Genomic DNA, 50145 nt, shown 5'->3' on the forward strand with positions numbered 1-50145 from the left:
GTGCTCGGGTGGGCGGGGACGCCGGCCGACCGGCCGCTCATCGACGCGGCCAAGGTGAAGTTCCGCCACCGCAAGCTCACCTCCGACATCGTCACCCGAGCTTTCCTCGCGGCCGGGCTGACCAAGGCGGATCAGGGTGTCGCGTTCCCGCAGCCGATCCGGCAGGACGGCGACGGCTGGCGGGTGGTGGTGGACCTGCCGTACGGCAAGACGTTCTCCGACGCGGTCAAGAAGCGCGACGCCCTCGCGTCCGGCATCGACGTGGCGGAGACCCAGGTGTTCCTGGACCGCGATGCCACCAGCTCACGCCGGGTGTCAATGTGGGTAGCCAACCGCGACCCGCTCGCCGTGCCGACCGGCCGTTCCCCGCTGCTGGGCATGGACCGGGTGGACTTCTGGAAGCCGTTCCCGTGGGGCCGTGACGAGCGCGGCAACGAGGTGCAGATCAGCATGCTGTGGGTCTCGCTGCTGGTCGGCGCAGTACCCCGGCAGGGTAAGACGTTCTCCGCCCGCACGATCGCGCTCGCCGCCGCCCTGGACCCGTACGTGCGGCTGTACGTGTTCGACGGCAAGGCGTCGCCGGACTGGCGCAAGTTCTCCAAGGTCGCCCACCGGGTCGGCTTCGGCACCGTCCCGCAGGCCGGGATCGACCCGGTGATGCACCTGGTCAACTCACTGCAGGAACTCAAGGCCGATGTGGAGGACCGTTACCACCGGCTGTCCGAACTGCCGTTGCACGTCTGCCCGGAGGGCAAGCTCACCCCGGCGATCTCGCGGGACAAGAAGTACGACATGCCGCTCGTGCTGTTCGTGGTGGACGAGGTGCAGGAGTACTTGATGCACCCCGTACACGGGAAGACCATCCTTGAGCTGTTGGTCTTCCTCGCCCGCGTCGCGCCGGCCGTCGGTGTCTCGGTGATGACCGCGACGCAGAAGCCTGACGACACCGCCTGCCCGTCCGTGCTGCGCGACCAGCACCAGGCCCGGTTCGCGCTGCGGGTCGGCGCCTACCAGGTCTCCGAGACCATCCTCGGTGCCGGATCGTACGGCGAAGGGCTGGACGCCTCCCGGCTGCTCAAGTCCCACAAGGGCGTTGGGCTGCTCAAGGGCATGACCGACGATGCCGGGATCGTGCGCACCTACCTGGCCGATGGCCGGGACGCGGAGACGATTCTCACCCGCGCGCAGGTCCTGCGCGGGGCAGAAGGCACCCTCACTGGCGACGCCGCCGGGGAAGCGCCGGCCGATGCCGCGCTGGCGACGATCCTGGACGACATTGCCGCCGTGCTCGGCAAGGGCGAGGCCAAGCTCTGGTCCGAGACCATCGTGGACCGCCTTGCCGAACTGCGGCCCGACGTCTACGGGCCGTGGGCCGAGATGGAGCCCAAGCCCAAGGCCGAACAGCTCACCGCAGCGCTCAAGCCGTACGGCATCGGTACCGAGCAGATCAGCCGCCGCATCGGCGGCAAGACCGTCAACAAGCGCGGCATTCTCCGCTCCGACCTCTCCAGGGTGATTACGGAACGCAACAAGAAGCGGGACGCGAGCTAGGCCCCGGAGGTCGCTTGCGCAAGCATCAACCGTCGCTTGCGCAAGCGACCCCGCTAGCGACCCAAACCACACCTGATCAGGTCGCTAGCAGATAGCGGCCGACCTGCGCAAACCCCGAATCCCGCCCCGGAGGTCCTTCATGACCCTTCCGCTGCTCGCTAGCACCCTGCTGATCATTCTCACACTCTGTTACGCCTGCGTGTGCGCTGCCCAGCCGTTCGGCCGCTGCCACAAGTGCGACGGACTCGGCTTCGCCCTCAGGCACGACCGCAAGGGACGGCCCAAGCGCGGCAAGCACTGCCGCCAATGCAACGGCCACGGCATCCGCATACGGCGCGGCCGACACCTCTACAACCTGTGGGCCCGCACCTACCGCGACGGCACCCGCTGACCCGGACACAAAGCGGCCGACGGTGCCCGTCATGAGACGTACCCCGCTCCGAGCAGGAGCTAGGCGGGCGCAACCGTCGGCCAGACCCTCGAGCTTGCCAGCACCCGAGAGCGCTCGCAGCTTAGCCAGCCACCCCGACACACAGTCAAAGGAGTTCACGCCATGGCAGTCACCGTCTCGCTCGTGGCCCTGTTCGCCCTGGTCCTGTTCTTCCTGCTCCGCTCCAAGTCCCTGGGCTACGGCTCCGCGTTCGTCGCCGCCGGGTTCGGCTTCTTCCTCGCCTCCACCGGAGCCTCCGGCCCCATTAACCAGCTCGCGACGGCCGTCATCGACGCCGTCGGCAACCTCTAGGGAGCCGTGATGAACGAGCCGATCCTTGCCCCCAGTTCGCTCGCCGTGGTCCTTCCGAAGTTGGCCCCGGCCATCGCCACATCGACCGTGCTCATCCTCGGCCGGATCTGGAACGCCAACGGGGCTGAGCACTCCGTCGGCAACGCCACGCTGATGGTCGTGCTGGCCACCGGAGCCGCGGCGGCCGGCGCGTTCGCCTCCGCCGGTCGCTCCGGTGACGGGGTCCTCGCCGGAACATGTTTCGCCGCATCTGGAGGGCTCGCGCTCGCTGGTGTTGCCGGATACGCCGACGGCTGGTCGCTGCCGCTGCTGCTGTGGGCGCTGGCGACCGCTGTGGCGTACGGGCTCGCTGCCCGCCATTGGCGCACCGACCGCCGCGACACCGTGGCCTACGAGCGGCAGACCACCGAGCGCCGCGAGACCCACGCCCACACCGAACGCGTGGAAGCCCTACGCGCCGGGGCACAGATCGAGGTCGCCCGCGAGGGCGCCGCCTACGCCACCGCCCTCGCCCAAGCGCTCACCGCCCGCGCGACGCTGCCCGGCTTCGACCCGGTGGAACTCACCCGCGCCGGACTGCCCGAACTCCCCGCCATCGACAACACCAAGGAGCACTGACCATGCTCGAGATTCGCATCATCTGCGACCCGTCCGACACGGACCGCGTGACCAAGACCCTCACCGCAGCATTCGCCACCGGCCCGGTACGCCAGTACGCCACCCGCGACGGTGACCGCGCCCGGCTCTACATCTCGGCCGACCACTTCACCGACGGCGAGCCGGAGCCGGAGGCATGGCCAACGCCGGAAGAGGCGTACGCCCTCGCCCCGAGCGTCATCAGCGAGATCGGTTGGACCACCAACGAGGCGATCGGCCGCCCGTCCTTCGCGTGGCTGGATCGGGAGTTCTGGCTTCGTAAGGCCGCCGTCCTGGACCGCATCGCCCTCACCGATGACGCCCCCTGTGACGCGGGCGAGGTGGCCATCGAAGCGGCCCGCCGCGTGATGGAGCTGGACGCCCAGGCTGATGCGAGCGACCCGCGCGGCTACGTCCGCCAGCAGTACGCCCACTGGGCCAAGACCAAGTAGCTACGCCCGGGGCGGTCGCTCTCTCGCCAAAGACCGCGACCGCCCCGGCTCTCCGTCCCTCCGAAGAAACAGGAGAACCCACAGCATGACGCAATCCACCCCCGTCCGGCGAGCGCCCAGCTACCGGGCGCCGCTCCCGGACGCTCTTCACTCCGCGCTCCGTCTCGCATCGGCCGGCGTGCCCGTGCTGCCCCTGCGCAAGGGCAAGGTGCCCTTCGGGAACTGTCCCGCCTGCGCGGGCAGCGCGTGCGGCGACCGGCCGCACATGAAGGCCGCTGGTCCCTGCCGTTGCCCGCAGGCGTGCCACGGCTGGGCAGCCGCCACCACGGACCCCAACGTCATTACCTCCGCTGCCTGGGCGCCAATGTGGCGCACGGCCGCAGCCGTCGCCTACCACCCCGCCGGGGCGAGGCTGACCGTCGTTGACCTGGACGACGCAGATGCCGTTGCCTGGGCCCGCGCAACGCTGACTGTCACCAGGATCGTGCCGACGACGCGCGGAGAGCACTGGATCTACCGGGGAACGATGCGGTCGGCCAACTCCGTACGGCCGGGCGTGGACATCAAGTCCGCGATGGCCTACACCCGCTGGCTCGGACCGGGCACCGGCGCCATGACCGACCTGCCGTCGGCCGTCCGCGCCTTGGTGGACAAGGAAGAGACCACCCCCGCCGGGCGAGGCGTGGTCTCTTCACCTCCCGAGCGCGCGGTGTGGGACCACACCGTGGCCACCGGGTGTCGCCACACCGAGCGTTACGTGCGAACCGGCCTGGAGCGAGGCTTGGCCAAGGTACGCGCCCGCACGGAGTCCGGCGCCGGATCGCAGGCGTTCGGCGTCGCCCAGTTCCTCGGAGCCCAGCACGCGGAGTGCCCCGGCCCTTGCGCACTGGACACCTTGGGACAGCAGGTCGTTGCCGCTGCGGTATCGGTCGGTGTCCCCGAGCCCTACGCCCAACGGGCGGTCGCCAACGGCCTCACCGCTGCGCTCGGGAGGGCGGCATGAGGATGCCCGCCGTGCACTGCCCGCATGCCGCCGACGAGCCGACCCTCGCGGTCACAGAAGGCGTGGAAGTCGCCGCCCGACAGGGCGTCCTTTCTGCCCTCTGCCCTGGCCAGGCTGCCGAGGACCGACACCAGGCCACAGCCGGAACGGGGACCGCAGCATGACCACCACGAACAACACCGACCTGTGGGAGGGCTTTGACCCTCTCGCCGTCGAAGAGATCACCGGCCCCGTGTGGGACGAGCCGGTACCGCTCACCGCCCGCAGGGACCTGCCCGACTTCCCCGTGCAGGCCCTGCCCGACTGGCTCAGGAACATGGTCGCGGCCGTCGCCGAGGAGACCCAGACCCCGGCAGATCTCGCCGGGTGCTTGGCCCTCGCAGTCGTCGCCACGGCGGCCGGCGGCCGCGCCATGGTCTGCGTACGTGGCCGCTGGCGCGAGCCGGTCAACCTCTACACCGCCGTCGCGCTCGATCCGGGCAACCGCAAGAGCGCCGTCTTCGCGCTCATGACCGAGCCGCTGATGGCCGTGGAAAAGACCCTCGTGGAACTTTCTGGTCCTGCCCGCGCTGAAGCCGAGACCACCGCCCGCCTAGCCAAGGCAGCCGCAGACAAGGCAGCGGCCAAGGCGGCGAACGCGGAGGCCGGGATGCGCGACCAGCTCACCGCCGAAGCCGTCGCGCTCGCTCAGGCTGCCGAGGAAATCAAGGTCCCCTGCAAGCCACAGCTCGTTGCGGACGACGTGACGCCAGAGAACCTGGCCACTCTGCTCACCGAGCAGGAGGGGCGGATCTCAGTGCTGTCGCCGGAGGGCGGCATCTTCGACATCATCGCCGGACGCTACAGCGGCGCCCCGAACATGGAGGTCTTCCTCAAAGGCCACGCGGGCGACATGGTCCGGGTCAACCGGCAGGGCCGCGACGCCCAGCACATCGAGCGGCCCGCCGTGACCATGGGTCTCGCGGTGCAACCGGAAGTGCTCGAATCCATCGGGCAGATCAAGGGCGCCGACGGGCGCGGGCTGCTCGCCCGCTTCCTGTACGCCCAGCCTGAATCGCTGGTCGGTCGGCGCAACCTCACCCCGCAGCTCATTCCCGACGACGTCGCGGACACCTACGCGCAGCGTCTCGGAGGGCTGGCCATGGCCCTGAACGGATGGACCGACCCCGCTCTCCTCACGCTCACGCCGGAAGCAGACGCGGTGATGCTCGCCTATCAGAAGGTCACCGAATCCCGCATCGGCAAGGGCGGGGCGCTCGCGGCCGTCGTGAAGTGGGCTAGCAAACGAGACGGAGCCGTAGCCCGCATCGCCGGACTGCTGCACCTTGCCACCCACCCCGACGGCGCATGGCAGCGCCCCATCGAGGCCGCCACGCTCGCCGCCGCAACCGAGCTGGGCGACTACTTCACCGCCCACGCCCAGGACGTGTTCGACGCCATGGGCGCCGACCCCGCGCAGGAAGCCGCCCACCAGGTCCTCACACACCTTAGGGACACCCGGTTCAGGGGCTTCACGAAACGTGAGCTGTTCCGGCAGCTCTCCCGCGGTGACTTCCCCGCCATGGCCGACCTCGATCCCGCCCTGGTGTTGCTCGAGGAACACGGCTGGCTCCGCCAACTGCCACCACCCCCGCGCACTGGGCGCGGCGGCCGGCCGCCCTCGCCCCGCTACGAGGTGCATCCGCGCCTCACCCGCAGCGCCTGACACAACCCCCGCCGGACCGACACAACTGACACAACCTGCGGCATGCCCCGCTGACCTGCGGCGACGGTCGAATCGGCCGCTCCGACAGAACCTCCGGAAACTCTGACAGAACCTAACCCCCGCTCCCGGCGGCCCGGTCGTGACAGAACCTCGCACCGGGAGTTTTGTCAGAGTCTTCGCGAGTTCTGTCACGACGCTCCCACGCGCCGAAACCGCAGGCCAGCGCCCTGGACGGCAGGTTCTGTCAGTTCTGTCAGCGGTTCCGCCCACGAGCCACAGAAACGTGCGATGCAAGGAGCCCACCCGTGGCCAAGTCCCGCGAAGAAATGCTGACCATTCCCCAAGTGATTGAAGAGATCGGAGTACCGCGAGCGACGTTCTACCGCTGGCGACAGCTCCGCAAGGGTCCCAAGGCCATCAAGCTCCCCAACGGTTCGGTGCGCATCAAGCGATCGGAACTGGAGCGCTGGATGCGGGCGTTGGAGGAGGCGGCGTGAATCACTGCAAGATGAGTCAGGCCCCGGGCGCCCGCAACAGCGGGCGCCCGTCCGGGCCGGAAGAGCCGACCCTCTCCACTGACGTTCGGGTGTGGAAAGTCAATAGGGTCAACAGCAAGCGCGCTCCCTACCAACTCCGTTGGACGGTTGCGGGAAAGGTGAAAACCGCAAGTTTCGCCACCGTGGCACTCGCTGAAAGCCGCCGCTCGGAACTCTGGCAGGCGATGCGCAAGGGCGAGGCGTTCGATGTGGATTCCGGGCTCCCGGAATCAGAGATCCGTGCCGCTGCCGCAAAGGACAACGAGACGCTGGAACCCACGTGGTGGGAGTTCTCACGCGAGTACATGGCAACACGTTGGCGTACTACGGCAGCCAAGACCCGCGAGGGCCTGGCAGACAGTCTCGCCACGGTGGCGCTCGCAATGATGAGCGACGGGCCCAAGAAACCGACGCTTGGAGAGGTGCGGTTGGCAGTCCGTTGGTACGTCGTGCCGGCGCACAAGGACGAGGACCCTCCGCCGGACCTCCAAGCTGCATGCGTCTGGCTGGCGGCCCGCTCCTTGACGTTGTCCGCACTCACAGATCCGAAGGTGCTGCGGGACGTGCAGTACCGCCTTGCCTTTAAGCTGGACGACACCCCGGCAGCGGGGGAGACGTATAAGCGGCGCCGTCGCGGCTTCAACACGGCCATGGAATACGCGATAGAGCGCGGGTACCTCGAAGAGAATCCGCTCGCGTACGTGAAGCGGGCCAAATACAAGGGCGACGACGCAGTAGACCCCAGAGTCCTGGTCAACGCCGTGCAAGGGACGCAGCTTCTTACAGCCGTTTCTTACGTCGGATCTGTTCACCGCAACCGCGGGCGGCGTCTGGTCGCGTTCTTTGCCTGCCTGCTCTACGCGGCGATGCGGCCGGCGGAAGTGGTCGGGCTTCGAGAGCAGGACTGCTACCTACCGGAGAAGGGATGGGGGACTCTGACGCTCCACGAGACGCACCCAGTGTCCGGCAAGAAGTGGACCGACACCGGGAAACGTCACGACAAGCGCGGTTTGAAGTCCCGTGAAGCAAAGGCAGACCGCCCCGTGCCGATCCCGCCGCTGCTGGTCGAGATGCTTCTAGACCACATCAAGGAGTTCGGCACGGCGAAAGACGGCCGGCTCTTTCCGAACGAGCGTGGCGACGTGCTGGGAACCTCCAGCTACTGGCGTGTCTGGCAAGAAGCCCGGCTCATCGCTCTTCCGCCGGACAAGGAGAGCTCCCCGCTCGCCCACCGGCCCTACGACCTCCGGCACACCTGCATCACCAACTGGCTGAATGCCGGAGTGCCCGTCGCGGAAGTAGCGCGCCGCGCGGGCAACTCACCTGAGGTGATCCACCGCCGGTACGAGGGTTGTATCGACGGTCACGAGGCGCTCAACAACAGGAAAATCGAGCAGGCGATGGGGTGGTCAGGCAAGGGTGTGGATCGTTCGGGGTCTCATGAGGCCTGACATCGGGTCGAGTTGGGGCGCAGGGAAGCTGACAGCTACCGTTGGTCGTCCTCTAGGCCCAACTCCGTCTCGCAGCAGGGCTCATGGTGGGAGCATGTGGCGCATGGCCACCCCGCCCGTCACCCTGCCCATGACGTCTTACGGATGTCGTCTCGGCCGCCGTGAGCTCGACTCCCTTTTCACCGTGGCGTCGCAGGGCTTCAGGCCCACGGAGATCGAAGTCTCACACGAGCGCCACAGCCGCGTCTTTAGTGCGCCGAGCCTCACAGAGCTGATAGCGGCGGTTCAGGCAGCCCCGCTGCCCGGCAATCCGGAGGAGTGGGACAACGTCAAGTTCACCGCTACTGACCCGTCCGGTAGGCGCACGGTGACCATGCATCTCACGCCGCAGATGGTAAGTGCGACGGTCGCCGGCACTGACGCCAATCTCGTTTACGGCACCCATACCCAAATCCGCATCTTCCTCGAAGACAAGGCGATCGGCGGCAGGGACAGCCCAGTGTCCGAACCGAGGAAGCAGCTGCAGAAGTCTCTGACGGGCCTTGTGATCTTCGGCTTCATGCTGGTGTATGGGGTGTTCTGGTACACCCCTGAGCCGGGGAGTGCGCCGCCGCCCCTGACATTCCTCGGGCTGATTGTGACCGGGTTTTTTGGCTTCGCCGTCAAGGAATGGTTGCAAGACCGGACCAGCAGAGGATGCCTGGAGCCCACCCGCAACCTGTTGGTCGGCAGCTTGTGGAGTCGGCTACCCATGATGGAGCGGTTGACAGCGATTGCCGCGGTGATTGCTGCCCTGGCCGCTGTCGGCACCCTCGTCTCCGCCGGTAGCGATCTTTTCAAGAGCGGATGAGCCCCTAGGTGCGGGGTGGCGCTGATCGGCCCCTTAAGGCTCACTCGCCACTCACTCGGGAACAGCGAATGAGAACGACAAAGAGCCGGACCCAGTGGGACTGGGTCCGGCTCTTGAAGTCTGGCACTTCCGCAGGTCAGCGGGTGTTTCACGCTGGTCCGGCTTCTGTGCCCCCGGCAGGATTCGAACCTGCGCACACGGCTCCGGAGGCCGTTGCTCTATCCCCTGAGCTACGGGGGCGTACCGCCGCGGTGAAGCGGCGACGGGTTGAACACTACCAGCTCCGGTCGGGTGTTCATGAACAGGTTTCGGGAGGTCGCGCGGCTCGGGTCGTGCGACCTCCCCGTGCGGGTGGAAGTCGGCAAAAGCCGGACGCGGTGGTCGGGGGCGACCTACTCTCGAGTTGTGCCAGGCGTGTCCGGCCGCGTGCTTGTTGTGGACGACAACAAGGTCATCCGGCAGTTGATCAGGGTCAATCTCGAGCTGGAGGGCTTCGAGGTGGTGACCGCGGCCGACGGTGCCGAGGCTCTGGACATGGTTCACCGCGTCTGCCCCGATGTCGTGACGCTGGACGTCGTGATGCCGCGCCTCGACGGGCTGCGTACGGCCGCGCGGCTCCGGGACGACCCCGGGACCCGCCATCTGCCCCTCGCGATCATCAGCGCCTGTACGCAGTACGAGGTGGAGAGCGGCCTCGCGGTCGGTGTCGACGCCTTCCTCTCCAAGCCCTTCGAGCCCGCCGAGCTGGTCCGCCTCGTACGGCAGTTGGCTCGCCGCGAGCGCACATCGGCTGTTGACGGCAGCGTCGAGGCCAGCGGTGGTGACGACAGTGCCGAAGGCCGGATCGAAGGCCGGAACGACGGACGGGCCGATGGCCGGAACGACGGCCGGGCCGACGACATGCACGAAGCCGGGCAGGCCGGCCGTACTGTCGGCTGACCGGGCTGAGTGGCTGACCGGGCTGAGTGGCTGACCGGCTGGACGGCCGAGCGGCCGAGCGGCCGAGCGGCCGAGCCGTGACCGTTGAGTGGATCCCTGTCGGCCTGCCCTCCAGGCCTCGCCCACCCCGATCGCCGATGCGCCTCCCGGCTCGAAGCCCGTCACCCGGTCGGGTGGCGCCCCCGGTGCCCGCATGGCGAAACCGGTTCGCGTTCAGGCCCCCCTCCTCCCATACGCTTGTGCCGTGACCCCCGCAGAGCTCTCCCGTACCGTGCTGCGCGCCGTGCGTCGCGCCGTGGACGCGGACGTGCTGCGGGCGCCGGTGCCGGAGCGCGCCGTCGTCGAGCGGCCGCGGCCCGGCGGCCGCGGGGACTACGCCACCAACGTCGCCCTCAAGCTCGCCGGCCCCGCCGGCCGCCCCGCCCGCGAGGTCGCCGAGATCCTGCGGGCCCAGCTGCTGCTGACCGGGTACGACGCGATCGTCGACGTAGAGGTCACCGGCCCCGGGTTCCTGAACTTCACCCTCGCCCCCGACGCCCACTCCTCCGTCGTACGCACCGTCCTCGCCCAGGGCCGCGCCTACGGCCACGGGGCCGCCCTCGCCGGTGACGTAGTCCGGGTCGGCACCGGGACGCTCGCCCGCGCCGTCGCCCGGATCGCCCACGCGCTGGGCGCGAGCGTCGTCCGTACGGGCGGCGGTGAGAACAGCACGGCGGGCGGCGAGGACGGTACGGGAAGCGCCGGGAACGGAACGGGCGGCGCCGCGTACAGCACGGCAGCCGCCGAAGGCGGCGAGAACCCCGCCGAACGGGCCCTCGTGGCCCTCCTGGGCCGCGACGCCGCCGTCTGGCACCTCGTCTGGCCCACCGCGACCGCCTCGGCCGACGACCTCCTCGTGCAGCGGGAGACCAACCCCCTCTTCCGCGTCCGGTACGCCCACGCCCGCACCCGCGCCGTCGTCCGCAACGCCGCCGACCTCGGGTTCCACGGGGAGGACGCCGAGGGCACGGGGAGAGGCGCCGAGGCTCAGGCGCTCGTACGCGCTCTCGCCGATTACCCCGCCGTCCTCGAAGCCGCCGCCCGCCACCGCGCGCCCGACCGGCTCGCGCGGCACCTGGACATGACAGCGGAGGCCTTCTTCCGCTTCCACGACGCCCACCCCGTCCTGCCCCTCGGCGACGAGAAACCCTCGGTCGCCCACCGTTCCCGGCTGGCCTTCGCCGAGGCCACCGGGACGGTGCTCGCCGGCGGCCTGTCCTTGCTCGGCATCAGCGCACCCGAACATCTGTGAGAGAGACAGAAGGACCATGAGCCGTTCCGCACACCCCGCCGGGCCCCGTCACGCCGATGTCTACCCCGAGGGCCACTACACCGCCCCGGCCGCCGACCTCAACGCGCTCGACGAGAAGGTCTGGGCGCGGACCGTACGACGCAACGAGGACGGCGTCGTCACCGTCGGCGGCATGGAAGTCAGCCGCCTCGCCGAGGAGTTCGGCACACCCGCCTACTTCCTCGACGAGAGCGACTTCCGCGCCCGCTGCCGCGCCTGGGCCGACGCCTTCGGGCCGGACGCCGACGTCTTCTACGCGGGCAAGGCGTTCCTCTCCCGGGCCGTGGTCCGCTGGCTCAAGGAGGAGGGGCTCAACCTCGACGTCTGCTCCGGCGGGGAACTGACCACCGCCCTCGACGCCGGCATGCCCGCCGAGCGCATCGCCTTCCACGGCAACAACAAGTCGGTCGAGGAGATCGAGCGGGCGGTACGTGTCGGGGTGGGGCGGATCGTCCTCGACTCCTTCCAGGAGATCGTCCGCGTCGCGCACATCGCGCAGAGCCAGGGCAAGCGGCAGCGCGTACAGATCCGGGTGACCGTCGGCGTCGAGGCCCACACGCACGAGTTCATCGCCACCGCCCACGAGGACCAGAAGTTCGGCATCGCCCTCGCGGACGGCCAGGCCGCGGAAGCGGTACGGCGCGCCCTGCGGCTCGACGGTCTGGAGCTCATCGGCATCCACTCGCACATCGGCTCGCAGATCTTCGACATGGCCGGCTTCGAGGTGTCCGCCCGCCGCGTGGTGCAGCTGCTCACCGAGGTGCGCGACGAGCACGGCGTCGAGCTGCCCGAGATCGACCTCGGCGGCGGCCTCGGCATCGCGTACACCTCCGAGGACGACCCCCGCGAGCCGCACGAGATCGCCAAGGCGCTGACCGAGATCGTCGGCCGGGAGTGCGAGGCCGCCGGGCTCAGCACCCCCCGCATCTCCGTCGAGCCCGGCCGGGCGATCGTCGGGCCCACCGCGTTCACCCTCTACGAGGTCGGCACGATCAAGCCGCTGGAGGGGCTGCGTACATACGTGAGCGTCGACGGCGGCATGTCGGACAACATCCGCACCGCCCTGTACGACGCCGAGTACAGCGTGGCGCTGGTGTCGCGCACCTCGGACGCCGAGCCGATGCTCGTCCGTGTCGTCGGCAAGCACTGCGAGAGCGGTGACATCGTGGTGCGGGACGCGTTCCTGCCCGCTGACCTCGCGCCCGGCGACCTCATCGCCGTGCCGGCCACCGGCGCCTACTGCCGCTCCATGGCGAGCAACTACAACCACTCGCTGCGCCCGCCCGTCGTCGCGGTGAATGATGGTGAGGCCCGGGTCATCGTCCGACGCGAGACGGAGGAGGATCTCCTGCGTCTCGATGTCGGCTGATGAAATAGATGTCTCGCAATCTGGACCACGGACAGAAAGTCCCGTCCGGTGAGTGAGACTGGTTCACATTCATGCAAGAAACGCTGTGCCGAATGAAAGGCGTAGGTCGAATGATGCGTACGCGTCCGCTGAAGGTGGCGCTCCTGGGCTGTGGTGTGGTCGGCTCAGAGGTGGCGCGCATCATGACGACGCACGCCGAAGACCTCGCCGCCCGCATCGGCGCCCCGGTCGAGCTGGCCGGGGTCGCCGTGCGCCGCCCCTCCAAGGTGCGCGAGGGCATCGACCCCTCGCTGATCACCACCGACGCGACCGCGCTGGTCAAACGGGGTGACATCGACGTCGTGATCGAGGTAATCGGTGGCATCGAGCCCGCCCGGGCCCTCATCACCACCGCGTTCGAGCACGGCGCCTCCGTCGTCTCCGCGAACAAGGCACTGCTCGCGGAGGACGGCGCGGCCCTGCACGCCGCCGCCGAGGCGCACGGACGGGACCTGTACTACGAGGCCGCCGTCGCGGGCGCCATCCCGCTCGTACGGCCGCTGCGCGAATCCCTCGCCGGTGACAAGGTCAACCGCGTGCTCGGCATCGTCAACGGCACGACGAACTTCATCCTCGACAAGATGGACACGAGCGGAGCCGGTTACTCCGAGGCGCTCGACGAGGCCACCGCCCTCGGGTACGCCGAGGCCGACCCCACCGCCGACGTCGAGGGCTTCGACGCCGCCGCCAAGGCCGCCATCCTGGCCGGGATCGCCTTCCACACCCGGGTGCGGATCGGCGACGTGCACCGCGAGGGGCTGACCGAGGTCACGGCCGCCGACATCGCCTCCGCCAAGCGCATGGGCTGCACCGTCAAGCTCCTCGCCATCTGCGAGCGCGCGGCCGACGGCAATTCCGTCACCGCCCGCGTCCACCCGGCGATGATCCCGCTGACCCACCCGCTGGCCTCGGTCCGCGAGGCGTACAACGCGGTCTTCATCGAGGCCGAGGCGGCCGGGCAGCTGATGTTCTACGGCCCCGGCGCCGGCGGGGCGCCGACCGCGTCCGCCGTGCTCGGCGACCTCGTGGCGGTCTGCCGGAACCTGGTCGCGGAGACCACCGGGCCCGGCGAGTCCGCGTACACCCAGCTTCCTGTCAGCTCCATGGGGGAGGTCGTCACGCGGTACCACATCAGCCTCGATGTGGCCGACAAGCCGGGTGTGCTCGCCCAGGTCGCGACGGTCTTCGCCGAGCACGGCGTCTCCATCGACACCGTGCGCCAGCAGAGCCGACAGGACGGAGTCGGCGAGGCATCCCTCGTCGTCGTCACCCACCGCGCGCCCGACGCCGCCCTCTCGGGGACCGTCGAGGCGCTGCGCAAGCTCGACACCGTGCGCGGTGTCGCCAGCATCATGCGTGTTGAAGGGGAGTAAGGACCCATGACCAGCATCGGCACCCACCAGTGGCGCGGCATCATCGAGGAGTACCGGGACCGTCTTCCGGTGACGCAGACGACGCCCGTCGTCACGCTCGGCGAGGGTGGCACGCCGCTCGTACTGGCGCAGGTCCTCTCCGAGCGCACCGGCTGCGAGGTGTACCTCAAGGTCGAGGGCGCCAACCCGACCGGTTCCTTCAAGGACCGCGGCATGACCATGGCGATCACCCGGGCCAAGGAGGAGGGCGCGAAGGCGGTCATCTGCGCCTCCACCGGCAACACGTCGGCCTCGGCCGCCGCCTACGCGGTGCGCGCCGGAATGGTGTGCGCCGTCCTCGTGCCGCAGGGCAAGATCGCGCTCGGCAAGATGGGCCAGGCGCTCGTGCACGGCGCCAAGATCCTTCAGGTCGACGGCAACTTCGACGACTGCCTGACGCTCGCCCGCAGCCTCTCCGACAACTACCCGGTGGCGCTGGTCAATTCGGTCAACCCGGTCCGCATCGAGGGCCAGAAGACCGCCGCCTTCGAGATTGTCGACCGGCTCGGCGACGCCCCGGACGTTCACGTTCTTCCCGTCGGCAACGCTGGAAACATCACCGCGTACTGGCGCGGGTACCGCGAGTACGCGGCCGACAAGATCTCCACCCGGACCCCCCGCATGTGGGGCTTCCAGGCCTCCGGCTCGGCCCCGATCGTGCGCGGCGAGGTCGTCAAGGACCCGCACACCGTCGCCACCGCGATTCGCATCGGCAACCCCGCCTCCTGGCAGTACGCCCTGGCGGCGCGGGACGAGTCGGGCGGCTTCATCGACGAGGTGACGGACCGTGAGATCCTGCGCGCCTACCGCCTGTTGGCCTCCCAGGAAGGCGTCTTCGTCGAGCCCGCCTCGGCCGCCAGCGTCGCCGGTCTGCTCAAGGCCGCCGACGAGGGCAAGGTCGACCCCGGCCAGAAGATCGTCTGCACGGTGACCGGAAACGGCCTCAAGGACCCGGACTGGGCGGTGGCCGGAGCGCCGCAGCCCGTCACGGTGCCCGTGGACGCCGCCACGGCCGCCGAGCGCCTCGGTCTCGCGTAGAGGCCGGGCGGGGGGCCGGCCGGTGGCGTAAAGCCCCGTAAGGCCCCGTAAGACCAGACATAGGCGCACAGGATGGCTCGCGACACGCATCGTGCGCCTCCTGTGCGCCCTATGTCGTCACAGAACCTTCCTTCGATAGGCTGTACTCAACCCGCCCCGCCGCATATGCCGCGGTGCTGCTGCCGTCATGGCCTCCGGGTGTTCGTACGTCCTTCAGAATGTCGCAGTCCGCACAATCTCGCAGTCCCACAAGGAGAGTCGTCGAGCGATGGCCGGTCCCGCGTTCCGCGCCGCCGCCGTAAGGGTGCGCGTCCCCGCCACCAGCGCAAATCTTGGTCCCGGCTTCGATGCCCTGGGCCTGTCGCTGGGGCTGTACGACGATGTCGTCGTCCGGGTCGCCGACTCCGGGCTGCACGTAGACATCGCAGGTGAGGGCGCCGAGACGCTGCCCCGCGACGAGAGTCACCTGCTCGTACGGTCGCTCCGCACCGCCTTCGACCTGCTCGGCGGACAGCCGCGCGGCCTGGAGGTCGTCTGCGCCAACCGCATCCCGCACGGCCGCGGCCTCGGCTCCTCCTCCGCCGCCATCTGCGCCGGGATCGTCGCCGCGCGCGCCGTGACCATAGGCGGCGACGCACGGCTCGACGAGGCGGCGCTGCTGGAGCTGGCGACCGAGATCGAGGGCCACCCCGACAACGTCGCCGCCTGCCTGCTCGGCGGCTTCACGCTGGCCTGGACCGACGGGGGAGCGGCCAGGGCGATCAGGATGGATCCTGCGGATTCCATCGTTCCGGTGGTCTTCGTGCCCGGCAAGCCGGTGCTCACCGAGACCGCCCGCGGCCTGCTGCCCCGTACCGTCCCCCATGTGGACGCCGCCACCAACGCGGGCCGCGCCGCCCTGCTCGTCGAAGCCCTGACCAGGCGTCCCGAGCTGCTGCTCGCGGCGACCGAGGACCGACTCCACCAGGACTACCGCGCCCCGGCGATGCCGGAGAGCCTGGCCCTGGTCAACCGACTGCGCGCGGACGGCGTCCCCGCGGTCATCTCCGGCGCGGGCCCCACGGTCCTCGCGCTGGTCGAGGACAGTGCGGCCGACAAGGTCGCACGGCTCGCGGGCGAGGGGTGGGCGGCCAATCGGCTGGCTCTCGACGCCGCGGGAGCGAGTGTCCTGCCGCTCGGGGCGCAGTGACACGCGATTGCCGGTGAACGAGAGGGGGAATATTTGTTGGATCCGGTAGTGTTAATCTCAAGTCTGCACCCGGCGTCCTTGTGGCGCGGTGCATCGTGTCCCCGTTCGGGACCACTTCTTCCGGGAGCCTCCCCAACTGCCTGAGCAGCCTGCCTGAGCAGTTTCGAGCACGCTCCGGAACCGGCAATTGCACGAGCCGGACCCCCAGCACGTTTATCTCTCCGCCATATCCGGCGGACCACCGCCCCGGCACGGTTCAACAAGACCGCAGTCGGACAGCACAACCGGTCGCCGAGCCAGACAGGCCGACGTCCGCTCCAGGGAAGGACCCTTCGTGAGCGACACCACCGATCTGATGGGCGTGACTGCCGACAAGAATGTCGACAACACCGCGTCCGCCGCAGGTGCTGCCACTGGTAGTGCCGCACGCCGCCGCCGCTCCGGCACCGGCCTCGACGGCATGGTCCTGGCCGAGCTGCAGCAGGTCGCGTCCGGCCTCGGCATCAGGGGCACCGCGCGTATGCGCAAGAGCCAGCTGATCGAGGTCATCAAGGAAACGCAGGCCGGCGGCTCCGCCCCGGCCAAGAGCGCCGAGACGGCCGGCTCAACCGCCGAGACCAAGCCGAAGCGCCGCGCCACCTCCAAGGCCCGTACGGGCGACGAGAGCGCCAAGGCCCCGGCCGCCGCGCCCGCCGCCGAGCAGGCCGTGGCGCAGCAGCAGATCGACATCCCCGGTCAGCCGGCCAGTGACGACCAGCCGGCCGGCGAGCGCCGCCGGCGTCGCGCCACCGCGCAGGCGGGCAGCCCCGAGTCGGCTGTCGCCACCGAGGTGAAGGCCGAGCCCAAGGCCGACCTCAAGACCGAGGTACGGACCGACGCGCAGCCCGAGGCCAAGGCCGAGGCCGCCGTCGACACCGCCGAGGGCCGCCGCGGCGACCGCCAGGAGCGCGGTCAGCGCGGCGACCGCCGGGAGCGCGGTCAGCGCGACCGCGGCGAGCGCGGGGAGCGCGGTGACGGCCAGCGCGGCGACCGCCAGGAGCGCGGGGACCGCGGCGACCGCCGTGACCGCGGCAAGGGCGACGACCAGGGCGGCCAGCGCCAGCAGCGCCAGGGCGGCCAGGGCGGCCCGCAGGGCGCCGGACCCCAGGACGACGACGATTTCGAGGGTGGCCGTCGTGGCCGCCGCGGCCGCTACCGCGACCGCCGTGGCCGTCGTGGCCGCGAGGAGTTCGGCAGCGACGCGCCGCCGGTCTCCGACGACGACGTCCTGATCCCCGTCGCGGGCATCCTGGACATCCTCGACAACTACGCGTTCATCCGGACCTCCGGCTACCTGCCGGGCCCGAACGACGTGTACGTCTCGCTGGCCCAGGTGCGCAAGAACGGCCTGCGCAAGGGTGACCACGTCACCGGCGCCGTCCGCCAGCCCAAGGACGGCGAGCGCCGCGAGAAGTTCAACGCGCTCGTACGCCTCGACTCCGCGAACGGCATGGCGGCCGAATCCGGCCGCGGGCGCCCGGAGTTCAACAAGCTGACGCCGCTGTACCCGCAGGACAGACTGCGCCTCGAGACCGACCCGGGCGTCCTGACGACCCGGATCATCGACCTCGTCGCGCCGATCGGCAAGGGCCAGCGCGGCCTGATCGTGGCCCCGCCGAAGACCGGCAAGACCATGATCATGCAGGCGATCGCCAACGCGATCACCGTCAACAACCCCGAGTGCCACCTGATGGTCGTCCTGGTCGACGAGCGTCCGGAAGAGGTCACCGACATGCAGCGGTCGGTGAAGGGCGAGGTCATCTCCTCGACCTTCGACCGGCCGGCCGAGGACCACACCACCGTCGCCGAGCTCGCCATCGAGCGCGCGAAGCGCCTCGTGGAGCTGGGTCACGACGTGGTCGTCCTGCTCGACTCGATCACCCGTCTGGGCCGTGCGTACAACCTCGCGGCTCCCGCCTCCGGACGCATCCTGTCCGGTGGTGTCGACTCGACCGCGCTCTACCCGCCGAAGCGCTTCTTCGGTGCGGCGCGCAACATCGAGGACGGCGGCTCGCTGACCATCCTGGCCACCGCGCTCGTCGAGACCGGCTCGCGCATGGACGAGGTGATCTTCGAGGAGTTCAAGGGCACCGGCAACATGGAGCTCAAGCTCGACCGGAAGCTCGCCGACAAGCGCATCTTCCCGGCTGTCGACGTCGACCCGTCCGGCACCCGCAAGGAGGAGATCCTCCTCAACGCGGAAGAGCTCGCCATCGTCTGGAAGCTGCGCCGGGTGCTGCACGCGCTCGACTCGCAGCAGGCGATCGAGCTGCTGCTGGACAAGATGAAGCAGACGAAGTCGAACGCCGAGTTCCTGATGCAGATCGCCAAGACGACCCCGTCGGGCAACGGCGGCGACTGACCGCCGCGGTACCGCTGAGCCGCCCCGTCACGAAAGTGGCGGGGCGGCTTTGTCGTTCCCGGTGATGTAAACCCCGGGAACGGTAAGGGTGTTGCCAAGTTGTGTTCACTGGTTGGTCACAAGTGGCCCCAGGTGTACGGGAGTCGGTCGTACGATCGATCGGCCGCAGGTGGGGAGATCCATTTGGGGCGCCTTCCCGTACATCTGAATCAGGAGTCCCGAGTGATCTCTGGCAAGCAGGGCGGCCGGCACCGCCGCCGGATACGCGCAGCCGTACCGGTGGCGGGCGCGGTGATCGCGGCCGCCGTCGCCGGTGCGATGCTGATGGCCCCGGCCAACGCGGCGCCGCCGCCGCCCGAGCCGCCCGCGAGCGAGCCGTCCGTCACCGCACCCTCCCAGGCGGAACTGGCCGCGCGGCTGGCGTCGGCGGCCAAGAAGGCCCAGCAGCCGCCCACTTCGGACCGGTTCTCGTCCGGCGGGACGATCGAGCCGATGGTCATCGGGGGTACGAACACGAGCATCGCGTCGGCTCCCTGGATGGCCCAGCTCTTCTACAACGACGGTCCCGACTCCTTCTTCTGCGGCGGCGCCGTCGTCGCGCCAACGAAGATCCTCACCGCGGCGCACTGCGTCAAGGGCGTCGACTGGAAGGCCAAGGGCGTCGTCGTCACCGGAAGCGACAAGCTGGGCACCGGCGGCACGAAGTCGGCCGTCCGGCGGCAGTGGAACCACCCGAAGTACAGCGACTACACGCTCGACAACGACATCGCCGTCCTGACCCTGGCCGCCCCGGTCAAGGCCAGGCCGATCAACATCACGAAGTCGGACGACACCGCGTCGTACCGGCCCGGGACCCTCGCCACGGTCTACGGCTGGGGCCGCACCACGTCCACCAGCAACGCCGTCTCGCAGACGCTCCGCAAGGCGGAGCTGCCGCTCAACTCCGATGCCACGTGCGCGAACTGGCAGCTGGGCCACCAGTTCGTCAAGGGCCACATGGTGTGCGCGGGCAAGCCCGCCAGCGGCCGGGACAGCGGCACGAAGACCGCCTGCAACGGTGACTCGGGCGGCCCGCTGGTCGTCGGCGGCAGGATCGTCGGCGTGGTCTCGTGGGGCATCAAGGACTGCGTCGAGAAGGGCGCGTACAGCGTCTACGCCAAAGTCAGCTCGTACGCCGGCTCCGTCGTCCCGCGGGTGGACGACGCCAACCTGAGCGGCGACCACCGTTCCGACGTCCTTGCCCGGCGCAGCTCCGGCGGCACTCTCTACTCGTACGCCTCCAAGGGCACCTCGCTGGCCGCGCGTGTCAGCCAGGGCGACTACAGCGGCACCAACGTGATCCTCCAGAGCGACCTGAACCGCGACGGCCTGGAAGACCTGGTCGTCCGTACGACCTCCGGGGAGCTCTGGTGGTCGCACTACGTGCCGTCCACCCGGCAGTGGGCCAACACGAAGATCGCGTCCGGCTGGGGCTCCAGGAAGCACGTCGTCGTCCCCGGCGATGTCACCGGCGACGCCCTGCCCGACCTGCTGTCGGTCGACTCCGTAGGCGTCCTGTGGATCTACCCGGGCAAGGGGAACGGCACCTTCTCGCCCCGCGTCAAGGCCGGCACCGGTTACGGCCAGTTCAACTCCGTGCGCGGCAACGGCGACTTCACCGGCGACGGCAAGGCCGACCTGATCACCCGCAAGGCCAGCACGTCCGAGATGTTCCTCCACAAGGGGACCGGCAAGGCCGGCACCGGCGCCTTCGCCGCCAAGGTCGAGGTCCGTACGTGGCGCGACTACAACGCCTTCGACGCGGCCGGTGACGTCACCGGCGACGGCAGGGCCGACTTCCTGGCCCGTACGCCCGGCGGCACGATGTATCTCTACCCGGGCACCGGCAAGGGCTCGTCGGAGATCTTCGCCACACGCGTCAAGATCGGCACCGGCTGGCAGCAGTACAACATCTTCGGCTGAAACGGCTGGTGAGAAAGGCCGTTGGTCCCTCTCGCCCACACCGCTCATCCGCGCCCTGTGGCCCCTGCCCCCAGCAGGGGCCACAGGGCGTTGTGCAACCCTTCACGGTGATCCGCCGTCTGACAAGTGTCGTAAGTGCCGACATACCGTGCCCGATCGCCACGGCAGGAGGTACCGGAACCAACGAGCGCTGGGGAGAACATGGGTGAGCAGCAGAGCAGGAGCGGCCGAATACGGGGCACCGGCAGGCGCCGGAAGCCCCCGGAGCCCGGCGGCCGCCCGAAGGCGCTGACCGTCGCGGCGTGGACCGCCGCCGCGGTGGTGCTGCTCGGAGGCACGGGACTCGGTTACGTGTACGTCCAACTCGACGGCAACCTCAAGGGCGTTGACATCAACACCCAGCTCGGCGTCGACCGTCCCGACGACGTCGACAACGGCTCCCTGGACATCCTCGTCCTCGGCTCCGACTCCCGCTCGGGCGACAACGCGAAGTACGGCGAGGACGAGGGCGCCGCCCGCTCCGACACCGCGATGGTCATGCACGTGTACGAGGGCCGCAAGAAGGCGAGCGTCGTCTCCATACCGCGCGACACCCTGATCGACCGGCCCGCCTGCGCCTCGGACAGCGGCGGCGGCACCGTCCCGGGCGCCGGGCACCAGATGTTCAACACGGCGTACGAGGCCGGCGGCCCGGCCTGCGCGGTCAAGACCGTCGAGAAGATGTCCGGCATCCGCATGGACCACTACGTCGAGGTCGACTTCACCGGCTTCAAGAAGCTCATCGACGAGCTGGGCGGGGTGGAGATCACCACCCGGCAGGCCATCGACGACGACAAGAGCCGGCTGCACCTCAGACCCGGCACGCACACCCTCGACGGCGAGGAGTCGCTCGGTCTCGTACGGACCCGCAAGAGCGTCGGCGACGGCAGCGACCTCGGCCGCATCCAGCTCCAGCAGGCCTTTGTGAAGGCGCTGGTCGACCAGGTCAAGGACGTCGGCGTCCTCACCAGCCCGAAGAAGCTGCTCGGCCTGGCCGACAGCGCCACCAAGGCCGTCACCACCGACTCCGACCTCGCCTCGGTCAAGGAGCTCATGGGCTTCGCGAACGGCCTCAAGGGCATCGGTCCCGGCGACATGAACATGATGACGCTGCCCGTGCGGTACGACCCGGCCGACCCCAACCGCGTCCTGCCGCTCCAGCGCCAGTCGCAGCGGGTGTGGGAGGCGCTGCGGCAGGACAAGCCCGTGCCGGCCTCCGCCACCAAGGGCTCGGCGGGCGACAAGGGCGACGCGGGCCAGGTCGTACGGAGCCGGTAGCGGACCGGGGAATAGTTCCGGGCCGTCCCCGGTTTTGGGAGATGCGGCCAGTGCTGGCAGACTGGTACGTCGGCCCCGGTTCACGTATGCGCAATCCGCGCGTGCGACCCGGCGCCCTCCCGAAACTAGGAGACACCTTGAAGCGCGAAATCCACCCCGAGTACGTCGAGACCCAGGTCAGCTGTACCTGTGGCGCGTCGTTCACCACCCGCAGCACGATCTCCAGCGGCACCGTCCGTGCCGAGGTCTGCTCCGAGTGCCACCCGTTCTACACGGGCAAGCAGAAGATCCTCGACACCGGTGGCCGCGTGGCCCGCTTCGAGGCCCGCTTCGGCAAGGCTGCCGCCGCGAAGTAGCGAGCCATTGCGCCGGTCCTCGGCCGCTCCGTACAGGGGCGGGGAGGACCGGCGCTTTGTCGTGACGCACAGTCCGCACTTCCTTTTCGTTTTTGCTACCCAGGAGCCCGAAGATGTTCGAGGCGGTCGAGGATCTGATCGGTGAGCACGCCGATCTCGAGAAGAAGCTGGCCGATCCCTCGGTCCACGCCGACCAGGCGAACGCGCGCAGGCTGAACAAGCGCTACGCCGAGCTGACCCCGATCATCGGGACGTACCGGGCCTGGAAGCAGACCGGCGAGGACATCGTCACGGCACGCGAGTTCGCCCACGACGACCCCGACTTCGCTGCCGAGCTGAAGCTGCTGGAGAAGCAGCAGGCCGAGCTCACCGAGAAGCTCCGCCTGCTCCTCGTCCCGCGCGACCCCAGCGACGACAAGGACGTCATCCTGGAGGTCAAGGCGGGCGCGGGCGGCGACGAGTCCGCCCTGTTCGCCGGCGACCTGCTGCGCATGTACCTGCGGTACGCCGAGCGCGTCGGCTGGAAGACCGAGATCATCGACGCCACCGAGTCCGAGCTGGGCGGCTACAAGGACGTCCAGGTCGCGGTGAAGACCAAGGGCGGCAACGGCGCGACCGAGCCCGGCCAGGGCGTCTGGGCGCGGCTGAAGTACGAGGGCGGCGTGCACCGCGTGCAGCGCGTGCCCTCCACCGAGTCGCAGGGCCGCATCCACACCTCGGCGGCCGGCGTACTCGTCACCCCCGAGGCCGAAGAGGTCGACGTCGAGATCCACGCCAACGACCTGCGCATCGACGTCTACCGCTCGTCCGGCCCCGGCGGCCAGTCCGTCAACACCACCGACTCCGCGGTCCGCATCACGCACCTGCCGACCGGCGTCGTCGCCTCCTGCCAGAACGAGAAGAGCCAGCTCCAGAACAAGGAGCAGGCCATGCGCATCCTGCGCTCGCGGCTCCTCGCCGCCGCCCAGGAGGCCGCCGAGCAGGAAGCCTCCGACGTACGCCGCAGCCAGGTCCGCACGGTTGACCGCTCGGAGAAGATCCGTACGTACAACTTCCCGGAAAACCGGATCTCGGACCACCGCGTGGGCTTCAAGGCGTACAACTTGGACCAGGTGCTCGACGGTGAACTGGACGCCGTGATCCAGGCCTGCGTCGACGCCGACTCCGCCGCGAAGCTCGCGGCGGCCCAGGAGAGCCAGTAAGCCAACAAAGCCAGTAAGCCCCCTGCAAGTCGGAGGACCGGGATGAATCTGCTGCTCGCCGAGGTGGCTCAGGCCACCCAGCGGCTGGCCGACGCCGGCGTGCCCTCACCGCGGTTCGACGCGGAGGAGCTCGCCGCGTTCGTGCACGGCGTCAAGCGGGGAGAGCTGCACAACGTCAAGGACGCCGACTTCGACGCCCGCTACTGGGAGACGATCGCGCGGCGCGAGGCCCGCGAACCGTTGCAGCACATCACCGGGCGCGCCTTCTTCCGCTTCCTGGAGCTCCAGGTGGGCCCCGGCGTCTTCGTCCCCCGCCCCGAGACCGAGTCGGTCGTCGGCTGGGCCATAGACGCGGTACGGGCCATGGACGTCGTCGAGCCGCTCATCGTCGACCTGTGCACCGGCTCCGGCGCCATCGCGCTCGCCATGGCCCAGGAGGTCCCGCGCTCGCGCGTGCACGGCGTGGAGCTGTCCGACGACGCGATCAAGTGGACCCGCAAGAACGCCGAGGGCTCGCGCGTCACCATCCACCAGGGCGACGCCAGGGACGCGCTCCCCGAGCTCGACGGCCAGGTGGACCTCGTCGTCTCCAACCCGCCGTACATTCCGCTCACCGAGTGGGAGTACGTCGCCCCCGAGGCCCGCGACCACGACCCGGAGATGGCGCTCTTCTCCGGCGAGGACGGCCTCGACCTGATCCGCCACATCGAGCGCACCGCCCACCGCCTGCTGCGCCCCGGCGGTGTCGTCGTCATCGAGCACGCCGACACCCAGGGCGGCCAGGTGCCGTGGATCTTCACCGAGGAGCGTGGCTGGGCCGACGCGGCCGACCACCCCGACCTCAACAACCGGCCCCGCTTCGCGACCGCCCGCAAGGCCATGCCGTGACCGCCGGCCGCACCAACCAGTTCCCGCACGAGGAGGCCCGTTAAATGGCACGGCGATACGACTGCAACGACGCGACCGACCGCAAGACCGGTCTTCGCGAAGCCGCGGCCGCCGTCCGCCGTGGCGAGCTGGTCGTCCTCCCGACCGACACCGTCTACGGCATCGGGGCCGACGCCTTCAGCGCCGAGGCCGTCGGCGACCTCCTGGAGGCCAAGGGACGCGGGCGCAACATGCCCACCCCCGTCCTCATCGGCTCCCCGAACACCCTGCACGGCCTGGTCACGGACTTCTCCGAGCAGGCGTGGGAGCTCGTCGACGCGTTCTGGCCGGGCGCCCTGACCCTCGTCGCGCGCCACCAGCCGTCCCTGCAGTGGGACCTCGGCGAGACGGGCGGCACGGTCGCCGTCCGCATGCCGCTGCACCCGGTCGCGATCGAGCTGCTGACCGAGTTCGGCCCGATGGCCGTCTCCAGCGCCAACCTCACGGGACACCCCGCTCCCGAGGACTGCGACGCGGCCCAGGAGATGCTCGGCGACTCCGTCTCCGTGTACCTCGACGGCGGCCCGACGCCCGGTATCGTCCCGTCGTCGATCGTCGACGTCACCGGGAAGGTCCCCGTCCTGCTGCGGGCCGGCGCACTCGACGCCGAGGAGCTGCGCAAGGTCGTACCCGACCTCGAGGTGGCCAGTTGACCGCCCTTGACGGGCGTGGCACAGCCGAAGGTATATCCGGGAACACCTTCCGTATCCTCCACGTCAGCACCGGCAACGTCTGCCGCTCGCCGATCACCGAGCGGCTGACCCGCCATGCCCTCAGCGACCGGCTGGGCGACCCGCTCACCCGCGGTCTCGTCGTCGAGAGCGCGGGCACGTGGGGGCACGAGGGCGCACCCATGGAGGCCAACGCCGCCGCGGTCCTGGCCGACTTCGGCGCGGACGCGGCGGGCTTCACCGGGCGCGAACTGCTCGACGAGCACGTCATCCGCGCGGACCTCGTCCTGACGGCGACGCGCGACCACCGCGCGCAGGTGATCTCGATGGGTCACTCGGCCGGCCTGCGCACCTTCACGCTCAAGGAGTTCACCCGGCTCGTACGGGCCATCGACCCGGCGACGCTGCCCGATCCCCTGCAGGACGGCGTGGTGGAACGCGCGAGGGCGCTCGTACGGGCCGCGGCCGCGCTCCGGGGCTGGCTGCTGGCCCCCAGCGTGGAGGCCGACGAGGTGTACGACCCGTACGGCGCTCCCATCACCTTCTTCCGCTCGATCGGCGACGAGATCAACACGGCGCTCGACCCGGTCGTCACCGCGCTCACGGGGACGCCGGCCCGCACCTGAGCGGCCGGAGCCGGGCCGGGCCCCCCGCGCCCGCGGTGTCCCGAGGACCCGCCGGCGGGGCGCACAGACACGGGTGCGCCTCATGGGCCGGAAGGGGCGCGCGGGGAAAGAACGCGCCGCACGCCGGGCAGTGTGCCCCCGGGCGTCCTACATTGGAGGGGCCGCACTCCTTCGCCAGGCCCGGAGCCAGCCATGCCGGTCACCGCCTCACCCGTTCAGCAGGAGCACGCCGTCCTCGGGGCGGGCTTCGAAGCGCTGAGCCGCCAGGACCCCGAGATCGCCGACGTCGTCCTCGGCGAGATGGGCCGCGAGGCCACCGGCCTCCAGCTGATCGCCGCCGAGAACTTCTGCTCGCCCGCCGTGCTCGCGGCCCTCGGCTCCCCGCTCGCCAACAAGTACGCCGAGGGCTACCCCGGCGCCCGCCACCACGGCGGCTGCGAGCTCGTCGACGTCGCCGAACGCATCGCGATCGACCGCGCCACCCGCCTCTTCGGGGCCGAACACGCCAACGTCCAGCCGCACTCCGGCTCCGCCGCCGTCCTCGCCGCGTACGCCGCGCTCCTGCGGCCGGGTGACACCGCCCTGGCCATGGGCCTCCCGTACGGGGGACACCTCACCCACGGCTCCCCGGCCAACTTCTCCGGCCGCTGGTTCGACTTCATCGGCTACGGCGTCGACCACGAGTCCGGTCTCATCGACTACGAGCAGGTGCGCCTCCTCGCCCGCACGCACCGCCCCCGAGCCATCGTGGTCGGCTCGATCGCCTACCCGAGGCACCCCGACTACGCCGCCTTCCGTGAGATCGCCGACGAGGCCGGCGCGTACCTCGTCGCGGACGCCGCCCACCCCATCGGCCTGGTCGCCGGGGGAGCGGCGCCCAGCCCCGTCCCGTACGCCGACGTCGTCTGCGCCACCACGCACAAGGTGCTGCGCGGCCCGCGCGGCGGCATGCTGCTGTGCGGCGCGGAACTCGCGGAGCGCATCGACCGCGCCGTCTTCCCCTTCACCCAGGGCGGCGCCCAGATGCACTCCGTGGCCGCCAAGGCGGTCGCGTTCGGCGAGGCGGCGGCGCCCGCCTTCTCGGCGTACACCCACCAGGTCGTCGCCAACGCCCGCGCGCTGGCCGACGCCCTCACCTCGCGCGGCTTCGCCGTCACCACCGGCGGCACCGACACCCACCTGATCACCGCCGACCCGTCCCCGCTGGGCGTCGAGGGCCGGGCGGCGCGCGGGCTGCTGGCGGCGGCCGGCCTGGTCGTGGACTGCTGCGCCCTCCCGTACGGCGACGAGCGCGGCATCCGCCTCGGCACCGCCGCCGTCACCACCCAGGGGATGCGCGAACCGGAGATGGAGCGCATCGCGGGGTTCTTCGCCTCGGCGCTGCGGGAGGACGGCGTGCGGACGGCTGCGGAAGTACGCGATCTGGCCGGGAATTTCCCCCCGTATCCCGGCTGAGAACCCGTCGTGCAACCATCAACCGGTACCCGAATGTCCTGGAGCATGTGGCCGCGAAGCTAGGGTGTGGGGCTGAGATGGCCGGCGATACCTGTGGGGCTGCCCGTGCGTGAATACCTGCTGACGCTCTGCGTTACGGCGGCGGTGACTTACCTCCTGACCGGACCGGTGCGGAAGTTCGCCATCGCCACCGGCGCGATGCCCGAGATCCGAGCCCGTGACGTGCACCGGGAGCCGACTCCGCGGCTCGGTGGCATCGCGATGTTCGGCGGTCTGTGCGCCGGTCTGCTGGTCGCGGACCACCTGCAGAACCTCAGCAGCGTCTTCGAGCTGTCGAACGAGCCGCGCGCGCTGCTGTCGGGTGCGGCGGTGATCTGGCTCATCGGCGTCCTGGACGACAAGTTCGAGATCGACGCGCTGATCAAACTGGGCGGCCAGTTCATCGCCGCCGGTGTGATGGTCGCGCAGGGTCTGACGATCCTGTGGCTCCCGGTGCCCGGCGTCGGACAGGTCTCGGTGACCGCCTGGCAGGGCAATCTCCTCACCGTCGCGCTCGTGGTGATCACCATCAACGCGGTGAACTTCGTCGACGGTCTCGACGGCCTGGCCGCCGGCATGGTCTGCATCGCCTCCGCGGCGTTCTTCATGTACGCGTACCGGATCTGGTACGGGTACGGCATCGAGGAAGCCGCGCCCGCTACCCTCTTCGCCGCCATCCTGATGGGCATGTGCATGGGGTTCCTCCCGCACAACATGCATCCGGCCAGGATCTTCATGGGCGACTCCGGCTCGATGCTGATCGGCCTGGTCCTGGCGGCCGGCGCGATCTCCGTCACCGGGCAGGTGGACCCGGATGCGATGAAGCTCTTCCCCGGCACCAGCACCCGCGAGGTCACCCACGCGATGCTGCCGGTCTTCATCCCGCTGCTGCTGCCGCTGACGATCATCGCGATCCCGGTGGCGGACCTGCTGCTGGCGATCGTGCGGCGTACCTGGCAGGGCAAGTCGCCGTTCGCGGCGGACCGCGGACACCTGCACCACCGGCTCCTGGAGATCGGCCACTCGCACAGCCGGGCCGTCCTGATCATGTACTTCTGGTCGGCGCTGATCGCCTTCGGCGCCGTCGCGTACTCGGTGCACTCGGCCAGCATGTGGATCGTGCTCGGCATCGTCGCGCTGAGCGCGGTCGGCCTGGTGCTCCTGCTGCTCCCGCGCTTCACCCCTCGCGCCCCCCGCTGGGCGGAGTCCTTCATCCCGCCGCGCTACCGCAGGAGCGGCCGGACGTACTCGGCCCTGGCGCACGAGATGGAAGAGGCCGCCGGGGCCGGCGGCGCCGACGGGACGGAAGAGGAACCGCAGGAGCGCACCCCGCTGCCCGCGGGCGTCAACGGAGCGACCGCCATCGGGCCCCGATCGCGGTTCCCCGAGCGGCGTAAGGCCGGAACGTCACGCTGACGATTTGCCGTACAAGGTCCCAATACCAGACAAAGCGCCGTCCTGTCGCGCGCAGACGGGCAGGGTCACTCTCATGTGTGACAGTAGGCACACCTTCTTGGTAAAGACCTCATCAAATAGTTTGTGATACCGTTCACGAGACCCGGCGACAGAGCCGGAGGGCCGTAGTGCGACGGCTCTCCCGGCGTGAGGTGGTACCTCGGTCCCGGCTTACGCTCGTCCCTGACGATCCAGACTGCCCCCACCAGCAAGCGGAGTCACCGCCATGCCGTCCACTGTCCGGACTCTCCTCCCTGTAGCCCTGCCCACAGCTGCCGCCGGCGCCGTCGCCGTCGCGGTCAGCGCTGTGGTCGCGGGCGGCAAGGGAGCGATCGGGGCGGTCGTCGGAACGCTGGTGGTCATTCTCTTCATGGGCATCGGACTGTTCGTCCTGGAACGCACTGCCAAATCTCTGCCGCACCTGTTCCAGGCCATGGGCCTGATGCTCTATACGGCACAGTTGCTGCTGCTCTTCATCTTTGTCGCCGTGTTCAAGAACACGACGTTGTTCAATCCGAGGGCCTTCGCCATCACGCTGATCGTCGCGACTGTTGTTTGGGTCGCGGCCCAGATCCGTGCACACATGAAGGCCAAGATCCTTTACGTCGATCCGGACGCGTCCAAGGGCAAGAAGCCCGAAAACACAGGGCCGTCGACGTGAGGGGTAGGGCCGGGATAAGTCCGCGTTCGAGATCCTGCTATCGTCCGGTGCCAACTGCGGCACTGCGGGCGCGGGCATCCGAGCTGACGCCTGCTCAATCGCGAGGCTCTGTGCCTGAGCCGCCCCCACATCCGTAACACCAGTCCAGTGCCGACCAGCGGCTGCTTGCCGCGCCGACACAACGAGGTTGCCGTACCTATGCGCCACGCTGAAGGAGCCCGCGGTGAGTGCTGACCCGACGACGGTGCTCGCCTTCGAGACCGATTGCCACATCTTCGACGGGTGCGGCTTCCCGGCTCCTGGCCTGCACTCCTTTCTGTTCGAGCCGATGTTCACCGCCGGCGGCGTCGACTTCAACAAGCCGATGCTGCTGGCCCTGCTGAGCACAGTCCTCGTCGTCGGCTTCTTCTGGGCGGCCTTCAACAAGCCGAAGCTGGTTCCCGGAAAGCTCCAGATGGTGGCCGAGGCGGGTTACGACTTCGTCCGCCGCGGCGTCGTCTACGAGACCCTCGGCAAGCGCGAGGGCGAAAAGTACGTCCCGATCATGGTCTCGCTGTTCTTCTTCATCTGGATCATGAACATCTGGGCCATCGTTCCGGTAGCCCAGTTCCCGGTGCCGTCGATCATCGGGTTCCCGGTGGCGCTGGCTCTGATCGTGTACGTCATCTGGGTCAGTGTGACCTTCAAGCGTCACGGATTCGTCGGCGGCTGGAAGAACATCGCCGGTTACGACAAGTCGCTCGGCCCGGTCCTGCCGGTCGTCATGCTCATCGAGCTCTTCTCGAACCTGCTGATCCGGCCGTTCACGCACGCGGTGCGACTGTTCGCGAACATGTTCGCCGGTCACGTGCTGCTGCTGATCTTCACCATCGCGAGCTGGTACCTGCTCAACGGCATCGGCATCGCCTACGCCGGCATCTCCTTCGTGATGGTCATCCTGCTGACCGCCTTCGAGCTGTTCATCCAGGCGCTGCAGGCCTACGTCTTCATCCTCCTGGCCTGCAACTACATCCAGGGCGCTCTCGCCGAGCACCACTGACCAGCCGGCCTATCCCCCCGATAGTCGTCCGGTGGCCAACCCCCACCGGTTCTGAAAGAGAAGGAAGAAACGGCATGTCCGCTCTTGAGACCCTCGCCGCCGTCAACATCACGGGCAACCTCGGTGCGATCGGCTACGGCCTCGCCGCCATCGGCCCCGGCGTCGGCGTCGGCATCATCTTCGGAAACGGCACCCAGGCGCTGGCCCGCCAGCCCGAGGCTGCCGGTCTGATCCGTGCCAACCAGATTCTCGGCTTCGTTCTCTGTGAGGCGCTCGCCCTCATCGGTCTCGTCATGCCGTTCGTCTACCCGGTCGACTAATCGCGGCATTCCGACTGCCCGATTCGACGAAAGGCAATGAAGTGATCGCTCTCCTAGAGCTGGCGCAAGAGGGGGAGACGCAGAACCCTCTCCTCCCGGCGATCCCCGAGATCGTCATTGGCCTGATCGCTTTCTTCATCGTCTTCGGTTTCCTCGCCAAGAAGCTTCTCCCGAACATCAACAAGGTTCTGGAAGAGCGCCGTGAGGCGATCGAGGGCGGTATCGAGAAGGCCGATGCGGCCCAGTCCGAGGCCCAGAGCGTCCTCGAGCAGTACAAGGCTCAGCTCGCCGAGGCCCGCCACGAGGCCGCCCGCCTGCGCCAGGAGGCGCTGGAACAGGGCACTGTGCTGAAGGAAGAACTTCGCGCAGAGGGTCAGCGCCAGCGCGACGAGATCATCGCCGCCGGCCACGCCCAGATCGAGGCGGACCGCAAGCAGGCCGCGCAGTCGCTGCGTCAGGACGTGGGCAAGCTCGCCACCGACCTGGCCGGCAAGCTCGTCGGCGAGTCCCTCGAGGACCACGCCCGGCAGAGCCGCACGATCGACCGTTTCCTCAGCGAGCTCGAGGAGAAGGCCGAGGCCGCCCGATGAACGGAGCGAGCCGCGAGGCACTGGCCGCCGCACGTGAGCGTCTCGACGCGCTGACCGACAACACGTCGGTCGACGCGGCGAAGCTCGCCGGCGAGCTGGCCGCCGTCACCGCGCTGCTCGACCGCGAGGTGTCGCTGCGTCGGGTCCTGACCGACCCGGCGCAGTCCGGTGAGGCCAAGGCCCTGCTGGCAGCGCGACTGCTGAGCGGTCAGGTGGGTGGCGAAGCCGCCGACCTGGTCTCCGGCATGGTCCGTAACCGCTGGTCGCGGTCGCGTGACCTGGTCGACGCGATCGAGGAGCTGGCGGACACCGCCGACCTCACCGCGGCGCAGCAGGCCGGCGTCCTGGACGACGTGGAGGACGAGGTGTTCCGGTTCGGCCGGATCGTCGCGTCCGACACCGGGCTGCGCTCCGCGCTGACCGACAGGTCCGCGTCGGTGTCCGCCAAGAGCGCGCTGCTGCGCAGCCTGCTCGGCGGCAAGGCGCAGGCGGTCACCGAGCGTCTTGTGGTGCGTCTCGTGGCACAGCCGCGTGGACGTAGCCTGGAGGCGGGACTCGAGTCCCTGTCCAAGCTCGCCGCGGCGCGCCGCGACCGCATGGTCGCCGTCGTCACCACGGCGGTGCCGCTCACCGATCAGCAGAAGCAGCGCCTCGGCGCCGCACTGGCGAAGCTGTACGGACGCCAGATGCACCTGAACCTCGAAGTGGACCCCGAGGTCCTCGGCGGGATCCAGGTACAGATCGGCGACGAGGTCATCAACGGCACCATCGCGGACCGTCTCGAAGAGGCGTCCCGTCGCATGGCCGGCTGACCAGCCACCAACTGAACACGTATCACTAGCGGCCCGGTTGGGCCGTGCAGAGATTGCAGAAGATTCCTGGGGGACGGCCCCCAGACCCCCAAGAACTTCGGGCCCAACAAGGAGAGCAGGGAACCCAGATGGCGGAGCTCACGATCCGGCCGGAGGAGATCCGGGACGCGCTGGAGAACTTTGTCCAGTCGTACCAGCCGGACGCGGCCTCGCGCGAGGAGGTCGGAACGGTAAGCGTTGCCGGCGACGGCATCGCGAAGGTCGAGGGACTTCCCTCGGCCATGGCGAACGAGCTGCTGAAGTTCGAGGACGGCACCCTCGGCCTCGCCCTCAACCTTGAGGAGCGGGAGATCGGTGCGATCGTCCTCGGCGAGTTCAGCGGTATCGAGGAGGGCCAGCCGGTGCAGCGCACCGGTGAGGTGCTCTCCGTCGGCGTCGGCGAGGGTTACCTCGGCCGCGTCGTCGACCCGCTCGGCAACCCGATCGACGGTCTCGGCGAGATCGCGACCGAAAGCCGTCGCGCCCTCGAGCTGCAGGCCCCCGGCGTCATGGTCCGCAAGTCGGTCCACGAGCCGATGCAGACCGGCTACAAGGCCGTCGACGCGATGGTGCCGATCGGCCGTGGCCAGCGTCAGCTGATCATTGGTGACCGTCAGACCGGCAAGACCGCTCTGGCCGTCGACACGATCATCAACCAGCGCGACAACTGGCGCTCGGGCGACGTGAACAAGCAGGTGCGCTGCATCTACGTCGCCATCGGCCAGAAGGGCTCCACCATCGCGTCCGTACGCGGTGCGCTGGAGGAGGCGGGCGCCCTCGAGTACACGACGATCGTCGCCGCCCCGGCTTCCGACCCGGCCGGCTTCAAGTACCTCGCCCCGTACACCGGTTCGGCCATCGGCCAGCACTGGATGTACGCCGGCAAGCACGTCCTGATCATCTTCGACGACCTGTCGAAGCAGGCCGACGCCTACCGCTCCGTTTCGCTGCTGCTGCGCCGTCCGCCGGGCCGTGAGGCCTACCCGGGCGACGTCTTCTACCTGCACTCGCGTCTGCTCGAGCGCTGCGCGAAGCTCTCGGACGACATGGGCGCCGGTTCGATGACCGGTCTTCCGATCGTCGAGACCCGGGCGAACGACGTGTCGGCGTTCATCCCGACCAACGTCATCTCCATCACCGACGGCCAGTGCTTCCTGGAGTCCGACCTGTTCAACGCGGGCCAGCGCCCGGCGCTGAACGTCGGTATCTCGGTCTCGCGTGTCGGTGGCTCCGCCCAGCACAAGGCCATGAAGCAGGTTTCCGGCCGACTGCGCGTGGACCTCGCCCAGTACCGCGAGCTGGAGGCGTTCGCCGCCTTCGGTTCCGACCTGGACGCGGCCTCCAAGGCGTCGCTGGAGCGCGGCAAGCGCATGGTCGAGCTGCTGAAGCAGCCGCAGTACGCGCCGTTCCCGGTCGAGGAGCAGGTCGTCTCCGTCTGGGCCGGCACCACCGGCAAGATGGACGACGTACCGGTCGAGGACATCCGCCGCTTCGAGAGCGAGCTGCTGGAGCACCTGCGCCGCGAGCGCAAGGAGCTCCTCACCTCGATCCGCGAGGGCGGCAAGATGTCGGACGACACGCTGCAGTCCGTCGCCGATGCCATCGCGGCCTTCAAGCGTCAGTTCGAGACCTCGGACGGACAGCTCCTGGGCGAGGACGCGCCGGCCGTCAACGTCTCCAAGTGACGACGGAAGGGACCTGACTCATGGGAGCGCAGCTCCGGGTCTACAAGCGTCGCATCCAAGCCGTCACCGCGACCAAGAAGATCACCAAGGCGATGGAGATGATCGCCGCCTCGCGCATCGTCAAGGCGCAGCGCAGGGTGGCGGCATCGATGCCGTACGCGACCGAGCTCACCCGTGCGGTGACCGCGGTGGCGACCGGCTCCACCACCAAGCACGCCCTGACCACCGAGGTCGAGGCGCCGACCCGTGCCGCGGTTCTGCTCGTCACGAGCGACCGCGGTCTGGCCGGCGGCTACTCCTCCAACGCCATCAAGGCGGCGGAGCGGCTCCGGGAGCGCCTCAGCGATGAGGGCAAGGAGGTCGACACGTACATCGTCGGCCGCAAGGGTGTCGCCTACTACGGCTTCCGCGAGCGCAAGGTCGCGGAGTCGTGGACCGGCTTCACCGACAGCCCGACCTACGCGGATGCCAAGAAGGTCGCCGCACCGTTGATCGAGGCCATCCAGACGGAGACGGCCGAGGGCGGTGTGGACGAGCTGCACATCGTCTTCACGGAATTCGTGTCGATGATGACGCAGAACCCGGTGGACAACCGGATGCTGCCGCTCTCGCTCGACAAGGCTGCAGAAGACGACGGCAAGAAGGGCGAGATCCTTCCGCTGTTCGACTTCGAGCCGTCGGCGGAGGACGTCCTCGACGCCCTGCTGCCGCGCTACGTCGAAAGCCGCATCTACAACGCACTGCTGCAGGCCGCCGCTTCCGAGCACGCCGCCCGCCGCCGTGCGATGAAGTCGGCGACCGACAACGCCGGGGATCTCATCAAGAGCCTCTCCCGGCTTGCCAACGCGGCCCGCCAGGCCGAAATCACCCAGGAAATCAGCGAGATCGTCGGTGGCGCCAGCGCTCTGGCCGACGCGACCGCGGGGAGTGACAAGTAATGACGACCACTGTTGAGACGGCCGCCGCCACGGGCCGCGTCGCCCGGGTCATCGGCCCGGTCGTCGACGTGGAGTTCCCCGTCGACGCGATGCCGGAGATCTACAACGCGCTGCACGTCGAGGTCGACGACCCGGCCGAGGAGGGCGCGCGCAAGCTGCTGACCCTCGAAGTCGCCCAGCACCTGGGTGAGGGCCTCGTCCGCGCGATCTCGATGCAGCCCACCGACGGTCTGGTCCGCCAGGCCCCGGTGACCGACACGGGTGCGGGCATCACCGTCCCCGTCGGTGACATCACCAAGGGCAAGGTGTTCAACACCCTTGGTCAGATCCTGAACGACCCGGAGGCCGAGGCTCAGATCACCGAGCGCTGGCCGATCCACCGCAAGGCCCCGGCCTTCGACCAGCTCGAGTCCAAGACCGAGATGTTCGAGACCGGCCTGAAGGTCGTCGACCTTCTCACCCCGTACGTCAAGGGTGGAAAGATCGGTCTGTTCGGTGGTGCGGGCGTCGGCAAGACGGTCCTCATCCAGGAAATGATCATGCGTGTGGCGAAGCTGCACGAGGGTGTCTCGGTGTTCGCCGGTGTCGGTGAGCGCACCCGTGAGGGCAACGACCTCATCGACGAGATGACCGACTCGGGTGTTCTGGACAAGACCGCGCTGGTCTTCGGCCAGATGGACGAGCCGCCGGGCACGCGTCTGCGCGTCGCCCTGTCCGCCCTGACCATGGCGGAGTACTTCCGCGATGTGCAGAAGCAGGACGTGCTGCTCTTCATCGACAACATCTTCCGCTTCACCCAGGCCGGTTCCGAGGTCTCCACGCTGCTCGGCCGCATGCCGTCCGCGGTGGGTTACCAGCCGACCCTGGCTGACGAGATGGGTGTGCTCCAGGAGCGCATCACCTCGACGCGTGGTCACTCGATCACCTCGATGCAGGCGATCTACGTCCCCGCGGACGACCTGACCGACCCGGCGCCGGCGACCACCTTCGCCCACCTGGACGCGACGACGGTTCTGTCGCGTCCGATCTCGGAGAAGGGCATCTACCCGGCGGTCGACCCGCTGGACTCGACGTCCCGCATCCTGGACCCGCGCTACATCACGCAGGACCACTACGACGCGGCCAGCCGCGTCAAGGGAATCCTGCAGAAGTACAAGGACCTCCAGGACATCATCGCGATCCTCGGTATCGACGAGCTGGGCGAGGAGGACAAGCTCGTTGTCCACCGTGCCCGTCGCGTCGAGCGCTTCCTGTCGCAGAACACCCACGCCGCCAAGCAGTTCACCGGCCTGGACGGTTCGGACGTTCCGCTCGACGAGTCGATCGCCGCGTTCAACGCGATCTGCGACGGCGACTACGACCACTTCCCCGAGCAGGCGTTCTTCATGTGCGGTGGCATTGACGACCTCAAGGCCAAGGCCAAGGAGCTCGGCGTCTCCTGAACGCAGTGAGCCGCGTGGGTCGAAGTGACCCACGTGACTCGTGGGAGAGGGGTGGGTACGTCCCGCCCCTCTCCGTACGCCCCCTAGAATTGACCCAACACCCGGCACAACCGCCGGGTGGTGACCCGAGGAGCCACCTTGGCTGCTGAGCTGCACGTCGAGCTGGTCGCGGCGGACCGTAACGTCTGGTCCGGCGAGGCCACCCTGGTCGTCGCGCGCACCACGTCCGGCGACATCGGCGTCATGCCCGGTCACCAGCCGCTGCTTGGTGTGCTGGAGTCGGGCCCGGTGACCATCCGTACGAGCGACGGCGGGACCGTCGTCGCCGCGGTGCACGGCGGGTTCATCTCGTTCGCCGACAACAAGCTGTCTCTGCTCGCGGAGATCGCCGAGCTGGCCGACGAGATCGACGCCGCGCGTGCCGAGCGGGCGCTGGAGCGGGCGAAGGCGGACGCGGATGCCGCCGCCGAGCGCCGCGCCGACGTCCGACTGCGCGCGGTTGCGGGACACTGAGTCCCGCGACAACGAGTGTGACCTCAGCCGCGGCCCGTACTGGACTCTCCAGGGCGGGTCGCGGCTGAAGCGATACATCGGGTAGTTCTGTTCTGTACTGGTACTGGCACTGGATGATGCGAGGAGGTCGGTGGAGATGTTCCTCGCTCTGCTCGTGAGCGGCTCGGTAGTCGCGCTGGTACTGGTGGGACTGTTCGTCTTCGGACTGCGCCGCCGGCTGATCCAGCGTTCCGGCGGCACCTTCGACTGCAGTCTGCGCTGGAACGTTCCCGAGGAGCCGGACCGCTCCGGCAAGGGCTGGGTGTACGGCGTGGCCCGCTACAGCGGCGACCGCGTCGACTGGTTCCGCGTCTTCTCGTACGCCCCCCGCCCCCGCCGCGTCCTGGAGCGCTCGGCGATCGAGGTGCTCTCGCGCCGCGTCCCGGAGGGCGAGGAGGAGCTGGCGCTGCTGTCCGACGCCTGCATCCTCGTGTGCGCGCACCGCGGCACGCGGCTTGAGCTGGCGATGAGCGAGGACGCCCTCACCGGGTTCCTCGCCTGGCTGGAGGCCGCGCCTCCGGGCCAGCGCGTCAACGTGGCGTAGCCGGCGCAACGCGATCGGGGGGACGGGCCGCAGCCCGTCCCCCCGACTATTTCAAGCCTTTATGCTCCAGATCTCTACTACTTCAGTCCGTTGTTGATCGCGGTCACCAGTTCGCCGTTGGCGGTGTCACCGCTGAACTCCCAGAAGAAGGCGCCGCCCAGGCCCTGGCCCTTCGCCCAGGTCATCTTCGTACCGATGGTGGCGGGGGTGTCGTAGCTCCACCAGTCGGTGCCGCAGTGGGCGTAGGCCGTGCCGGCGACGGTGCCGTTCGCCGGGCACTTGCTCTTGAGGACCTTGTAGTCCTCGATGCCCGACTCGTACGTACCGGCGGCGGCGCCGGTCGCGGTGCCGCCCGGCTCCTTCTGCGTGACGCCGGTCCAGCCGCGCCCGTAGAAGCCGATGCCGAGCAGCAGCTTCTTCGCCGGGACGCCCTGCGCCTTGAGCTTGGCGATGGCGTCGGCCGAGTTGAAGCCGGCCTGCGGGATGCCGGCGTACGAGGTCAGCGGGGAGTGCGGGGCCGTCGGGCCCTTGGCCGCCCAGGCGCCGAAGAAGTCGTACGTCATCACGTTGTACCAGTCGGAGTACGCGGCCGCTCCGGCGTAGTCGGTGGCGTCGATCTTGCCGCCGGCCGAGGCGTCGGCCGTGATCGCCGCGGTGACCAGGTTGTTCGTACCGAACTTGCCGCGCATGGCCTGCATCATGTTCTTGAACGCGGCCGGGCCGCTCGTGTCGCACGACAGACCGCAGGCGTTCGGGTACTCCCAGTCGAGGTCGATGCCGTCGAAGACGTCGGCCCAGCGCGGGTCCTCCACCAGCTTGTAACAGGAGTCGGCGAACGCCGCCGGGTTCTTGACCGCCTCGGTGAAGCCGCCGGACCAGGTCCAGCCGCCGAACGACCACAGCACCTTGATGTGCGGGTACTTCGCCTTGAGCTTGCGCAGCTGGTTGAAGTTGCCGCGCAGCGGCTGGTCCCAGGTGTCGGCCTTGCCGTCGACGCTCTGATCGGCGGTGTACGCCTTGTCGATCGCCGCGAAGCTGTCGCCCATGGTGCACTTGCCACCCTGGACGTTGCCGAACGAGTAGTTGATGTGCGTGATCTTCGCGGCGGAGCCCGAGGTGTCCAGGTTCTTCACGTGGTAGTTGCGTCCGTAGATGCCCCACTCGGTGAAGTAGCCGAGCTTGACCTGGTCGCCGGGGCCGGGGCCCGGGTCGGTGCCGCCGCCGGTTGTCTTGACCGCGCGGGCGCCGCTGACCGGGCCCGTCTGGTCGGCGGTGTCACGGGCCTGCACCGAGTACGAGTAGTCGGTGCCCGCGCTCAGACCGGTGTCGGTGTACGACGTGGTGGTGACCGTCGCGACCTTGGCGCCGTCGCGCAGCACGTCGTAGTTCTTGACGCCCTTGTCGTCGGTGGACGCGGTCCACGAGAGCTTCACCGACGTGTCGGTGATGGTGCTCGCGGAGGGGGTGCCCGGTGCGGTCGGCGGGGTGTCGCCGGGCACGGAACCGCCGTCGCAGGAGCCGCCGTTGAGCTTGCAGCCGCTGGGGGAGCCGGTGCCCGTCCCGTTGAAGCCGAAGGAGACGGTGGCGCCGGGCGCCAGGTTGCCGCCCCAGGACTTGTTCTTGGCGGTCCAGTGGTTGCCGGAGTTGGTGACGTCGGCGTCCCAGGCGGAGGTGACGGCCGTACCGGCGGGGAAGTCCCACTCCACGGTCCAGGTGCTGAGGGTGGTGGTGCCGGTGTTCTTCACCGTCCACTTGCCCTCGAAGCCGGTGCCCCAGTCGGAGACCTTGGTGTACGAGGCGGTCGCCGACGCGGCGGCCTGCGCGGGGGAGGCCAGGCCGACCATGGCGGCCAGGGGGACGACCAGCGCGGTCAGACCGGCTGCCGCTCTGGTTCTGAAGCGCGTGCGTAGGGGGGTGTGTGTACTCAAGGGTGCTCCCAAGAGAGAGGTCCGGCGGTGAACGGGGATGGGACCTGCGCCGCCTGGCGAGCACTTTTTGACATGACACGCTCACCACTGCGGTGCGGTGAGCGTAGGAAGGTCTGGACCAATCGTCAAGAGGTCTGGACCAGAGATGGCCCATCGGGGGCCACCCGGGGGACACCCCTCGGTCAGATGCCCAACTCCTGAGCGAGCACGGCCGCTTGCACCCGGTTGCGCAGCTCCAGCTTCCCCAGCAGGCGGCTCACGTGGGTCTTCACCGTGGCCTCGGCCATGGTCAGCCGCCGGGCGATCTCGGCGTTCGACATCCCTTCACCGAGACACGACAGCACCTCGCGCTCCCGCCGGGTCAGCGACTCCAGCGCCTCGGACCCCGGCGCGCCGGCCGGCCGTACGGGAGCGGGCGAGGCGAACTCCGCGATCAGCCGCCGGGTCACGGCGGGCGCGATCAGACCCTCGCCGCGTGCCACCGTGCGTACCGCCTCGATCAGGTCCTTCGCGTCGGTGTTCTTCAGCAGGAAGCCCGCCGCCCCCGCCCGCAGCGCCCCGAACACGTACTCGTCGAGGTCGAAGGTCGTCAGCATCAGCACGTCGGCGAGTCGCTCCGCCACCACCTGCCGGGTCGCCGTCACCCCGTCGACGCGCGGCATCTGCACGTCCATCAGGACGAGGTCCGGGCGCAGCTCGCGCGCCATGGCGACCGCCGCCTCGCCGTCCGCCGCCTCCCCGACGACCTCGATGTCCCCGGCGCTGTTCAGGATGAGCACCAGGCCCGCCCGTACGGCCGACTGGTCCTCCGCGACCAGCACGCGAATCGTCATGAGTCCGGCTCCGTATCGTCCTTGGCGGGCAGCTGCGCCCGTACCTGCCAGATCTTCGTGCCGTCCGCCGCCGTGACGGGGCCGGCCTCCAGCGCCCCGTCGAGCAGCGTCACCCGCTCCCGCATCCCCACCAGGCCGGCGCCCGAGCCGGGCGCTCGGGGGCCGGGCCTCTCGCCGCACGGGCTGGTCACCCCCACCGTCAGGGTGTGGTCGGTGTGCGCGAGCGTCACGGTGACCGGGCCGGGGGAGGCGTGCTTGAGGGCGTTGGTGAGGGACTCCTGGACGATGCGGTACGCGGCCATCTCGACCGGCGCCGGCAACCGCGTGCCCCGCTCGCGGCGGTCGTCGAGAGCGAACACGAGCCCGCTGTCGGCGCCCACCGCGCGGACCTGGGCGACGAGCGCGTCGAGCCCGTCCAGGGCGGGGGCGACGGCCGGTTCCTGATCGCCGCTGGTGTCGCGGAGCAGGCCGATGAGCCGGCGCATCTCGGCCAGGCCCTGGACGCTGTTCTCCCGGATGACGGTGAGCGCGTCCGTGGACGCCTTCGGCTCGGCGATGGACAGCGCGGCGGTGGAGTGGATGGCGATGGCGGAGAGGTTGTTGGCCACCATGTCGTGCAGCTCGCGCGCCATCCGGGAGCGTTCGGCGGCGATGGCCTGGTTGCGGTCGATCTCCGCCAGCAGCGCGGTCTGCTCGGCGCGCAGCCGGGCCGCCTCGGCCGCCTCGCGGTGGTTGCGCAGGCTGGCGCCGGTCAGCGCGGGCGCGAAGGACACCAGCCCCGTGACGACACCGATGAGCAGCGCCTCCGGGCGGCGCAGCCAGGCCAGGGCGGCGATCGTGGCGGCCACCGACACCAGGCCCGTGACGACGGGAATCCGGCGGGCCGCGCCGGGCGTGCCGTACACGACGGCGGCGTACGTCAGGTCCGTGTACATGAGGATGGTCGCCAGATTGCCGTCGGTGAACTCGTTCGCGATCAGGGCGACCGTGCCGGCGAGCAGGGCCGTGCGGGGGCACGACCTGCGCAGCAGTTCGAGGAAGGACATCACCGCGAGCGGTACGAGGGTCGCCCACGACGGCAGGAGGTCGCGGACGGCGGAGGTGTGCAGCCCCAGGCTCCACAGCAGGACTCCGCCGAGCAGGCCGATCAACGCGAGCAGGACGCCGTCGCGATGCGGGCGGGGGAAGGGGGTCACGTCACCATCCAACACGGCGCGCACCTGCTCGTCGTCCCCGAGCGGGGTGAGCCGGGGCTACATCGAAGGATGCAGTGCCGTTTCGTCACGGGCGACGACGCTTCGGCGGCTCGCGGACGGGAGGGTGGGAAGCGCAACGGGAGGAGAGTGATCACCGTGATCGTCACGCTGATCATCATGTGCGAAGTCGGCTTCTGGGTACTGCTCGCCGGAGGGCTGGCCCTGCGCTACCTGGCGGGGATGCCGCGCGCCGGAGCGGCCGTGCTGCTCATGGAGCCGCTGCTGGAGGTGCTGCTGCTGGTCGTCACGGCGGTCGACCTCAAGAACGGCGCGGCGCCGGACTGGAAGCACGGGCTCGCCGCCGTCTACATCGGCTTCACGATCGCGCTCGGCCACCGCACCATCAGATGGGTCGACGCCAGGTTCGCCCACCGCTTCGCCGGCGGTCCGCCTCCGGTGCGGCCGCCGGAGCACGGGACGGCCCGGGCGGTGCACGAGTGGAAGACCGCCGGGCTGTGGATGCTGGCGGCGGCCATCGCCACGGGCCTGCTGCAGGCGGCGATCTGGTACGTCGGCGGGGACGGGGAGACCGGATCGCTGCGGGCGTGGCAGCAGCGGATGCTCTTCGTGATCGGCGTCAACGCGGTCATCGCCGCGTCGTACACGCTCTTCCCGAAGCGGGAGACGGCGGGGGAGCGGCAGGGCCCGGGGCAGGCGGTCCCCGGGGAAGCGGAGTCCCGCGGAGCCCGCCGCGAGGGCCCCCGCCCCTAGCGCTCGCCCCCCGGCACCCACAGCACGTCCCCGACCTCCTTGTTGGCCACCCTGGCCAGGATGAACAGGAGGTCGGACAGCCGGTTCAGGTACGTGGCCGTCAGCGGGTTCATGACCTCGCCGTGGACCTCGAACGCCGCCCACGTCGAGCGCTCCGCCCGGCGCACCACCGTGCACGCCTGGTGCAGCAGCGCGGCCCCCGGCGTACCCCCCGGAAGGATGAAGCTGCGCAGCTTCTCCAGCTCCTCAAGGAAGCGGTCGCAGTCCGCCTCCAGCTTGTCGATGTACGGCTGCTCGACGCGAAGCGGCGGGTACTCGGGGTCCTCGACGACCGGAGTCGACAGATCCGCCCCCACGTCGAAGAGGTCGTTCTGGACCCGGACGAGGACCTTCACCACGGCCTCGTCGAGCTGCCCGAGGGCGATCGCCGTCCCGATGACGGCATTGGCCTCATTGGCGTCGGCGTACGCCGCGATCCTCAAATCGGTCTTGGCGGTGCGGCTCATGTCGCCCAGGGCGGTGGTGCCCTTGTCGCCGGTACGGGTATAGATGCGCGTCAGGTTGACCATGCGGCCAGCCTAGTTACGCGCCCGCCCTGCGGAAGACGCGTGTGCCCACCGTCACGGCGACGGCCACCAGCGCGGCGGACGTCAGGACCCCGTACAGCATCGCCGTACCGGTGTAGTCCCCCACGTATCCGGCGCGCATCGCGTCCACGACGTACCTGAACGGCATGAAGTGCGACAGCGCGTCCAGCCACCCCGGCGCCAGCGCCATCGGCAGCATTAGACCCGACAGCAGCATCGACGGCATGCTCAGGCCGTTGACCAGGGGGCCGAAGTCGTGCGGCCGGGAGACCTTGAGCGCGAGCGCGTACGACAGCGAGGCGAGCGCGGTGGTCAGGACGCCGACGAACGCGAAGCCGATCAGGACGCCGGCGAGCGGGGCCCGCAGCCCGAGCGCCGTGGCGGCCAGTACCACCAGCACCGCCTGGAACACGAACAGCGCCGCGTCCCGCAGTACGCGCCCGAGGAGCAGCGCGAGCCGGCTGACCGGCGCGGCCCGCATCCGCTCCAGTACGCCGGACTGCTGCTCGATGATGACCGAGAAGCCGGCGAACAGGGCGCCGAAGAGCCCCAGTTGCAGGAGCAGGCCGGGGACCAGCACCTGCCAGGAGTCGCCCCGCGAACCGAGGGGCAGACCGGTCAGCAGCGGACCGAAGAAGACCAGGTAGAGCAGCGGCATCAGCGCGCCGAAGAGCATCTGGAACTTCGAGCGCAGGGTCTGGCGGGCGTACCGCCCGAAGAGCAGCGCGGTGTCGGACAGGAATGGGCTCATGACGGTCGGCCTCCTAGACGGCGACGGGCGTGGTGTCGACGGGCGCGGGGGCGCGCCCGGTGATGGCGAGGAAGGTGTCCTGGAGGGTGGCGTCGATGGAGCCGCCGTACCGGAGCTTGAGGGCGCTCGGCGTTCCCTCGGCGGCGACCAGCCCCTTGTCGACGACGACGAGCCGGTCCGAGAGCGCGTCGGCCTCGTCCAGGTAGTGGGTGGTGAGGAAGACCGTGGTGCCGTACGTGTCCCGCAGCCGGCGCACCAGGTCCCACAGGTCGGCGCGGCTGCCCGGGTCGAGACCGGTGGTCGGCTCGTCGAGGAAGAGCACCTCGGGCCGGTGGGTGAGGCCCATCGCGATGTCGAGCCGGCGCCGCTGACCGCCGGACAGCGCCGCGCACCTGCGGTCCATCAGGTCGGTGAGCGACAGGTCGCGCGCCAACGCTTCGGCGCGCGCCGCCGCTTCGGCCCGGGGCAGCCGGTAGAGGCGGCCCTGGGTGACGAGTTCCTCCCGTACGGACACCTGCGGGTCCACGCCCCCGGACTGGGCGACATAACCGATCCGGCGCCGGACGCCCGCCGGGTCGCGGAGCAGGTCGCATCCCGCGACGGTGGCGGCTCCGCCGGTCGGGGCGAGGAGCGTGGTGAGCATCCGCAGGGTGGTCGTCTTGCCGGCGCCGTTCGGGCCGAGGAAGCCGAGGATCTCGCCGCGCTCGACGCTGAGGTCGATGCCGCGGACGGCTTCGACTGGGCCCGCTTTGGTCGAGAAAGTCCGGGTGAGCCCGGCCGTACTGATGATTGCCATGCCCCAAGAAAAGCAGAGTCGCTGAAAGTTTGCAACGACCCCAAGTTTGCGTGAGGCCCAGTGAAGCTACGATGGGCGCATGGCCGAGGGACTCAGAGAGCGCAAGAAGCGGCAGACCAGACAGCACATCTCCGATGTGGCCACCGGTCTCTTCCTGGAACGGGGCTTCGACGCGGTGACGATCGCCGAGATCGCCGAGGCGGCGGACGTCTCCGTCAACACCGTCTACAACTACTTCCCCGCGAAGGAAGACCTGTTCTTCGACCGCAGCAAGGGCATCGTCGACCGGCTCCCGCGCTACGTCAGGGGCCGGGACGAGGGCGAGTCGGCCGCCGCCGCCGTCCTGCGCGAACTGCACCGCGAGGTCGAGGAGGTCGCCCCGTCCATCGGCCTGATCGACGGTTACGCGCGTTTCATGCGCGTCGTGATGGAGGCGCAGGCCCTGCGCTCCCGGCTGTGGGCCATCCAGCAGGAGGTCGTGGAGAGCCTGGAGCGGACCCTGCGGGAGGAGACGGGCGCGGCGGCCGGCGATCCGCTGCCGGCCCTCATGGCGGGTCAGCTCGCCTGGCTCCAGTCCACCCTGATGGGCTGGATCGGCGGCGAGATGGTCAAGGGCCGCACGGCGGTGGAGGTGTCGCGGGAGGCTCTGGTCCTGCTCGACGGGATGGAGGAACTGCTGAGCGACAAGGCACTCAACTACGCGGTGCGGTCCGCCGAATGAGGCGTCCCGGTGTGATGTCCGTCATCTGAGACGTGACGCGCATCTCTTCGCGGCCACTCGGCCCCTCACGGACGCTAATCTCCGCCGGAGAGCCTGAAGCAAACAGGCGTTGAGGCCAAAGAAATCAAGGGGTGTGTCGTGGCCAGGAAGCTCGCCGTCATCGGAGCCGGACTCATGGGGTCCGGAATCGCGCAGGTCTCGGCGCAGGCGGGCTGGGACGTCGTGCTGCGCGATGTCACCGACGCGGCGCTGACCCGTGGCCGTGACGGCATCAGGGCCTCGTACGACAAGTTCGTGTCCAAGGGCAAGCTGGACGCCGCGGACGCGGAGGCCGCGCTCGGCCGCATCACCACGACCACCGACCTCGACGCGGTCGCCGACGCCGACATCGTCGTCGAGGCCGTCTTCGAGAAGCTCGAGGTCAAGCACGAGATCTTCCGCGCGCTGGACAAGATCGTGCGCGAGGACGCCGTCCTCGCGTCCAACACCTCCGCCATCCCGATCACCAAGATCGCGGCCGTGACGGAGCGTCCGGAGCGGGTCGTCGGCGCGCACTTCTTCTCGCCGGTGCCGATGATGCAGCTCTGCGAGCTCGTACGGGGCTACAAGACCAGCGACGAAACGCTCGCCACCACCCGCGAGTTCGCCGAGTCCGTCGGCAAGACCTGCATCGTCGTCAACCGCGACGTGGCCGGCTTCGTCACCACCCGCCTCATCTCGGCCCTCGTGGTCGAGGCCGCCAAGCTGTACGAGTCGGGCGTCGCCTCGGCCGAGGACATCGACATCGCCTGCAAGCTGGGCTTCGGGCACGCCATGGGCCCCCTCGCGACCGCCGACCTCACCGGCGTCGACATCCTGCTGCACGCCACCAGCAACATCTACACCGAGTCGCAGGACGAGAAGTTCGCGCCGCCGGAGCTGATGCGCCGGATGGTTGACGCCGGTGACATCGGGCGCAAGAGCGGGCAGGGCTTCTACAAGCACTGATGCCCTGTCAGCCCCTGGGGTCACTCCCAGGGGTGAATTCGGTATCGGTTCGCTTACGGACGGCAACTTCCTTGCCCGTACGGCAGTCAGTTGGGTGCAGGGAAAGAAACACGACACGGAGACCGACGCACTCTCGGGGAGCGCATATGCACATCAGGGGCGACCACGTCGAGCTGGTCGTCGGGGGCCGCCTCGACGTCCGCAGCGCGGCGGACGCCCGTACGGTCCTGCACTCGGCCGTCGACGACGGTGTCGGCGACCTCGTGCTGGACCTGACCGAGCTGGATTCCTGGGACGCCACCGGTCTCGGCGTGATCATGGGCGCGCACCGGCGGGCCGGGCGGGCGGGCCGCCGGCTCGTGCTGCGCGGCGTACCGGCCCAGATGCAGCGCCTGCTGGTCGCGACCAGGCTGCACCGCATCCTCGCCATCGAGGGCGGCCTCGCCGCCGAGTCGCTGCCGCGGGTCTGAGCGCCTGAGCGGCACGGCGCAGGCGCGAAGCGGCGCGATCCGTACGGTGGGCGCACAATCCTCACGAGACTGTGACGTCCCGGGCGGGGCGGCACCCCTCGTGTTCCCCGATACTGTGCCAAGGTCTAGGGTTCGGCTCGCCTGCCGATTGACGAACCCGAGTACGGCGGGCACCGGACCAGAAGCGACAGCGGGCGTGTGAAAGGCCGGGAGGGGCATCCGCACGCGACGCATCTGGGGGGCTTTGACCATGGACCCGATGAACCGGGGACCGGAAGAGTACGGCCACGACAACGACCCGTTCGGCGAGAGCGACGCCGGTGACGGGCCGCGCCGGCCACCACGGGACGCGCTGACACCGTCCTCCGCGCCGAGCGCGACGGGCCCCGCGGGAAAGACGGGCGGGCCCGGCTCGTCGGCGCCCGCCCGGACCGTGCAGGTCGTCGCGGGCGACTTCCTGCTCACCGTCAACCCGGTCGACGGCAGCGAGATCGAGGTCTGCCCGCCCGGCGAGCGGCCCGCGCGGCCGGTCAGGCACAGCGCCGACGACCGCGCCGAGCTGCTGCGCGCGGCCAAACCGCCCGTCCCGCCCGGTCCCGTCGCGCCCGAGCTGCCGCTCCTGGAGCGCGGGGAGGAGCGCGAGAGGCTCGTACGGCTGCTCGCGCGCGGCCGCTCGGTGCGGCTGACAGGCGCGTCCGGATCAGGCCGTACGGCGCTCCTCGACGCCGTCGCCGCCGAATGCGCGGACCTCGCGCCCGACGGAGTCGTACGGCTCTGCGGCGCCCATCGCACGGCCGACGAGCTGCTCCACGACCTGTTCGCCGCCGTCTACAGCGCGCCCCTGCACCGCCCCGACCGGGCCGAGCTGCTCGGCCTGGTCCACGAGATCGGCGCCGTCGTCGTCCTCGACGACCTGGAGTTCGGCGGAGCGGCGCTGGACGAGCTGCTGGAGGCCACGCCCGAGTGCGCCTTCCTGCTCGCCACCACACCGGACGTCGCCGCCCCCTCGCCCGAGTCCCACGTCGAGGAGGTGTTCCTCGGCGGTCTGGGCCGCAGCGCCAGCCTGGAGCTCCTTGAGCGGGCCGTCGAGCGGCCCCTCACCGACGACGAGGCCAACTGGGCCGGCGACCTCTGGTTCGAGTCCGAGGGGCTGCCGCTGCGCTTCACCCAGGCGGGCGCGCTGCTCAGGCAGCGCGACCAGCTGCGCGCCGACCCCACCGCCTTCGACGCGTACGGGTACGTCGACGAGCAGCCGGTCGACGCGCCCTTCGACGCGGAGGACGGCCACGACGTACCCCTGCCGTCCCTCGCCGAGGGAGCGATGCCCGCCGCGCTGCTCGCGTCCCGGCTGAGCGACTCCGCCCGGGCCACCCTGCGCTTCGCCATCGCGCTCGGCGGCGAGGTGCCGCACCAGGCACACCTGCCGGCCCTCGTGGGCGACACCCACGCGGACGCCGCGCTCGGCGAGCTGATGAGCTGCGGCCTGCTCTCGCCGGCCGGGGCGCGGTTCCGGCTGGCCGCCGGTGTGGCCGTTCAGCTGGAGGCGGCCGGATTCGCGGACGACGTGCCGGAGCGGGCGCACACCGCCGCGCAGCACTACGCCTGGTGGGCCGGGCACCCCTCGGTCACGCCGGAGCGGGCGGCCGCGGAGGCCGACGCGATCCTCGCGGCGTCGGCGCCGCTGGTGCCCGGCTCGGAGGCGGGGCACCCGAGTGCGGCCGTCCTGCTGGCCCGTACGGCGGCTCCCGCGTTCGCGGCCGGGCTGAGCTGGGGCGCGTGGGAGCGGGCGCTGCGGGCCGGGCTCGAAGCCGCGCGCATCGCGGGGGAGGTCGCCGAAGAGGCTTACTTCCACCACGAGTTGGGCGTCCTGGCGCTCTGCACGGGCCATCTGGACCGGGCCCGGGCCGAGCTGGAGGCGTCCGTCGCGATGCGCGGCGCCGTGGCCGACAAGAGCGGTACGGTCGCCGGACGCCGAGCACTGGCCCTGGTCTCCGACCGCTCCCGCCCGGCGGCGGCGGGGCTCGTGCCCGGCGGTCGTACGCCGGCCGGGGAGGAAGTGCCGGCGGCGCGGTACGAGGAGTCGGCGTCGCCGCCCGGCGGCGTTCCGGCGGCGGTCGTACCCCTGTCACTGCCCGGCCGGTCCGAACGGGCCCGGGACGAAAGCACGTTGGTCACCCACCGCTCGCCGGAGGCCGGTGGTGGCGGGCGCCGTCCCGCGCTGCTGAGCGGTGCCCGGCGCAACATGGTCGCGGCGGGCGCGGGCGCGCTGCTCGTCGCCGTACTGGGCACCGTCGTGACGCTCGGGGCGGCCTCGGACAGCGACGAGCCGCGGAACAGGGTCACGTCCGAGCAGTCGGCCAATGAGGACGGCATCGACGACGGGCTCACCGCGGACGAGCCGGCCGACGGCTCGACCCGGCGCCCGGGCGATCCGGGCCTGCCGACCGGTCCCGGCACGTCGGGACAGCCCCGGCCGGGCGAGAGCGGCGACGGCAAGGCGTCCGACGGACCGTCGAAGAGCGGCCGGCCGAGCGAGGACGACTCGTCGTCGCCGGGCAGCAAGCCGCCGAACTCCGACGATCCGACCACGGGCGGCCCGACGACCGGCGGTCCGACCACGGGCGGTCCGACCACGGGCGGTCCCACCACCGGCGGTCCGACGACCGGTGGCCCGACCACCGGCGGTCCCACCACGGGCGGCCCGACGACCGGCGGTCCCACGACGGGCGGTCCGACGACCGGCGCCCCCACCACGGGCGGCGGGACGTCCGACGGCGGTACGACCGACGGCGGCGCCGCGGACGGCGGCACGGCGGACGGCAGCGTCGTGGTGAGCCACACCCCGGCGGCGGGCGGACCGACACCGGTGGCGACGATCTCGAACGCCTGCGCGGGAACGGTCTACCGTACGGGCGTGCTGTCGGCGTCGTAGCGACGCGACGGCGGGCGAGCGGGGCGGGCACGGCCGGACACGGCGCCCGCCCCGCTCCCGTACGCCGCCGGCCGCGCGACCGCGACCCGGGACCTCAGTGGCGCGCGCCGGAACCGGAGGTCACCGGCGCGTCCTCCTCCTGGATCCCGAGGGCGAGGTCACGGGCGGCTTCCGCCTCGCGGCGCATGAGCCGGAACCACATGAACAGCACGAAGCCGGCGAAGACGAACCACTCACCGGTGTACCCGAGGTTCTGGAACGCCTTGAGGTCGAGGCCGCTGCCCTGCGGGGCCACCGCGGGGACGGGCAGCATGCCGAAATCGGCCTTGCCGAGCGTGATCCAGGCGTCGTACACGTCGTACGGGACGAGATTGACGAGCGAGGCGGCGCTGATCATGCCCAGCTGCCCCTTCGGCAGCCCGCCGCCCGCGTGCACACCGTCGGTGCCCGGGTTCTCGGACGCCTGGAGCGCGCCGGTCACGGTGACGTCGCCCCGGGGCGCTGCGGGGGCCTCGGCCCCGGCGGGCAGCCAGCCCCGGACGACGGGCAGTGCCTTGCCGCCGTCCGTACGCAGCAGGGTCAGCACGTAGGCGCCGCGCCGGCCGTCGACCTCCCGCCCGGGCACCACGAACTGCTCGGCGTAACGCCCGGTCGCGGTGGCCGGGCGCCCGGAGGTCTCCTTGTCGACGGGCAGCAGCCTGTCGAGCGGTACGGCGGCCTGCCGGCCGGGGTCGGGCTTCTCCTCGGCGGCCTGATGGGTCTCGACGCGGTCTTCGAACCGCCCGAGCTGCCAGGACCCCATGAAGACGCAGAAGGGAATGGCCAGCACGACGAAGAGGTGGATCCCCCACCAGCGGGGCGTCAGCAGGAACCGGTACACCCCACCAAGGTACGGGCC

Annotated in this window: 48 protein-coding genes and 1 tRNA gene; 41 read left to right on the plus strand and 8 right to left on the minus strand. The window is 70.1% G+C overall.

What is annotated here, in order from left to right; translation table 11 throughout:
• From E2E34_RS02405 to E2E34_RS02450, 10 genes are all read left to right on the plus strand, one after another.
• The coding region (locus E2E34_RS02405) for a cell division protein FtsK (RefSeq protein WP_138900221.1) at positions 1-1551 on the plus strand (1551 nt) is incomplete at its 5' end.
• Between the two features lie 139 nt (positions 1552-1690).
• Positions 1691-1942, plus strand: coding sequence for a hypothetical protein (locus tag E2E34_RS02410; protein WP_138900222.1), 252 nt, complete (start codon positions 1691-1693; stop codon positions 1940-1942).
• A 162-nt stretch (positions 1943-2104) separates the two neighbouring features.
• On the plus strand, positions 2105-2293 hold the full coding sequence (locus tag E2E34_RS02415) for a hypothetical protein (protein WP_138900223.1): 189 nt from the start codon (positions 2105-2107) through the stop codon (positions 2291-2293).
• Positions 2294-2302: 9 nt separating this feature from the next.
• Positions 2303-2911 carry a hypothetical protein gene (locus tag E2E34_RS02420; protein ID WP_138900224.1) on the plus strand — a complete coding sequence of 203 codons (609 nt, stop codon included), beginning with the start codon at positions 2303-2305 and terminating at the stop codon, positions 2909-2911.
• A 2-nt stretch (positions 2912-2913) separates the two neighbouring features.
• Entirely contained in the window at positions 2914-3381 is a 468-nt protein-coding gene (locus tag E2E34_RS02425) for a hypothetical protein (protein ID WP_138900225.1), read from the plus strand.
• 85 nt (positions 3382-3466) lie between these two features.
• Positions 3467-4384, plus strand: coding sequence for a bifunctional DNA primase/polymerase (locus E2E34_RS02430; RefSeq protein WP_138900226.1), 918 nt, complete (start codon positions 3467-3469; stop codon positions 4382-4384).
• Positions 4385-4544: 160 nt separating this feature from the next.
• Positions 4545-6089, plus strand: coding sequence for a YfjI family protein (locus tag E2E34_RS02435; RefSeq protein ID WP_138900227.1), 1545 nt, complete (start codon positions 4545-4547; stop codon positions 6087-6089).
• A 305-nt stretch (positions 6090-6394) separates the two neighbouring features.
• Positions 6395-6586, plus strand: a complete 192-nt coding sequence (locus tag E2E34_RS02440; RefSeq protein ID WP_138900228.1) for a helix-turn-helix transcriptional regulator — start codon at positions 6395-6397, stop codon at positions 6584-6586.
• A gap of 11 nt (positions 6587-6597) precedes the next feature.
• Entirely contained in the window at positions 6598-8076 is a 1479-nt protein-coding gene (locus E2E34_RS02445; RefSeq protein ID WP_138900259.1) for a tyrosine-type recombinase/integrase, read from the plus strand.
• A 103-nt stretch (positions 8077-8179) separates the two neighbouring features.
• Positions 8180-8926, plus strand: a complete 747-nt coding sequence (locus E2E34_RS02450; protein ID WP_138900229.1) for a hypothetical protein — start codon at positions 8180-8182, stop codon at positions 8924-8926.
• Positions 8927-9094: 168 nt separating this feature from the next.
• Here E2E34_RS02450 and E2E34_RS02455 read toward each other — a convergent pair.
• Positions 9095-9166, minus strand: a tRNA-Arg gene (locus E2E34_RS02455).
• Positions 9167-9331: 165 nt separating this feature from the next.
• Between E2E34_RS02455 and E2E34_RS02460 the strand changes: the two genes are divergently transcribed.
• The 26 genes from E2E34_RS02460 to E2E34_RS02585 all read left to right on the plus strand — a co-directional run bounded on the left by E2E34_RS02460 (position 9332) and on the right by E2E34_RS02585 (position 37275).
• Positions 9332-9865 (plus strand): response regulator, encoded by a 534-nt coding sequence (locus tag E2E34_RS02460; protein WP_138900230.1) that lies wholly within the window; start codon positions 9332-9334, stop codon positions 9863-9865.
• Positions 9866-10109: 244 nt separating this feature from the next.
• Complete coding sequence (nrtL, locus tag E2E34_RS02465; protein ID WP_138900231.1) at positions 10110-11156, plus strand: ArgS-related anticodon-binding protein NrtL; 1047 nt, start codon at positions 10110-10112, stop codon at positions 11154-11156.
• Positions 11157-11172: 16 nt separating this feature from the next.
• Positions 11173-12564, plus strand: coding sequence for a diaminopimelate decarboxylase (gene lysA / locus E2E34_RS02470; RefSeq protein WP_138900232.1), 1392 nt, complete (start codon positions 11173-11175; stop codon positions 12562-12564).
• 110 nt (positions 12565-12674) lie between these two features.
• The gene (locus tag E2E34_RS02475; protein WP_208765123.1) at positions 12675-13976 is read left to right on the plus strand and encodes a homoserine dehydrogenase; all 1302 of its coding nucleotides are present in this window, start codon (positions 12675-12677) and stop codon (positions 13974-13976) included.
• Between the two features lie 6 nt (positions 13977-13982).
• Positions 13983-15053 (plus strand): threonine synthase, encoded by a 1071-nt coding sequence (gene thrC / locus E2E34_RS02480; RefSeq protein WP_138900233.1) that lies wholly within the window; start codon positions 13983-13985, stop codon positions 15051-15053.
• A gap of 268 nt (positions 15054-15321) precedes the next feature.
• The gene (gene thrB / locus E2E34_RS02485; protein ID WP_138900234.1) at positions 15322-16242 is read left to right on the plus strand and encodes a homoserine kinase; all 921 of its coding nucleotides are present in this window, start codon (positions 15322-15324) and stop codon (positions 16240-16242) included.
• A 334-nt stretch (positions 16243-16576) separates the two neighbouring features.
• Entirely contained in the window at positions 16577-18643 is a 2067-nt protein-coding gene (gene rho, locus E2E34_RS02490; protein WP_138900235.1) for a transcription termination factor Rho, read from the plus strand.
• Positions 18644-18961: 318 nt separating this feature from the next.
• Complete coding sequence (locus tag E2E34_RS02495; protein WP_138900261.1) at positions 18962-20605, plus strand: trypsin-like serine protease; 1644 nt, start codon at positions 18962-18964, stop codon at positions 20603-20605.
• A gap of 201 nt (positions 20606-20806) precedes the next feature.
• Positions 20807-21922, plus strand: coding sequence for an LCP family protein (locus E2E34_RS02500; protein ID WP_138900236.1), 1116 nt, complete (start codon positions 20807-20809; stop codon positions 21920-21922).
• Positions 21923-22059: 137 nt separating this feature from the next.
• Positions 22060-22278, plus strand: a complete 219-nt coding sequence (rpmE, locus tag E2E34_RS02505) for a 50S ribosomal protein L31 (RefSeq protein ID WP_028813220.1) — start codon at positions 22060-22062, stop codon at positions 22276-22278.
• Positions 22279-22391: 113 nt separating this feature from the next.
• Positions 22392-23480: a peptide chain release factor 1 gene (gene prfA / locus E2E34_RS02510; RefSeq protein WP_138900237.1), complete on the plus strand. Its 1089-nt coding sequence runs from the start codon at positions 22392-22394 to the stop codon at positions 23478-23480.
• A gap of 42 nt (positions 23481-23522) precedes the next feature.
• The gene (prmC, locus tag E2E34_RS02515; RefSeq protein WP_138900238.1) at positions 23523-24368 is read left to right on the plus strand and encodes a peptide chain release factor N(5)-glutamine methyltransferase; all 846 of its coding nucleotides are present in this window, start codon (positions 23523-23525) and stop codon (positions 24366-24368) included.
• A 44-nt stretch (positions 24369-24412) separates the two neighbouring features.
• The gene (locus tag E2E34_RS02520) at positions 24413-25060 is read left to right on the plus strand and encodes an L-threonylcarbamoyladenylate synthase (protein ID WP_138900239.1); all 648 of its coding nucleotides are present in this window, start codon (positions 24413-24415) and stop codon (positions 25058-25060) included.
• The gene (locus tag E2E34_RS02525) at positions 25057-25704 is read left to right on the plus strand and encodes an arsenate reductase/protein-tyrosine-phosphatase family protein (protein WP_138900240.1); all 648 of its coding nucleotides are present in this window, start codon (positions 25057-25059) and stop codon (positions 25702-25704) included. Before E2E34_RS02520 ends, E2E34_RS02525 begins: the two co-directional genes overlap by 4 nt.
• A gap of 192 nt (positions 25705-25896) precedes the next feature.
• On the plus strand, positions 25897-27159 hold the full coding sequence (glyA, locus tag E2E34_RS02530; RefSeq protein ID WP_138900241.1) for a serine hydroxymethyltransferase: 1263 nt from the start codon (positions 25897-25899) through the stop codon (positions 27157-27159).
• Positions 27160-27264: 105 nt separating this feature from the next.
• Positions 27265-28614 (plus strand): MraY family glycosyltransferase, encoded by a 1350-nt coding sequence (locus E2E34_RS02535; RefSeq protein ID WP_138900242.1) that lies wholly within the window; start codon positions 27265-27267, stop codon positions 28612-28614.
• A gap of 265 nt (positions 28615-28879) precedes the next feature.
• Entirely contained in the window at positions 28880-29314 is a 435-nt protein-coding gene (locus tag E2E34_RS02540; RefSeq protein ID WP_138900243.1) for a Cg1360 family ATP-synthase-associated protein, read from the plus strand.
• Between the two features lie 223 nt (positions 29315-29537).
• Positions 29538-30353, plus strand: a complete 816-nt coding sequence (atpB, locus tag E2E34_RS02545) for a F0F1 ATP synthase subunit A (protein ID WP_138894102.1) — start codon at positions 29538-29540, stop codon at positions 30351-30353.
• Positions 30354-30427: 74 nt separating this feature from the next.
• Positions 30428-30673 (plus strand): ATP synthase subunit C-like protein, encoded by a 246-nt coding sequence (locus E2E34_RS02550; RefSeq protein ID WP_138900244.1) that lies wholly within the window; start codon positions 30428-30430, stop codon positions 30671-30673.
• Between the two features lie 44 nt (positions 30674-30717).
• The gene (locus E2E34_RS02555; RefSeq protein ID WP_425573385.1) at positions 30718-31263 is read left to right on the plus strand and encodes a F0F1 ATP synthase subunit B; all 546 of its coding nucleotides are present in this window, start codon (positions 30718-30720) and stop codon (positions 31261-31263) included.
• Positions 31260-32075 carry a F0F1 ATP synthase subunit delta gene (locus tag E2E34_RS02560; RefSeq protein ID WP_138900246.1) on the plus strand — a complete coding sequence of 272 codons (816 nt, stop codon included), beginning with the start codon at positions 31260-31262 and terminating at the stop codon, positions 32073-32075. Before E2E34_RS02555 ends, E2E34_RS02560 begins: the two co-directional genes overlap by 4 nt.
• Before the next feature lie 128 nt (positions 32076-32203).
• Positions 32204-33799 carry a F0F1 ATP synthase subunit alpha gene (gene atpA / locus E2E34_RS02565; protein ID WP_138900247.1) on the plus strand — a complete coding sequence of 532 codons (1596 nt, stop codon included), beginning with the start codon at positions 32204-32206 and terminating at the stop codon, positions 33797-33799.
• Between the two features lie 20 nt (positions 33800-33819).
• A complete protein-coding gene (locus E2E34_RS02570) occupies positions 33820-34737 on the plus strand; it encodes a F0F1 ATP synthase subunit gamma (RefSeq protein WP_138900248.1) in 918 nt (305 codons plus the stop codon).
• Entirely contained in the window at positions 34737-36179 is a 1443-nt protein-coding gene (atpD, locus tag E2E34_RS02575; protein ID WP_138900249.1) for a F0F1 ATP synthase subunit beta, read from the plus strand. The genes E2E34_RS02570 and atpD overlap by 1 nt, the downstream gene beginning before the upstream one ends.
• A gap of 138 nt (positions 36180-36317) precedes the next feature.
• Positions 36318-36692 (plus strand): F0F1 ATP synthase subunit epsilon, encoded by a 375-nt coding sequence (locus tag E2E34_RS02580; RefSeq protein ID WP_138894096.1) that lies wholly within the window; start codon positions 36318-36320, stop codon positions 36690-36692.
• Positions 36693-36828: 136 nt separating this feature from the next.
• Positions 36829-37275, plus strand: a complete 447-nt coding sequence (locus E2E34_RS02585; protein ID WP_138894095.1) for a DUF2550 domain-containing protein — start codon at positions 36829-36831, stop codon at positions 37273-37275.
• A 77-nt stretch (positions 37276-37352) separates the two neighbouring features.
• Here E2E34_RS02585 and E2E34_RS02590 read toward each other — a convergent pair whose 3' ends face one another.
• From E2E34_RS02590 to E2E34_RS02600, 3 genes are all read right to left on the minus strand, one after another.
• On the minus strand, positions 37353-39203 hold the full coding sequence (locus E2E34_RS02590) for a glycoside hydrolase family 18 chitinase (RefSeq protein WP_138900250.1): 1851 nt from the start codon (positions 39201-39203) through the stop codon (positions 37353-37355).
• Positions 39204-39385: 182 nt separating this feature from the next.
• A complete protein-coding gene (locus E2E34_RS02595) occupies positions 39386-40036 on the minus strand; it encodes a response regulator (RefSeq protein WP_138900251.1) in 651 nt (216 codons plus the stop codon).
• Positions 40033-41232: a sensor histidine kinase gene (locus E2E34_RS02600; RefSeq protein ID WP_244315471.1), complete on the minus strand. Its 1200-nt coding sequence runs from the start codon at positions 41230-41232 to the stop codon at positions 40033-40035. Before E2E34_RS02600 ends, E2E34_RS02595 begins: the two co-directional genes overlap by 4 nt.
• 156 nt (positions 41233-41388) lie before the next feature.
• On the opposite strand from E2E34_RS02600, the gene E2E34_RS02605 reads away from it, so the two are divergent.
• A complete protein-coding gene (locus E2E34_RS02605; RefSeq protein WP_138900252.1) occupies positions 41389-42003 on the plus strand; it encodes a hypothetical protein in 615 nt (204 codons plus the stop codon).
• On the opposite strand, the gene E2E34_RS02610 is transcribed toward E2E34_RS02605, so the two are convergent.
• From E2E34_RS02610 to E2E34_RS02620, 3 genes are read right to left on the minus strand one after another with little or no spacing between them, the layout of a single operon-like run.
• Positions 42000-42572, minus strand: a complete 573-nt coding sequence (locus E2E34_RS02610; protein WP_138900253.1) for a cob(I)yrinic acid a,c-diamide adenosyltransferase — start codon at positions 42570-42572, stop codon at positions 42000-42002. The two genes, E2E34_RS02605 and E2E34_RS02610, sit on opposite strands and share 4 nt — an antisense overlap.
• 13 nt (positions 42573-42585) lie before the next feature.
• A complete protein-coding gene (locus E2E34_RS02615) occupies positions 42586-43341 on the minus strand; it encodes an ABC transporter permease (protein ID WP_138900254.1) in 756 nt (251 codons plus the stop codon).
• Between the two features lie 13 nt (positions 43342-43354).
• On the minus strand, positions 43355-44137 hold the full coding sequence (locus tag E2E34_RS02620) for an ABC transporter ATP-binding protein (protein WP_138900255.1): 783 nt from the start codon (positions 44135-44137) through the stop codon (positions 43355-43357).
• 79 nt (positions 44138-44216) lie between these two features.
• Between E2E34_RS02620 and E2E34_RS02625 the strand changes: the two genes are divergently transcribed.
• The 4 genes from E2E34_RS02625 (at position 44217) to E2E34_RS02640 (ending at position 49247) form a co-directional block, all read left to right on the plus strand.
• Positions 44217-44858 carry a TetR/AcrR family transcriptional regulator gene (locus E2E34_RS02625; protein WP_138900256.1) on the plus strand — a complete coding sequence of 214 codons (642 nt, stop codon included), beginning with the start codon at positions 44217-44219 and terminating at the stop codon, positions 44856-44858.
• A 138-nt stretch (positions 44859-44996) separates the two neighbouring features.
• On the plus strand, positions 44997-45845 hold the full coding sequence (locus E2E34_RS02630) for a 3-hydroxyacyl-CoA dehydrogenase family protein (protein WP_138900257.1): 849 nt from the start codon (positions 44997-44999) through the stop codon (positions 45843-45845).
• A 146-nt stretch (positions 45846-45991) separates the two neighbouring features.
• Positions 45992-46315: an STAS domain-containing protein gene (locus tag E2E34_RS02635; RefSeq protein WP_069926899.1), complete on the plus strand. Its 324-nt coding sequence runs from the start codon at positions 45992-45994 to the stop codon at positions 46313-46315.
• A 250-nt stretch (positions 46316-46565) separates the two neighbouring features.
• On the plus strand, positions 46566-49247 hold the full coding sequence (locus E2E34_RS02640) for an ATP-binding protein (protein ID WP_167518190.1): 2682 nt from the start codon (positions 46566-46568) through the stop codon (positions 49245-49247).
• Positions 49248-49341: 94 nt separating this feature from the next.
• Here E2E34_RS02640 and E2E34_RS02650 read toward each other — a convergent pair whose 3' ends face one another.
• A complete protein-coding gene (locus tag E2E34_RS02650) occupies positions 49342-50127 on the minus strand; it encodes an SURF1 family protein (protein WP_138900258.1) in 786 nt (261 codons plus the stop codon).
• Between the last annotated feature and the right edge of the window lie 18 nt (positions 50128-50145).

This window comes from Streptomyces albidochromogenes (assembly GCF_005981925.1).
Classification (GTDB): domain Bacteria; phylum Actinomycetota; class Actinomycetes; order Streptomycetales; family Streptomycetaceae; genus Streptomyces; species Streptomyces albidochromogenes.

Excerpts from the sequence above, each read along its gene's own strand:
- E2E34_RS02410 (WP_138900222.1), top strand. The coding sequence starts at position 1,691 with ATGACCCTTCCGCTGCTCGCTAGCACCCTGCTGATCATTCTCACACTC.
- E2E34_RS02415 (WP_138900223.1), top strand. The coding sequence starts at position 2,105 with ATGGCAGTCACCGTCTCGCTCGTGGCCCTGTTCGCCCTGGTCCTGTTC.
- E2E34_RS02420 (WP_138900224.1), top strand. The coding sequence starts at position 2,303 with ATGAACGAGCCGATCCTTGCCCCCAGTTCGCTCGCCGTGGTCCTTCCG.
- E2E34_RS02425 (WP_138900225.1), top strand. The coding sequence starts at position 2,914 with ATGCTCGAGATTCGCATCATCTGCGACCCGTCCGACACGGACCGCGTG.
- E2E34_RS02430 (WP_138900226.1), top strand. The coding sequence starts at position 3,467 with ATGACGCAATCCACCCCCGTCCGGCGAGCGCCCAGCTACCGGGCGCCG.
- E2E34_RS02435 (WP_138900227.1), top strand. The coding sequence starts at position 4,545 with ATGACCACCACGAACAACACCGACCTGTGGGAGGGCTTTGACCCTCTC.
- E2E34_RS02445 (WP_138900259.1), top strand. The coding sequence starts at position 6,598 with ATGAGTCAGGCCCCGGGCGCCCGCAACAGCGGGCGCCCGTCCGGGCCG.
- E2E34_RS02450 (WP_138900229.1), top strand. The coding sequence starts at position 8,180 with ATGGCCACCCCGCCCGTCACCCTGCCCATGACGTCTTACGGATGTCGT.
- lysA (WP_138900232.1), top strand. The coding sequence starts at position 11,173 with ATGAGCCGTTCCGCACACCCCGCCGGGCCCCGTCACGCCGATGTCTAC.
- E2E34_RS02475 (WP_208765123.1), top strand. The coding sequence starts at position 12,675 with ATGATGCGTACGCGTCCGCTGAAGGTGGCGCTCCTGGGCTGTGGTGTG.
- thrC (WP_138900233.1), top strand. The coding sequence starts at position 13,983 with ATGACCAGCATCGGCACCCACCAGTGGCGCGGCATCATCGAGGAGTAC.
- thrB (WP_138900234.1), top strand. The coding sequence starts at position 15,322 with ATGGCCGGTCCCGCGTTCCGCGCCGCCGCCGTAAGGGTGCGCGTCCCC.
- E2E34_RS02495 (WP_138900261.1), top strand. The coding sequence starts at position 18,962 with ATGCTGATGGCCCCGGCCAACGCGGCGCCGCCGCCGCCCGAGCCGCCC.
- E2E34_RS02500 (WP_138900236.1), top strand. The coding sequence starts at position 20,807 with ATGGGTGAGCAGCAGAGCAGGAGCGGCCGAATACGGGGCACCGGCAGG.
- prfA (WP_138900237.1), top strand. The coding sequence starts at position 22,392 with ATGTTCGAGGCGGTCGAGGATCTGATCGGTGAGCACGCCGATCTCGAG.
- prmC (WP_138900238.1), top strand. The coding sequence starts at position 23,523 with ATGAATCTGCTGCTCGCCGAGGTGGCTCAGGCCACCCAGCGGCTGGCC.
- E2E34_RS02520 (WP_138900239.1), top strand. The coding sequence starts at position 24,413 with ATGGCACGGCGATACGACTGCAACGACGCGACCGACCGCAAGACCGGT.
- glyA (WP_138900241.1), top strand. The coding sequence starts at position 25,897 with ATGCCGGTCACCGCCTCACCCGTTCAGCAGGAGCACGCCGTCCTCGGG.
- E2E34_RS02540 (WP_138900243.1), top strand. The coding sequence starts at position 28,880 with ATGCCGTCCACTGTCCGGACTCTCCTCCCTGTAGCCCTGCCCACAGCT.
- E2E34_RS02550 (WP_138900244.1), top strand. The coding sequence starts at position 30,428 with ATGTCCGCTCTTGAGACCCTCGCCGCCGTCAACATCACGGGCAACCTC.
- E2E34_RS02560 (WP_138900246.1), top strand. The coding sequence starts at position 31,260 with ATGAACGGAGCGAGCCGCGAGGCACTGGCCGCCGCACGTGAGCGTCTC.
- atpA (WP_138900247.1), top strand. The coding sequence starts at position 32,204 with ATGGCGGAGCTCACGATCCGGCCGGAGGAGATCCGGGACGCGCTGGAG.
- E2E34_RS02570 (WP_138900248.1), top strand. The coding sequence starts at position 33,820 with ATGGGAGCGCAGCTCCGGGTCTACAAGCGTCGCATCCAAGCCGTCACC.
- atpD (WP_138900249.1), top strand. The coding sequence starts at position 34,737 with ATGACGACCACTGTTGAGACGGCCGCCGCCACGGGCCGCGTCGCCCGG.
- E2E34_RS02585 (WP_138894095.1), top strand. The coding sequence starts at position 36,829 with ATGTTCCTCGCTCTGCTCGTGAGCGGCTCGGTAGTCGCGCTGGTACTG.
- E2E34_RS02595 (WP_138900251.1), bottom strand. The coding sequence starts at position 40,036 with ATGACGATTCGCGTGCTGGTCGCGGAGGACCAGTCGGCCGTACGGGCG.
- E2E34_RS02610 (WP_138900253.1), bottom strand. The coding sequence starts at position 42,572 with ATGGTCAACCTGACGCGCATCTATACCCGTACCGGCGACAAGGGCACC.
- E2E34_RS02615 (WP_138900254.1), bottom strand. The coding sequence starts at position 43,341 with ATGAGCCCATTCCTGTCCGACACCGCGCTGCTCTTCGGGCGGTACGCC.
- E2E34_RS02620 (WP_138900255.1), bottom strand. The coding sequence starts at position 44,137 with ATGGCAATCATCAGTACGGCCGGGCTCACCCGGACTTTCTCGACCAAA.
- E2E34_RS02625 (WP_138900256.1), top strand. The coding sequence starts at position 44,217 with ATGGCCGAGGGACTCAGAGAGCGCAAGAAGCGGCAGACCAGACAGCAC.
- E2E34_RS02635 (WP_069926899.1), top strand. The coding sequence starts at position 45,992 with ATGCACATCAGGGGCGACCACGTCGAGCTGGTCGTCGGGGGCCGCCTC.
- E2E34_RS02640 (WP_167518190.1), top strand. The coding sequence starts at position 46,566 with ATGGACCCGATGAACCGGGGACCGGAAGAGTACGGCCACGACAACGAC.